General features: G+C 60.2%; 47 protein-coding genes, 1 tRNA gene and 3 pseudogenes (1 of these 51 only partly in view). 24 read left to right on the top strand and 27 right to left on the bottom strand.

Annotated elements, in window-relative coordinates; all coding sequences use genetic code 11:
• Window positions 1-48: 48 nt before the first annotated feature.
• A complete protein-coding gene (locus tag ACNYC6_RS28515; protein ID WP_419710226.1) occupies window positions 49-294 on the bottom strand; it encodes a hypothetical protein in 246 nt (81 codons plus the stop codon).
• Between ACNYC6_RS28515 and ACNYC6_RS28520 the strand changes: the two genes are divergently transcribed.
• Window positions 286-1,353, top strand: coding sequence for a GGDEF domain-containing protein (locus tag ACNYC6_RS28520; RefSeq protein WP_419710227.1), 1,068 nt, complete (start codon window positions 286-288; stop codon window positions 1,351-1,353). The genes ACNYC6_RS28515 and ACNYC6_RS28520 overlap by 9 nt on opposite strands.
• Window positions 1,354-1,428: 75 nt before the next feature.
• Here the strand turns inward: ACNYC6_RS28520 and ACNYC6_RS28525 are convergent.
• Window positions 1,429-1,671 (bottom strand): annotated as a pseudogene (locus ACNYC6_RS28525) (aldehyde dehydrogenase family protein); the annotation flags it as partial.
• Between the two features lie 251 nt (window positions 1,672-1,922).
• Between ACNYC6_RS28525 and ACNYC6_RS28530 the strand changes: the two are divergent.
• The 3 genes and pseudogenes from ACNYC6_RS28530 to ACNYC6_RS28540 form a co-directional block, all read left to right on the top strand.
• Window positions 1,923-2,249: a hypothetical protein gene (locus ACNYC6_RS28530; protein ID WP_419710228.1), complete on the top strand. Its 327-nt coding sequence runs from the start codon at window positions 1,923-1,925 to the stop codon at window positions 2,247-2,249.
• A gap of 480 nt (window positions 2,250-2,729) precedes the next feature.
• Window positions 2,730-3,575, top strand: a pseudogene (locus ACNYC6_RS28535) (cache domain-containing protein); the annotation flags it as partial.
• A gap of 372 nt (window positions 3,576-3,947) precedes the next feature.
• A pseudogene (locus tag ACNYC6_RS28540) lies at window positions 3,948-4,484 on the top strand (methyl-accepting chemotaxis protein); the annotation flags it as partial.
• Between the two features lie 42 nt (window positions 4,485-4,526).
• Here the strand turns inward: ACNYC6_RS28540 and ACNYC6_RS28545 are convergent.
• The gene (locus ACNYC6_RS28545) at window positions 4,527-5,525 is read right to left on the bottom strand and encodes a LacI family DNA-binding transcriptional regulator (protein ID WP_419710229.1); all 999 of its coding nucleotides are present in this window, start codon (window positions 5,523-5,525) and stop codon (window positions 4,527-4,529) included.
• Window positions 5,526-5,702: 177 nt separating this feature from the next.
• On the opposite strand from ACNYC6_RS28545, the gene ACNYC6_RS28550 reads away from it, so the two are divergent.
• The 7 genes from ACNYC6_RS28550 to ACNYC6_RS28580 all read left to right on the top strand — a co-directional run bounded on the left by ACNYC6_RS28550 (window position 5,703) and on the right by ACNYC6_RS28580 (window position 15,690).
• Window positions 5,703-6,869, top strand: coding sequence for a Gfo/Idh/MocA family protein (locus tag ACNYC6_RS28550; protein ID WP_419710230.1), 1,167 nt, complete (start codon window positions 5,703-5,705; stop codon window positions 6,867-6,869).
• Window positions 6,866-7,966 (top strand): sugar phosphate isomerase/epimerase family protein, encoded by a 1,101-nt coding sequence (locus ACNYC6_RS28555; RefSeq protein ID WP_419710231.1) that lies wholly within the window; start codon window positions 6,866-6,868, stop codon window positions 7,964-7,966. Before ACNYC6_RS28550 ends, ACNYC6_RS28555 begins: the two co-directional genes overlap by 4 nt.
• A gap of 46 nt (window positions 7,967-8,012) precedes the next feature.
• Window positions 8,013-9,248, top strand: coding sequence for a nucleoside permease (locus ACNYC6_RS28560; protein WP_419710232.1), 1,236 nt, complete (start codon window positions 8,013-8,015; stop codon window positions 9,246-9,248).
• Between the two features lie 143 nt (window positions 9,249-9,391).
• Window positions 9,392-9,670, top strand: coding sequence for a LysR family transcriptional regulator (locus ACNYC6_RS28565; RefSeq protein ID WP_419710233.1), 279 nt, complete (start codon window positions 9,392-9,394; stop codon window positions 9,668-9,670).
• Window positions 9,671-9,812: 142 nt separating this feature from the next.
• Window positions 9,813-11,057, top strand: coding sequence for a multidrug efflux RND transporter periplasmic adaptor subunit MexE (gene mexE, locus ACNYC6_RS28570; protein WP_419710234.1), 1,245 nt, complete (start codon window positions 9,813-9,815; stop codon window positions 11,055-11,057).
• A gap of 11 nt (window positions 11,058-11,068) precedes the next feature.
• Complete coding sequence (locus ACNYC6_RS28575; RefSeq protein WP_419710235.1) at window positions 11,069-14,248, top strand: efflux RND transporter permease subunit; 3,180 nt, start codon at window positions 11,069-11,071, stop codon at window positions 14,246-14,248.
• The gene (locus ACNYC6_RS28580) at window positions 14,245-15,690 is read left to right on the top strand and encodes an efflux transporter outer membrane subunit (RefSeq protein ID WP_419710236.1); all 1,446 of its coding nucleotides are present in this window, start codon (window positions 14,245-14,247) and stop codon (window positions 15,688-15,690) included. The genes ACNYC6_RS28575 and ACNYC6_RS28580 overlap by 4 nt, the downstream gene beginning before the upstream one ends.
• Here the strand turns inward: ACNYC6_RS28580 and ACNYC6_RS28585 are convergent.
• Entirely contained in the window at window positions 15,683-16,498 is an 816-nt protein-coding gene (locus tag ACNYC6_RS28585) for a helix-turn-helix transcriptional regulator (protein ID WP_419713031.1), read from the bottom strand. The two genes, ACNYC6_RS28580 and ACNYC6_RS28585, sit on opposite strands and share 8 nt — an antisense overlap.
• Window positions 16,499-16,594: 96 nt before the next feature.
• Here ACNYC6_RS28585 and ACNYC6_RS28590 point away from each other — a divergent pair, with 96 nt between their 5' ends.
• Window positions 16,595-17,551 (top strand): threonine dehydratase, encoded by a 957-nt coding sequence (locus tag ACNYC6_RS28590; RefSeq protein WP_419710237.1) that lies wholly within the window; start codon window positions 16,595-16,597, stop codon window positions 17,549-17,551.
• A gap of 30 nt (window positions 17,552-17,581) precedes the next feature.
• Here the strand turns inward: ACNYC6_RS28590 and ACNYC6_RS28595 are convergent, their stop codons facing one another.
• Entirely contained in the window at window positions 17,582-19,708 is a 2,127-nt protein-coding gene (locus ACNYC6_RS28595; RefSeq protein ID WP_419710238.1) for a TonB-dependent receptor family protein, read from the bottom strand.
• Window positions 19,709-19,849: 141 nt separating this feature from the next.
• Complete coding sequence (locus tag ACNYC6_RS28600) at window positions 19,850-20,776, bottom strand: LysR family transcriptional regulator (RefSeq protein WP_419710239.1); 927 nt, start codon at window positions 20,774-20,776, stop codon at window positions 19,850-19,852.
• A gap of 123 nt (window positions 20,777-20,899) precedes the next feature.
• Here ACNYC6_RS28600 and ACNYC6_RS28605 point away from each other — a divergent pair, with 123 nt between their 5' ends.
• Window positions 20,900-21,643, top strand: a complete 744-nt coding sequence (locus ACNYC6_RS28605; protein ID WP_419710240.1) for an SDR family oxidoreductase — start codon at window positions 20,900-20,902, stop codon at window positions 21,641-21,643.
• A 174-nt stretch (window positions 21,644-21,817) separates the two neighbouring features.
• On the opposite strand, the gene ACNYC6_RS28610 is transcribed toward ACNYC6_RS28605, so the two are convergent.
• Genes ACNYC6_RS28610 through ACNYC6_RS28620 form a run of 3 tightly spaced genes read right to left on the bottom strand, consistent with a single transcriptional unit; the run spans window position 21,818 to window position 25,793 of the window.
• On the bottom strand, window positions 21,818-23,854 hold the full coding sequence (locus tag ACNYC6_RS28610; RefSeq protein WP_419710241.1) for an LTA synthase family protein: 2,037 nt from the start codon (window positions 23,852-23,854) through the stop codon (window positions 21,818-21,820).
• A 32-nt stretch (window positions 23,855-23,886) separates the two neighbouring features.
• Window positions 23,887-24,498, bottom strand: a complete 612-nt coding sequence (locus ACNYC6_RS28615; RefSeq protein ID WP_419710242.1) for a hypothetical protein — start codon at window positions 24,496-24,498, stop codon at window positions 23,887-23,889.
• Window positions 24,495-25,793 carry a sialidase family protein gene (locus ACNYC6_RS28620; RefSeq protein WP_419713032.1) on the bottom strand — a complete coding sequence of 433 codons (1,299 nt, stop codon included), beginning with the start codon at window positions 25,791-25,793 and terminating at the stop codon, window positions 24,495-24,497. Before ACNYC6_RS28620 ends, ACNYC6_RS28615 begins: the two co-directional genes overlap by 4 nt.
• 218 nt (window positions 25,794-26,011) lie before the next feature.
• Between ACNYC6_RS28620 and ACNYC6_RS28625 the strand changes: the two genes are divergently transcribed.
• Entirely contained in the window at window positions 26,012-26,707 is a 696-nt protein-coding gene (locus ACNYC6_RS28625) for a tRNA (adenine(22)-N(1))-methyltransferase (RefSeq protein ID WP_419710243.1), read from the top strand.
• A 95-nt stretch (window positions 26,708-26,802) separates the two neighbouring features.
• On the opposite strand, the gene ACNYC6_RS28630 is transcribed toward ACNYC6_RS28625, so the two are convergent.
• The gene (locus tag ACNYC6_RS28630; protein WP_419710244.1) at window positions 26,803-27,303 is read right to left on the bottom strand and encodes a GNAT family N-acetyltransferase; all 501 of its coding nucleotides are present in this window, start codon (window positions 27,301-27,303) and stop codon (window positions 26,803-26,805) included.
• Between the two features lie 345 nt (window positions 27,304-27,648).
• Here ACNYC6_RS28630 and ACNYC6_RS28635 point away from each other — a divergent pair, with 345 nt between their 5' ends.
• Window positions 27,649-28,110 carry a hypothetical protein gene (locus tag ACNYC6_RS28635; protein WP_419710245.1) on the top strand — a complete coding sequence of 154 codons (462 nt, stop codon included), beginning with the start codon at window positions 27,649-27,651 and terminating at the stop codon, window positions 28,108-28,110.
• Between the two features lie 77 nt (window positions 28,111-28,187).
• Here the strand turns inward: ACNYC6_RS28635 and ACNYC6_RS28640 are convergent, their stop codons facing one another.
• A complete protein-coding gene (locus tag ACNYC6_RS28640) occupies window positions 28,188-29,216 on the bottom strand; it encodes a D-cysteine desulfhydrase family protein (RefSeq protein WP_419710246.1) in 1,029 nt (342 codons plus the stop codon).
• Between the two features lie 106 nt (window positions 29,217-29,322).
• Window positions 29,323-30,234, bottom strand: coding sequence for a LysR substrate-binding domain-containing protein (locus ACNYC6_RS28645; protein ID WP_419710247.1), 912 nt, complete (start codon window positions 30,232-30,234; stop codon window positions 29,323-29,325).
• A gap of 236 nt (window positions 30,235-30,470) precedes the next feature.
• Here ACNYC6_RS28645 and ACNYC6_RS28650 point away from each other — a divergent pair, with 236 nt between their 5' ends.
• From ACNYC6_RS28650 to ACNYC6_RS28660, 3 genes are all read left to right on the top strand, one after another.
• Window positions 30,471-31,010 carry a carbonic anhydrase gene (locus tag ACNYC6_RS28650; protein WP_419710248.1) on the top strand — a complete coding sequence of 180 codons (540 nt, stop codon included), beginning with the start codon at window positions 30,471-30,473 and terminating at the stop codon, window positions 31,008-31,010.
• Window positions 31,011-31,046: 36 nt separating this feature from the next.
• On the top strand, window positions 31,047-31,208 hold the full coding sequence (locus ACNYC6_RS28655) for an NmrA family NAD(P)-binding protein (RefSeq protein ID WP_419710249.1): 162 nt from the start codon (window positions 31,047-31,049) through the stop codon (window positions 31,206-31,208).
• Between the two features lie 168 nt (window positions 31,209-31,376).
• Window positions 31,377-31,451: transfer RNA gene (locus ACNYC6_RS28660), tRNA-Gln, on the top strand.
• Window positions 31,452-31,739: 288 nt separating this feature from the next.
• On the opposite strand, the gene ACNYC6_RS28665 is transcribed toward ACNYC6_RS28660, so the two are convergent.
• Entirely contained in the window at window positions 31,740-32,249 is a 510-nt protein-coding gene (locus tag ACNYC6_RS28665) for an Lrp/AsnC family transcriptional regulator (protein WP_338581207.1), read from the bottom strand.
• Between the two features lie 164 nt (window positions 32,250-32,413).
• On the opposite strand from ACNYC6_RS28665, the gene ACNYC6_RS28670 reads away from it, so the two are divergent.
• Window positions 32,414-33,430, top strand: a complete 1,017-nt coding sequence (locus ACNYC6_RS28670) for a 1-aminocyclopropane-1-carboxylate deaminase (protein WP_419710250.1) — start codon at window positions 32,414-32,416, stop codon at window positions 33,428-33,430.
• Window positions 33,431-33,477: 47 nt separating this feature from the next.
• Complete coding sequence (locus ACNYC6_RS28675; protein ID WP_419710251.1) at window positions 33,478-33,942, top strand: transketolase; 465 nt, start codon at window positions 33,478-33,480, stop codon at window positions 33,940-33,942.
• A 112-nt stretch (window positions 33,943-34,054) separates the two neighbouring features.
• On the opposite strand, the gene ACNYC6_RS28680 is transcribed toward ACNYC6_RS28675, so the two are convergent.
• Window positions 34,055-34,363 (bottom strand): hypothetical protein, encoded by a 309-nt coding sequence (locus ACNYC6_RS28680; RefSeq protein WP_419710252.1) that lies wholly within the window; start codon window positions 34,361-34,363, stop codon window positions 34,055-34,057.
• Window positions 34,364-34,407: 44 nt separating this feature from the next.
• Here ACNYC6_RS28680 and mdeB point away from each other — a divergent pair, with 44 nt between their 5' ends.
• Complete coding sequence (gene mdeB / locus ACNYC6_RS28685) at window positions 34,408-37,107, top strand: alpha-ketoglutarate dehydrogenase (protein WP_419710253.1); 2,700 nt, start codon at window positions 34,408-34,410, stop codon at window positions 37,105-37,107.
• Window positions 37,108-37,146: 39 nt separating this feature from the next.
• Window positions 37,147-38,394, top strand: coding sequence for a dihydrolipoyllysine-residue acetyltransferase (locus tag ACNYC6_RS28690; protein ID WP_419710254.1), 1,248 nt, complete (start codon window positions 37,147-37,149; stop codon window positions 38,392-38,394).
• A gap of 117 nt (window positions 38,395-38,511) precedes the next feature.
• On the opposite strand, the gene ACNYC6_RS28695 is transcribed toward ACNYC6_RS28690, so the two are convergent.
• The 13 genes from ACNYC6_RS28695 to ACNYC6_RS28755 form a co-directional block, all read right to left on the bottom strand.
• A complete protein-coding gene (locus ACNYC6_RS28695) occupies window positions 38,512-39,486 on the bottom strand; it encodes an aliphatic sulfonate ABC transporter substrate-binding protein (protein ID WP_419710255.1) in 975 nt (324 codons plus the stop codon).
• 113 nt (window positions 39,487-39,599) lie between these two features.
• Window positions 39,600-42,095 carry a TonB-dependent receptor plug domain-containing protein gene (locus ACNYC6_RS28700; protein WP_419710256.1) on the bottom strand — a complete coding sequence of 832 codons (2,496 nt, stop codon included), beginning with the start codon at window positions 42,093-42,095 and terminating at the stop codon, window positions 39,600-39,602.
• Window positions 42,096-42,131: 36 nt separating this feature from the next.
• Window positions 42,132-42,629 (bottom strand): RidA family protein, encoded by a 498-nt coding sequence (locus tag ACNYC6_RS28705; protein WP_419710257.1) that lies wholly within the window; start codon window positions 42,627-42,629, stop codon window positions 42,132-42,134.
• A gap of 24 nt (window positions 42,630-42,653) precedes the next feature.
• Window positions 42,654-44,228: a flavin monoamine oxidase family protein gene (locus tag ACNYC6_RS28710; RefSeq protein WP_419710258.1), complete on the bottom strand. Its 1,575-nt coding sequence runs from the start codon at window positions 44,226-44,228 to the stop codon at window positions 42,654-42,656.
• A 35-nt stretch (window positions 44,229-44,263) separates the two neighbouring features.
• Window positions 44,264-46,396: a TonB-dependent receptor gene (locus ACNYC6_RS28715; RefSeq protein ID WP_419710259.1), complete on the bottom strand. Its 2,133-nt coding sequence runs from the start codon at window positions 46,394-46,396 to the stop codon at window positions 44,264-44,266.
• A gap of 453 nt (window positions 46,397-46,849) precedes the next feature.
• Window positions 46,850-47,809 carry a D-isomer specific 2-hydroxyacid dehydrogenase family protein gene (locus ACNYC6_RS28720; protein WP_419710260.1) on the bottom strand — a complete coding sequence of 320 codons (960 nt, stop codon included), beginning with the start codon at window positions 47,807-47,809 and terminating at the stop codon, window positions 46,850-46,852.
• Window positions 47,806-48,993: an acyl-CoA dehydrogenase family protein gene (locus ACNYC6_RS28725; protein WP_419710261.1), complete on the bottom strand. Its 1,188-nt coding sequence runs from the start codon at window positions 48,991-48,993 to the stop codon at window positions 47,806-47,808. Before ACNYC6_RS28725 ends, ACNYC6_RS28720 begins: the two co-directional genes overlap by 4 nt.
• A 75-nt stretch (window positions 48,994-49,068) precedes the next feature.
• Complete coding sequence (locus tag ACNYC6_RS28730; protein WP_419710262.1) at window positions 49,069-50,079, bottom strand: ABC transporter substrate-binding protein; 1,011 nt, start codon at window positions 50,077-50,079, stop codon at window positions 49,069-49,071.
• A 13-nt stretch (window positions 50,080-50,092) separates the two neighbouring features.
• Window positions 50,093-50,776, bottom strand: a complete 684-nt coding sequence (locus ACNYC6_RS28735; protein ID WP_419710263.1) for a peroxiredoxin-like family protein — start codon at window positions 50,774-50,776, stop codon at window positions 50,093-50,095.
• On the bottom strand, window positions 50,773-52,125 hold the full coding sequence (locus ACNYC6_RS28740) for an LLM class flavin-dependent oxidoreductase (protein WP_419710264.1): 1,353 nt from the start codon (window positions 52,123-52,125) through the stop codon (window positions 50,773-50,775). The genes ACNYC6_RS28735 and ACNYC6_RS28740 overlap by 4 nt, the downstream gene beginning before the upstream one ends.
• Window positions 52,126-52,152: 27 nt before the next feature.
• Window positions 52,153-53,115 carry an ABC transporter substrate-binding protein gene (locus ACNYC6_RS28745; protein ID WP_419710265.1) on the bottom strand — a complete coding sequence of 321 codons (963 nt, stop codon included), beginning with the start codon at window positions 53,113-53,115 and terminating at the stop codon, window positions 52,153-52,155.
• A gap of 275 nt (window positions 53,116-53,390) precedes the next feature.
• On the bottom strand, window positions 53,391-54,974 hold the full coding sequence (locus ACNYC6_RS28750) for a rhodanese-related sulfurtransferase (protein ID WP_419710266.1): 1,584 nt from the start codon (window positions 54,972-54,974) through the stop codon (window positions 53,391-53,393).
• A complete protein-coding gene (locus tag ACNYC6_RS28755) occupies window positions 54,971-55,579 on the bottom strand; it encodes a cysteine dioxygenase (protein WP_419710267.1) in 609 nt (202 codons plus the stop codon). Before ACNYC6_RS28755 ends, ACNYC6_RS28750 begins: the two co-directional genes overlap by 4 nt.
• A 230-nt stretch (window positions 55,580-55,809) precedes the next feature.
• Here ACNYC6_RS28755 and ACNYC6_RS28760 point away from each other — a divergent pair, with 230 nt between their 5' ends.
• Both ACNYC6_RS28760 and ACNYC6_RS28765 read left to right on the top strand, forming a co-directional pair.
• Window positions 55,810-56,715 (top strand): LysR family transcriptional regulator, encoded by a 906-nt coding sequence (locus ACNYC6_RS28760; protein ID WP_419710268.1) that lies wholly within the window; start codon window positions 55,810-55,812, stop codon window positions 56,713-56,715.
• Window positions 56,716-56,837: 122 nt separating this feature from the next.
• Window positions 56,838-56,949, top strand: the start of a protein-coding gene (locus ACNYC6_RS28765; protein ID WP_419710269.1) for a class II aldolase/adducin family protein. The gene runs 683 nt beyond the window's last position; only the first 112 of its 795 coding nucleotides appear in the window; its start codon is at window positions 56,838-56,840; the stop codon falls past the right edge of the window.

Here is a 56,949-nt window from a genome sequence, read left to right on the forward strand (position 1 = left end):
CAGTTCATCGTAGCGCTTGTTCATGACAATGGTGTTGTCGGCCGTCAGTTACAGGCTGAACCGCTGCAAAATAACACGCTCGCAACCTGCGGCCATGCTGTCCTTGACCATGCCGTTCTGGATCGCGGCTACCAACGCCACTGTCTCGGGGTTGAGCCGCTTCCACAGGGGTTTCGGCGCGAAAAATTCCTCTTTGCAGCCCATCGCGGGATAGCCGTTTGTCAGGCGTAACGGTATGCTCTGCCGGCTGCCTGAATGCCAATGATTAACAACCACAGTGAAACCATGAGCCAATCAGAATCGCGTGCGAATGTTCTAGCGCTTTATCCGGAAGACTCCCGCGAGGCGGCGGCGCTGCTCAAGCAAGCCGTTCCACTGATGGTTCGCCACAACATTGCGCCCAATCCGGTGCATTACGCGCTGTGGTACACCTACAGCAAAGGTCAGGATCCGGAACTCAATCGTCATCTGGACCGGATTGTCCGGGATTTCGATGGTTGCCCGCCAGAGTCGGCGACGAGGCTTTTTCGCGAGTACATCATTCGTGACGAGTTGGAAGATGCTCGCGCCGAACAGCAGCAAGTCATCAGCCTGGTGGATGGTATGGAGCGTGACGTTTCGCGCAGCGTGAAGGGCAGCCAGAACTTCCAGAGCCGTCTCGGGCAGTGCCTGGAAATGCTCGACGAGCCGGTCAGCGATCGCCTGCCGGGCATTCTCAATGAGCTGCAACAGAGCACTCGGCTGATGCAGACTCAGCAGGAACATTTCCTCGGTCAGTTGCAGTCTGCGCAAAACGAAATCAAGTCCCTGCGCGACAAACTCGAGCGTGCCCAACTGGCCGCGACACTCGATGGCCTGACTGAGCTGCTCAACCGCACGGCATTGACGCGGTTGCTGGAGCAGGCACTGAGCAAAGGTTCCCGGCGTGTTGCGCTGGTGATGCTGGACATCGATCACTTCAAGCAATTCAACGATCAGTACGGCCACCCGTTGGGCGACCGGGTGTTGCAGCATGTCGGCCAGGTGTTGCGCGGCGCACTGGTGTCCAATGCTTTTGCCGGGCGCTACGGCGGTGAAGAGTTCTGCGTGGTGCTTGAAGACTGCGTTGATCTCGACAGTGCCTGCGCCTTCGCCGAGCAACTGCGGCAGAAGGTCCAGTCATTGCGAATCAAGGCGCGGGGAACCGACACCGTGCTGGATACGATCACCGCGTCTTTCGGCGTCGCCTTCGTTCAAGTCGGCGACAACCTGGAAAGCTTGTTGACCCGCGCCGATGACGGCCTGTATCAGGCCAAGCGCAACGGGCGTAATCAGGTGTTCGCCATGCACAAAGGCCCGGCGTCAGTGGCGTGAACCACGCCGGGCCTGCGTTGGCGCTTACTGACCGTCCACGCTGCGCGGCAGTCCGAGCGGATTGAGGTCACGCAGAGCCTCGGGCAGGCCTGTTTCCATCGCGGCCCGTGCAGCAAGCTCCGGGGTGACGGCCTCGAGATTGGCGGCGATGCGTTCAAGGAAGGCTGCACGTTCAGTCAGTAAGGTATGGCTGTAAGAGTCGAACGCTTCGTCGGCGAGGTTCGCCGCCATGTCCACTTGCGCGACGCCTCCGAAGGCGAAGTCGGGCTCGATGAGCTGATTGAACGCGGGATTGAGCGCTTGCATGGTCCCCTCGCTTACGGGACTTCGTTGGCGCCAGTGGGCGGCGTGCATCATTTCCGGTTTGAACGCGGCGGTGGCATCGCGCACCATGTTTGCGACTGCTGCGCAGCCGAACGCGGCCTGCGGCAGCAGCTACGGATCACGTTACGTCCTGACGTTTACTATTCGTTCGAGTAATAGTGACCATCACCGATCACAAGTTTTGTTGCTTGCCGGAAACAAGGAAAATCGCGCCCATCTGAAACGCTTCTAGTGGAACCGGCGCGATGAACATTTTTACCCGATCGGCTCTCTTGGCTTCTTTGCTGTTGGCAGGTTGTGCATCAACGCCAAACGACCCCACGCTGACTTTGCAGACGCAAAAAGCACCTGAGGATTACGCGCAGTGCGTTCTGCCGAAACTGCATGAAGGCGCGCTGCACACGACTGTGTCGGAAACCCAGCGCAGCTACCGTATCGTGGTGACGAGCAAGGTCGCTGCCAACGATGTTCTCGAGGCCTACAAGGGCAAGGTGTTCTTGTATGAACGCGCCTTATTGGCATCGACATTCGGACCTTCCAGGCTTGAGCGCGCCGCGCAGGAATGCCTTTGACGGGTGTCTAACCTGCACGTTTGCGCCGCATCGGTACACCTCAAACGCGTGTGCCGATGCCGACGGTCTTCCCGGTTTTCTTCCTTCCTTTTTCAAAACTGATCGTACGTTCAATGGTGTTGCATCGGGGGCGTTTGTCTCGATATAGTGGCCAAATAATATCAATTATAAATCACCTGCCAGCACGGCTGCGGCACTCTTGTTTTTGCGTGGTCTGTTGCTGATTGACGAATCGCACCTTCGAGAATGTTCATGCCTAGTCGCTCACTGCACTTCAAGCTGTTCTGGACCGCACTGATTGGCACAGTCGTCGTCATGGCGCTGCTGTTAGGGTCCATCGCCTACATCGCTTATGGCTCCTCGGTCAAAGAGACCTTTGCCCTGGTCGACACCATCGTCAAGGCCAATGCCAAGGAAGTCGAAGTCGAACTCAGCGTCGGTTTTACCGTGGCCGAATCCCTGGCTGGTGTCGCCACTGCGATGCAGCAACAACAGGTCGATCGCAAGACCGCTGATGCCCTGACACGCCAACTGTTCGAAGCCAACCCCAAGCTGTTGGGCCTTGGGCAGTATTGGGAACCGAATGCGTTCGATGGCAAGGACAGCGAGTTTGCCAATCAGCCGAATCATGACGCCTCGGGTCGTTACCTGACTTACTGGAACCGTGCCAGTGGCTCAGTGAAGTCCGAGGCGTTGAGCGGTTACGTGCCGGAGAGTGCCGACAACCAGTATTACTACCGACCGTTCCATACGCGTCAGCCGTGGGCTTCCGAACCCTACGCCTACAGCATCGGAAGTGGGCAGAAGGTGATGCTGGTATCGATCATGGTGCCGCTGTTGCAAGGGGGTAAAGCCCAGGGTGTGGCAGGGGTCGATATTCCGCTGGAAAGCATCAACCGCCAGCTCTCGACCATTGACGCATTCAAAGGCTACGGCGCGCTGATCTCCAGCGATGGCCTGTACGCCAGTCATCCCGATGCCAAGCGTTTAGCCCAGCCTGCCGACGAATTGCCAGGCGCTGCGAAGGACGCGATCAAGGCCGGCCAGCCCTACAGTTTTGAGCGCGATGGCTGGGGCTATGTGTTGCAACCGGTGCACATCGGCAAAGCCCCGAACACCTGGGCGTTGATGGTCGCTTATCCGCTGGCCGAAGCCATGGCCGGCATCAATCATTTCCTCTACACCGCCGTGATTATCGGACTGGTCGCGTTGTTGGTCCTGGCCATCGTGCTGTGGCATTTGCTGGCGTGGCAGATTCGTCCGTTGTCGGGCCTGACGGTCGGCATCCAGGCCTGGGGTGGCGAGTTGGGGTTGCGTTTCGAACAGCGCAGCGGCGATGAAACCGGCAAGTTGGCCGGGGCATTCAACCAGTTCATCCAACGCCTTGGCGATCTGGTGGGCTCGATTCGCCACAGCAGCACGTCGTTGATGCAGATTTCCAATCACCTGGGCGATACCACGCAAGCTGTCGCCGAACGCGCAACTTCGCAACACACCGCTACCGAAGAGATGGCCAGCGGCGTGACGGCACTGGCGCACTCGGTGACCGAGATGTCCCAGCAAGCCGAAGATGTGGAGCAACTGGCACGCAACACCGAAGTGTTGACCAAGAACATTTCCGGGGACATGAGCCAGACGCTCGCCGGTATCACCCACATCGACCAGACCATGGACGTGGTGGCCGGCGCGGTGGGCGATCTGGAAAAACGCTCACAGCAGATCGCCGGGATCATCGCGGTGATTCGCAGCATCGCCGATCAGACCAATCTGCTGGCCCTCAACGCGGCGATTGAAGCAGCGCGGGCGGGGGAGCAGGGGCGTGGTTTTGCCGTGGTGGCCGATGAGGTGCGGCAACTGGCGGAGCGTACCAGTCGCTCGACCGGGGAAATCGGCGAGATGATCGGCGCCATCGGTTCGGACGTGCGCAACACCGTGGCCAACGTTCAGCAGGTCGGTGAGGCGGTGCGTCAGGGCGTGGTGCAACTGACCACATCGGCCGAGGGTGTGGATCAGATCCGCCAGCATGCCCAGGATATTCTGACGCGCATCAGTGAGGTCGCCCGTCAGACGCAAAGCCAGGCAGCGACCGGTGAGCAACTGTCGGTGGCAATCCAGGGCGTCAGCCGCATCTCCGAGCAGAACGATCACGCGATCCGCAGCCTGCTCGAACAGTCGGTGCAATTGCGTGATCAGGCGGGGTCGCTGAGCCAGCAATTGACGCAATTCCGCGATTGACCTGAACCTGTGGGAGCGAGCGTGCACGCTCCCACAGGTGATTTATTTTCGCGCCGCGGTGCTGTTGCGCAACGTCAACTCGAACGGCAACACCACATGCCGCTGTGCCAGCGGCTTCTTCTCGATCAGCGCAATCAACATCTCGACGGCTTTCTGGCCGAAGACTTCGGCCGGTTGCGCGATGGTCGTCAGCGGCGGCTCGCAGTAGGCGGCGAAAGGGATGTCGTCGAACCCCACCAGCGAAATATCCTCCGGGACGCGCAATCCCGATTGCTTGATCTGCTTCAACGCACCGATGGCCATCTCATCGTTTTCGCAAAACAGTGCCGTAGGGCGTTCGGCCAGTTTCAGCATCGCCGCGGCACCGTCATAACCGGCGTTGAGGCTGAAGTCACCGTGACAGATCAGGACCGGGTCGCAGGCAATGCCGGCGTGCTGCAAGGCGTCCTGATAACCGGCCACGCGGTCGCGGGTCAGCGGGCTGCTTTTCGGGCCTTTGATCAGGCCGATGCGGCGGTGGCCGAGTTCGATCAGGTGTTCGGTCATGGCCTTGGCAGCGGCACGGTTGTCGAGGCTGATGGTCGGATGGCGACCGCCCTGAATCACCTCACAGGCGTTGACGATGGGCGGCAGTTCGGCACTGGGGAAGGGCGCTTCGAACGGATCGTAAGCGCGCAACTGGATCACGCCGTCGGCCTGATGGTTGTACACCAGCTCGGCGAATTCCCGTTCGATTTCCTCGCGACCCTGGGTGTCGCACAGCAGCAGGCGATAGTTGGCAGCCTGGGCCGCTTGTTGTGCGCCACTGATGACCCGGGCGAAAAAGGTGTTGGCGATGGCCGGCACCAGAATCACCAGGTTACCGGTCCTGCGCGAGCGAAACTGCACGGCCATCAGGTTCGGGCGATAGCCTGCCTGCTCCACGGCGGCGTTGACCTTGTCGCGGGTTTCGGGGAGTACGCGCTCGGGCGTCTTCAGTGTTCGGGACACGGTGGCCACCGAGACACCGGCGAGCCGGGCGACTTCACGGATATTGGACAAGACCACCTCGTTTTCGAACAGCGCGGCCGGCGAGCTTACCGCAGGTCGGCCATGGGCTGAAATGTTCGTGGAGGTTAAACCGGGGTTTGACACTTCAGGCAACTGAGCCTAAATTTCCGCCACGATGTAACCGGTTACATCATGACCGGATTCCAGTCCAAACAGAGAAAAAATGCAATGAACGCTGCCGTGCCAAAAATAAGAACGGGATTTGTCGGAGGTGGCGAAGGGGCCTTCATCGCCAAGGCCCATCGTCAAGCCGCAGGGCTCGATGGGCGCTTCGAACTGGTGTGCGGCGCATTCAGCCGTGATGCCCAAAACAACCAGAGCACCGGTGCGGCGCTGGGCTTGTCGGCGTCGCGTTGCTACAGCGATTGGCGGCAAATGATCGAAACCGAGCGCGCCTTGCCCGCCGAGCAGCGCATGGAGTTGGTGGTCATCGTTACCCCCAATCATTTGCACGCGCCGGTGGCCAGCGAGGCCCTGAGCGCCGGTTTTCATGTGTTCAGCGAAAAACCAGCGGCGCTGAATCTGGGCGAGTTGCTAGCCCTGAAAGCGGTGGTCGAGCGCAGCAATCGTCTCTACGGCCTGGCCCACACCTATCTGGGTTACCCAATGGTCTGGCAGGCACGGGAGATGGTGCGCAGCGGCGTGATCGGCGCTGTGCGCAAGGTGATCGTCGAGTACCCCCAGGGCTGGCTCAGTCAGGACGTGGCCGGGCAGGGCAACAAGCAGGCGGCGTGGCGTGATTTGCCCGAACAGTCCGGGTTGGGCGGTTGCATCGGTGACATCGGCACCCATGCCTTTTCCCTGGCCGAGTTTGTTGCCGATCAACCGATCAAGCAGTTGTGCGCCATGTTGGGTGTGCACATTGACGGTCGGCAGTTGGACGATGATGCCTCGATGCTGTTCAAGATGGCCGATGGCGCCAGTGGCGTGCTGATCGCCAGCCAGGTCTGCGCAGGTGAAGAGAACCCGCTGAAAATCCGCGTCTACGGCGACAAGGGCGGGCTGGAGTGGCGTCAGGAAGAGCCGGCCAGCCTGATTCATCGCGCCCTCGATCAACCCCTGCGCGTCTTGCGGTCCGGCGTCGGCCAGCCGTGGTTGTGCGAGGCCGCCAGCCAGCGCATGCGTCTGCCCGCCGGGCATCCTGAAGGCTATCTCGAAGCGATGGCCAATCTTTACGGCGAATTGGCCAATGCGATTCGCGCCGACGTTGCGGGCCCTGATGCTCCCGGCGTGCCGGGCATCGGCGTCGGTCTGCGTGGCATGGCATTCATCGAAACGGTCATCGCCAACCATTGCGGCGACGCCAAGTGGACCGAACTGGTCTGCGCCCCATGACTCTGGAGAATCCCGTGACCAATACCGCTCAATCCACTGCCGGCATGCGCGGCCCGGGGATTTTCCTCGCGCAGTTCATGTCCGCCGAAGCGCCGTTCGATACCTTGGCCAACATCGCCCGCTGGGCGGCCTCCCAGGGTTACAAGGCCATTCAATTGCCGACGCTGGGGACGCCATTCATCGACCTGGCCCGTGCTGCCGAAAGCCAGAGTTATTGCGACGAATTGAAAGCCGTCTGCGCCGAGGCCGGTGTCGAGATCAGCGAACTGTCGACCCATCTGCAAGGCCAATTGGTGGCGGTGCATCCGGCGTTCGACACACTGTTCGATGACTTCGCGCCGGAGCATTTGCGCGGCCAGCCGCAGGCGCGCACCGCATGGGCCATTGACCAGTTGAAACTCGCCGCGCGCGCCAGTCAACGCCTGGGCTTGAAGGCGCACGCGACATTTTCCGGTGCACTGCTCTGGCCCTTCATGTACCCATGGCCGCAGCGTCCGGCCGGTTTGGTCGAGCAGGGTTTTGCCGAACTGGCCAAGCGCTGGTTGCCGATTCTCGACTGCTTCGAAGCGGCCGGTGTCGACCTGTGCTACGAAATCCACCCCGGCGAAGACCTGCATGACGGCGCCTCGTTCGAGCGCTTTCTCGAGGCGGTCGATCACCATCCCCGCGCCGCCATCCTCTACGACCCGAGCCATCTGCTGCTGCAGCAAATGGACTACCTGGGCTTCATCGACCGCTATCACGACCGCATCCGCATGTTCCACGTCAAGGATGCCGAGTTCCGCCCGGATGCGCGTTCCGGGGTGTATGGCGGCTATCAAGGCTGGGTCGAGCGGCCGGGGCGTTTCCGTTCGTTGGGCGACGGTCAGATCGACTTCAAGTCGATCTTCAGCAAGCTGACCCAATACGACTTCACCGGTTGGGCCGTGCTGGAGTGGGAATGCTGCTTGAAGGACTCCGCGCAGGGCGCCGCCGAAGGTGCCGCGTTTATCGAGCGACACATGATCACCAAGACCCGCAAGGCCTTCGATGATTTTGCCAGCGTGTCGTCTGATGAAAAATTCAATCGACGATTGCTGGGCTTGCCCGACGCCTGATCGCTTCAAACGCTCGCAAAAAAACAACAATAAGACGGTGACAGTTATGAACACGATGACCGCGCGATTAAGCGCAATGATGTTCCTGCAGTTCTTTATCTGGGGTGGCTGGTTCGTCACCCTCGGTACGTTCCTTGCCAGCAACCTGGGCGCCAGTGGCGGGCAGATCGGCATGGCGTTTTCGACCCAGTCCTGGGGGGCGATCATTGCCCCTTTCGTGATTGGTTTGATCGCAGACCGTTTCTTCAATGCCGAGCGCATCCTTGCGGTGTTGCATCTGCTGGGCGCGGTGTTGCTGTATCAACTCTATCGCGCGCCGGACTTCAGCACGTTTTACCCGTTCGTGCTGGCGTACATGATGATTTACATGCCGACCCTGGCGCTGGTGAACTCGGTCGCGTTTCGTCAAATGAGCGATCCGGCACTGGAGTTCTCGCGCATTCGCGTGTGGGGCACCATTGGCTGGATCGTGGCCGGCGTGGTCATCAGTTTTGTGTTTGCCTGGGACTCTCAGGCGGCGATTTCCTCTGGCGGGTTGCGCAATACCTTCCTGATGTCGGCCATCGCTTCGCTGCTGCTGGGGTTCTACAGCTTCACGCTACCGCGCACCGCGCCACTGAAACCGGAAGCGGGACGTGTCGGCCTCAAGCAAATGTTGGGGCTGGATGCGCTGGGATTGCTCAAGGATCGCAGCTATCTGTTGTTCTTCATTGCCTCGATTCTGATCTGCATTCCACTGGCGTTTTATTACCAGAACGCCAACCCGTTCCTGGCGGAAATCGGCGTGACCAATCCCACGGCGAAGATGGCCATCGGGCAGGTTTCTGAAGTGCTGTTCATGCTGCTTTTGCCGCTGTTCATCCACCGTTTCGGCATCAAGCTTGCGCTCTTGGTGGGCATGCTCGCGTGGGCGTTGCGCTATCTGTTGTTCGCTTACGGCAACAACGGTGACCTGGCGTTCATGCTGTTCACCGGCATCGCCTTGCACGGCATCTGCTACGACTTTTTCTTCGTGTCCGGACAGATCTACACCGACGCCAAGGCTTCGGAGCGTTTCAGAAGTTCGGCCCAGGGTTTGATTACGTTGGCGACCTACGGCCTGGGAATGCTGATCGGATTCTGGGTGGCGGGGCAGGTGACCGATCATTACGCCGCGACAGCGGGCAGCCATGACTGGAAGCACATCTGGCTGTTCCCGGCAGGTTTTGCGCTGTTGATCTTTTTCTGTTTCTCCCTCGCGTTCAAGGGCCGGGAAGCGGCGGTGGTGCAAACGTCAGTGTAATGACCGGGCATTATCGGAGGTCTTGAACCACCTCCGGTGAGGCTGACTACAAGCAAGTCGTCGCCTGAAGGCTTGTAATGATTATGGTCGTAATATATTGTCTGCGCAAATGCCTCGTGGACCTTATCTGGCGGGCCTGAATCATGAAAAGAAACGAATTGCGCAACATCGACCTGAACCTGTTGGTGGTGTTCGAAGCGCTGTTCCAGGAGCGCAACGTCACCCGGGCGGCGCACAAGCTTGCGCTGAAACAACCGGCGGTCAGTAATGCCCTCAGCCGTTTGCGCGGGCTGTTCAATGATCCCTTGTTCACACGCACGGGCCGGGCGATGGAGCCGACACCGCGGGCGTTGTGGGTCGCGCAACTTCTGGGGCCGGCGCTGGATTCGGTATGCCATGCGATCGCTGATTCGCGGACGTGAAGGGACGAATTTCCTTTTTTTTGTCCTAATACATGACGCTCATCATTAATAGTAATACCCAAGTTCACTGCATTCGATTCGTCGCGGCTTCGCGCGAGGCCGAGACTCCGCAAACTTCTCAACCGTCTGGCGGACACCCCTTATGGAACAGTCACTCAAACCTTTTCGTTACCCGATGGCCGCACTGGCCCTCACGCTGCTCACCGCTTGTGATCGTGCACCGGAGGTGGCCAAGGGGCCGGGGGCGCCACCTGTCACCGTCGCCCAGGTGATCGAGCAACCCATCACCGAATGGGACGAAGTGACCGCACGGCTGGAGGCGCCGGAAACCGTTGAGATCCGTCCTCGTGTGTCGGGCCAGATTGAACGTGTCGCCTTCACCGACGGTGCGTTGGTGAAGAAAGGGGATTTGTTGTTCCAGATCGATCCGCGGCCGTTCGAACACGAAGTCGAACGGTTCCAGGCCCAGCTGCAACAAGCCCGGGCCACGCTGGTTCGCACCGCCAATGAAGCGCAGCGCGGGCAGCGTTTGCTCGGCAGCAACGCGATTTCCGCCGAGCTGGCCGACACCCGCACGACCACCGCGCAAGAGGCCAAGGCCGGAGTCGATGCCATTCAGGCGCAGCTCGATCTTGCACGCCTGAACCTCAGTTTTACCCGCGTCACCGCGCCGATCACCGGTCGCGTCAGCCGTGCGGAAATCACCGCCGGCAACATCGTCACTGCGGACACCACGCCGCTGACCAGCGTCGTCTCCACCGACAAGGTCTACGCCTACTTTGATGCTGACGAACGCCTGTTCCTCAAGTACAGCCAACTGTCGCGCAACGGCCAGCGCGGTCAGACCACCCCGGTATACATGGGCCTGTCGAACGAGGAGGGCAACAGCCATCTGGGGCAGATGAACTTTGTCGATAACCAGGTCAATCCCAAGACCGGCACCATCCGTGGACGCGCGGTGTTCGATAACACCGACGGCCAATACACCCCCGGCCTTTACGCCCGGCTGAAACTGGTGGGCAGCGCCGCTTATGCCGGGCTGCTGATCAAGGACGAGGCGGTGGGTACTGACCTTGGCAAGAAGTTCGTGCTGGTGATCGATCAGGACAACAAGGCGGTGTACCGCAACGTTGATCTCGGGCCGAAGCTCGAAGGCTTGCGCATCGTGCGCAGTGGTTTGCAGAAGGAGGACCGCATCGTCATCAACGGCCTGCAACGGGTACGCCCCGGCGCCGTAGTCGCACCTCAGGATGCCCCCATGGCCGACCCGGAAACCGTCGCGACATTGACCCGTCAACGTCAAGCGATCGAGGCCGGTAATCATCCTGCACCCGTGAAATCACCGGCTCTGGTGAAAGCGGATGCGGCTGTCTCTCCTCGCGGATAAGGGCCATCGACATGAAATTTTCCCAGTTCTTTATCACGCGACCGATCTTCGCAGCCGTGCTGTCGCTGCTGATCCTGATCGCCGGCGCCATCTCGCTGTTCCAGTTGCCGATCAGCGAATACCCCGAAGTGGTGCCGCCGACCGTGGTGGTGCACGCCAACTATCCGGGCGCCAACCCCAAGGTCATCGGTGAAACCGTGGCCGCGCCGCTGGAGCAGGCGATTACTGGCGTCGAGAACATGCTGTACATGTCCTCGCAGTCGACGGCGGATGGTCGCTTGACCCTCACCGTCACCTTCGCCCTGGGTACCGATCTGGATAACGCTCAGGTCCAGGTGCAAAACCGCGTGACCCGGACCGAGCCGAAGTTGCCGGAGGAGGTGACGCGCATCGGCATCACTGTCGATAAGGCCTCGCCGGAACTGACGTTGCTGGTGCACCTGATCTCGCCAGACAAGCGCTATGACATGCTCTACCTGTCCAACTACGCGATCCTCAACGTCAAGGATGAGCTGTCGCGTCTGGACGGTATCGGCGACGTGAAGATGTTCGGTATCGGTGACTACTCGCTGCGAATCTGGCTCGACCCGGACAAGACTGCCTCGCGTAACCTGACTGCCACCGACGTGGTCAATGCGGTGCGCGAGCAGAACCGCCAGGTCGCTGCGGGGCAACTGGGTTCGCCGCCCGCGCCGAATGCCACCAGCTTCCAGATGTCGATCAACTCTCAAGGGCGATTGGTCACCGAGGAAGAGTTCGAAAACGTGATCATCCGCAGTGGCCCGAACGGCGAGATTACCCGCCTCAAAGACATTGCCCGGGTCGAGTTGGGTTCCAACCAATATGCGCTGCGCGCCTTGCTCAACAACCAGGAAGCGGTGGCCATGCCGATCTTCCAGCGCCCCGGTTCGAATGCCATCGACATCTCCGACCAGGTGCGGGCGAAGATGGCCGAGCTGAAGAAAAACTTCCCGGAAGGCATGGACTACGAGATCGTCTACGACCCGACCATCTTCGTGCGCAGCTCGATTGAAGCGGTGGTTCACACCCTGTTCGAAGCGCTGATTCTGGTGGTGCTGGTGGTGATCCTGTTCCTGCAAACCTGGCGCGCCTCGATCATTCCATTGGTCGCGGTTCCGGTGTCGCTGATCGGCACTTTTGCGGTGATGCACCTGCTCGGGTTCTCACTCAACGCACTGTCGCTGTTCGGTCTGGTGCTGGCGATCGGCATCGTGGTCGACGATGCGATCGTGGTGGTGGAGAACGTCGAGCGCAATATCGAATCCGGCCTCGAACCGGCCGAGGCGACCAAGAAAGCCATGGGCGAAGTGACCGGGCCGATCATCGCCACGGCGCTGGTGCTGTGCGCGGTGTTCGTCCCTGCGGCGTTCATCTCCGGCCTCACCGGACAGTTCTATAAACAGTTCGCGCTGACCATTGCCATCTCGACAGTGATCTCGGCCTTCAACTCCCTGACCCTGTCGCCAGCGTTGGCGGCGGTATTGCTCAAAGCCCACGGCGCGCCGAAAGACCGTTTCTCCAAGGTGTTGGACAAGTTGTTCGGCGGCTGGCTGTTCAAGCCCTTCAACCGCTTCTTCGAAAAGGCCAGCCATGGCTATGTGGTTGCCGTGGCCAGGATCATTCGTGGCAGCAGCGTGGCCTTGCTGGTTTATGCCGGCCTGATCGCCATGACCTACATGGGCTTCAGCAACACGCCGACCGGTTTTGTGCCGACCCAGGACAAAAAGTATCTGGTGACCTTCGCGCAATTGCCGGATGCAGCGAGCCTTGATCGCACCGAGTCGGTGATCCGGCGCATGAGCACCATCGCCATGAACGAACCGGGTTTCGACAGCGCCGTGGCGTTCCCCGGCCTGTCGATCAATGGCTTCACCAACAGCCCGAACGCCGGTATCGCCTTCATCGGTTTGCGCCCATTCGATGAGCGCAAGGACCCAAGCCTGTCCGCCGGGGCGATTTCCGCTTCGCTGAACGCCAAGTTCGGCAGCATTCAGGACGCCTACATTGCGGTGTTCCCGCCACCGCCCGTGCAAGGCTTGGGCACCATCGGCGGTTTCCGTTTGCAGATCGAAGACCGGGGTAACCTCGGATACGACGAGCTGTACAAAGAAACCATGAACATCATTACCAAGAGTCGCAGCGTTCCGGAGCTGGCGAATCTGTTCACCAGCTACACCGTCAACGTGCCACAGGTGGAAGCGGCGATAGACCGCGAGAAAGCCAAGACTCACGGTGTGGCCATCAACGACATCTTCGACACTTTGCAGGTGTATCTGGGGTCGCTGTACGCCAACGACTTCAACCGTTTTGGCCGGACCTATCAGGTCAACGTGCAGGCCGAGCAACAGTTTCGCCAGGAGCCGGAGCAGATCGGTCAGTTGAAGGTGCGCAATGATCGCGGCGAGATGATCCCGCTGGCGACCTTCGTCAAGGTCAGCCCGACGTCGGGGCCGGACCGGGTTTCGCACTACAACGGTTTCGTCACCGCCGAAATCAACGGCAGTGCGGCGCCAGGCTATAGCTCCGGTCAAGCAGAGGCTGCGATTGAAAAGCTGCTCAAGGAAGAATTGCCCAACGGCATGACCTACGAATGGACCGACCTGACCTATCAACAGATCCTGTCCGGCAACACGGCGTTGCTGGTGTTCCCGCTCTGCGTGCTGTTGGCGTTCCTGGTGCTGGCGGCGTTGTACGAGAGCTGGAGCCTGCCGTTGGCGGTGATCCTGATCGTGCCGATGACCCTGCTTTCGGCGATTGCCGGGGTCATCCTTTCCAAGGGCGACAACAACATCTTCACCCAGATCGGCCTGATCGTACTGGTCGGTCTGGCGTGCAAGAACGCGATCCTGATCGTTGAGTTTGCCAAGGACAAACAGGAGCAAGGGCTGTCGCCGCTGGACGCCGTTCTCGATGCTTGCCGCATGCGTCTGCGGCCGATCCTGATGACTTCGTTCGCGTTCATCATGGGCGTGGTGCCGTTGGTGACGTCCACCGGTGCCGGTTCGGAAATGCGTCGTGCGATGGGTGTGGCGGTGTTCTCCGGGATGCTCGGCGTGACCTTCTTCGGCCTGCTGCTGACACCGGTGTTCTTCGTTCTGATCCGCCGCTACATCGAACGCAAGCAAGCGCGCAAGCAAGCCAACGCACTGAAACTGGAGGTGCAACCATGAATGCTCTGAAGTTCTTTCTACCCAGCCTCCTGGTGACGGCGCTGGCCGCGTGCACGGTCGGACCTGATTTCAAAACCCCCGATACTGCACCGGCAAACAGTGTTTACGCCAAGGCGTCCAACTATGACCAGTCGCATTTTGAACGGGTGTGGTGGCAGCAGTTCGACGATCCCACGCTCAATCAGTTGGTGAGTAAATCCCTTGAGGGTAACCGCGACCTGCGCGTGGCGTTTGCCCGCTGGAAAGCGGCCCGGGCGATACGCGATGACATCAGCAACGACAATCTGCCGGTGGTCACCAGTCGCGTCAGCAGCCAGCAAGGTCGTTCGCAGGTGCCCGGTCAAACCGAGAGCCGGGTGAATCTGGAACGCTATGACCTGGGGTTGGACATGGCCTGGGAAATCGACCTGTTCGGCCGCATCCAGCGTCAGCTCGAGTCGAGTGATGCGCTGGAAGACGCCGCGGCGGCGGATCTCTATCAGTTGCGAGTGACCATGATCGCTGAATTGGTGGATGCCTACGGGCAACTGCGCGGGGCGCAATTGCGGGAAAAAATTGCCCTGGCCAATCTGAAAAACCAAAGCGATTCACGCGCAGTCACCGTCAGCCTGCGTGATGCAGGCGTGGGTAACGAACTCGATGTGGTGCGTGCCGACGCGCGTCTGGCTGCGGTCGAGGCGAGCGTGCCGCAGCTGCAAGCGGAACAGGTTCGGCAGAAGAATCGCATCGCGACCTTGCTGGGAGAGCGTCCGGATCAATTGAGCGTGTCTTTGAGCCCGGCGGATTTACCGGCGATCGCCAAGGCGCTGCCGATCGGTGATCCGGGCGAGTTGTTGCACCGTCGGCCGGATGTACTGGCGGCGGAGCGCAGGCTGGCGTCCGCGACGGCGGATGTCGGCGTGGCCACAGCCGACCTGTTTCCTCGGGTCAGCTTGAGCGGCTTCCTTGGCTTCACCGCCGGGCGCGGTTCGCAAATCGGTTCCAGCGCCGCGCGCGCCTGGAGCCTGGGCCCGAGCATCACCTGGGCGGCCTTCGATCTGGGCAGCGTGCGCGCCCGCATCCGTGGCGCCAATGCTGACGCCGAAGGCGCTTTGGCCACCTACGAACAGCAAGTGCTGTTGGCACTGGAAGAGTCGGAGAATGCCTTCAGCGACTACGGCAAACGCCAACAACGCCTGCTGTCGCTGATCAAGCAAAGCGAATCGAGCCGCGCAGCGGCGGATCTGGCGGGTATCCAGTATCGGGAGGGATCGGTTGATTATCTGGTGTTGCTCGATGCCGAGCGTGAGCGCTTGAATGCCGAGGATGCCCAGGCCCAGGGTGAAATCGATCAGTACCGCGGGATTGTTGCGATCTATAAGGCGCTGGGAGGAGGGTGGGACAGTGGTGGCAATAAGGTCGTGGATGGGAAGCTGTCGACCCTTGCCCACGCTGCTAACTGAACCGCGAGCGTAACTGCGCAGGACTGACGCCAAGGCGTTGCTTAAAGACCGTCGCCATGTGCGCGTGGGAGTTAAAGCCGCAGGTGTGCGCGATCTCCGTCAGCGTGGCGGCCGAGTCGCGCATCAGTGCACGCGCCTTGGCGAGGCGCCGGTCGATCAGGTAACCGTGCGGGCTCATGCCTGTCGTGTTCTTAAATGCCCGCATGAAATATCCTTCGGACAAACCCAGCAACTGCGCCATCGCCGGAACACCCAGCGGGCCGTCGAGGCCCGCGTCGATGAACTCATCAAGCAGGCGCATCCGGCCGGCGGTTATCGAACCCTGGAACGGTGCCGGCAGCGCTTCGTTAAGCTGCGCCCGTTCAGCCAGTGCGAGCGCCCAGGCCTCCCAATCGTCGTCCACCGAACCCCGCAACAGCGCGCTGCGTATTCGCAGGGCGAGGGCGGTCGCCTGTTGATCGATTTGATTGTTGAAAGGGCGATTTCCCTCCAGCGCCATACCATCGGTACGGATCACCCGCAGGTATTCACCGCCCTTGGGCGACTCGGACAATACGTCACACCCGGTGGGGACGAATGCCAGGCTGTTGGGCACGGCATCGAAGGGTTGTATTCGGTCGCTGCCGATAGCATGCAGGCCGCGCTGCCTATCGAAAGCAAAGCCAATCGCCGACTGGGTCGCTACGTATCGGGTTTCGTACGCGGCGCCCGGCAACAATTCAATCGCCCATGGGCCGGCCTCGACCCGGCGGACCGGTTCGGATGGGGGCGGCAGAAGCAGGCGATTTCGATGGCTCATGAACCGCATCATAGTGAAGACGCGGCATAAAAGTCAGGTCAGTTTTCTGAAAGCCATGAGGCGCTGACCGTGCCTACACTGGGCAAAATCACAGGGAGACTCCTCATGCACCGTCTGAATCGCGACGATATCGAACAGGCTGCCCACCAGGTTTACCAGGTGATGCCTGCCACCGCCCAATACCGTTGGCCCTTGCTGGCTGAACGGTTGGGTTGCACGGTGTGGGTCAAGCATGAGAACCACACACCGACCGGCGCTTTCAAGGTACGCGGCGGTATTACCTTCATGCACTGGCTCAAACGCGAGCATCCAGAGGTGAAGGGCATTGTCACGGCCACACGTGGCAACCATGGGCAGAGTCTGGCGCTGGCGGCAAGCGCGCTTGGTTTGCAGGCGCTGATTGTCGTTCCGCAAGGAAATTCGCTGGAAAAGAACAACGCCATGCGCGGCTTCGGCGGCGAAGTGGTGGAGTACGGTCGTGATTTCGACGAGGCTCGCGAAGAGGCCGCACGCCTGGCGCAAGCGCATGGGCTCTATCTGGTTCCGCCGTTTCATACGGAACTGGTCAAAGGCGTGGCGACCTATGCGCTGGAACTGTTCAACGCGGCACCGGACCTGGACACCGTCTACGTGCCGATTGGCTGTGGATCGGGCATTTGCGCGGTGATCGCCGCCCGCGACGCGTTGGGCCTGAAAACCGAAGTGGTGGGTGTGGTTTCCACCGAGGCGGCGGCCGCGAAACTGTCGTTCGAGGCAGGCGCCATTTGTGAAACCCCCTCGGCGAATACCTTTGCTGACGGCCTTGCCGTACGCCGGCCGATTCCTGAAGCCTTTGCCGTCTATGCGGCCGGTGCGGCGCGGATCGTATCGGTCAATGAGGCGCAGATCGCCGAGGCTATGCGCGTGTATTACACCGATACCCACAACCTCGCTGAAGGGGCCGGTGCGGCGGCCCTGGCAGCGCTGATTCAAGAGCGTGAAGCGATGTCGGGAAGACAGGTGGCGGTGATTCTCTCCGGCGGGAACATCGACCGATCCGTGTATGCAAAAGTGATTGCGTGAACGACGGGAGCACCCGTCATCACCCACGCCTCAGAGCAGACTCCACGACACTCCGACATACATGGCCATTCCTTCACCCGGCGTAGACCGTGCCGCGTCCAGCCCTTTGTCGTCGTAACCCGGGGTGACGGTGGCGGCATAGTGCTTGTCGGTCAGGTTGCGCATGTCCAGCCACGTTTGCCAGTCACCCTTGGGCGCGTTGTAGCCCAGGGTGGCGCCGAATATTGCGTAGGGATCGGCGTAGTAGCTGTTGGCGTAATCCACCGCCACTTTGGACACCAGTTGCGTATTGAGCGCGACGAAGAAGCCTTGGGTCCAGTCGTAGCGCAACTCACCCTGGTAGTAGTGCATTGGCAGGCCCGGCAAGCGGTTGTCGCCGAAGTGGTCGTCGTCGCGGTAGTGGAAGTCACTGAAGGTATAGCTCTGGCGCAGGCTCAACTGGCCGCCATCGCCCGGCGACCACAGGTTGCTTTGCAGGCTGGCTTCCACGCCTTGGTGCACGGTGGGGCTGGCGTTGAGTTCGTAGGGGGTGACGGCGTTGGCATCGGGCAACACCGAGAGCAGTTCGTTGTGCACTTGGGCGTAATACCAGGCCAGGCTCCATTGTCCCAGTGCGCTGTCGCCACGGCCGCCGATTTCCAGCGTGGTCGCCGTCTGGTTTTTCAGCTCGATCGGATCACGCTGGGTGCCGGTGGCGGCGCCGCTGCCTGCCGGGAAGCGCTGGTTGGCGCTGTAAATCAGCGACCACGGGTGCGGCGCCTCGACCGAGCGACTGAGGTTACCGAAGAGTTGCAGGTCGGGTGTCACCTGGTAGCGCAGGCCCAGCCGCGGTGCGTAGTCCCAGTCGCCCAGGCTGGTCTTGCCGCCTCCGTCCGGATACGTCACCGCACTTTCGCGGCGGGTGTAGATGGCCGCAAGGCCGGTGGTCAGCCACAGGTCGTCGGCGATTTCCAGATCATTGCCCACGTGCAGAACGGAATCCGAGCCTTGATAGGTGAAGTTGCGCATGTGCGTGCCCGGCGCGTAGCCGGCGGTGTTGCCGGTGGAGATGCGCACCAGTTCACTGGCGCCGTCATTGGGCAGGTGCTTGGTCACCCGCAGGCCGACCGTGCTTTGGCTTTGCAGTCCCCACAGGGTGTCGCGACGCTTGTAGTCGAACGTGCCGCTGACATCCGTGTACGCCACTTTCAGGCGGTTGGGGCCTTCGCGCAAGTCCATCGGGTAGTCGTGGTAGACAAGGCCGGTCTGGATGCTCGAATCGTCATCGATGTACCAGGTGGTCTTGTTGCCGATGAAGGTACTGCCCGGCTGTTCACGGCTGTCGTCCCGCGTCACGTAGGCCGGGTTGGCCGCACGTGGGTCGTGCTCGATGGAGTGTTTGGTCACTCGACCGGCGAGGTCGTTGTCGGTCTGGCGGTAGCGCAGGTAGAAGCGTGTTTCCAGGTTCGGGTTGAAGCGATAACCGAAGTTGGCGATCACGCCCTGGCTGTCGCTGGCCGTGTGATCCTGATAGCCATCGGCATTTGAATCGGTCGTCGACACGTAGTAATCGAAATCGCCCAACACCTGCCCGGAGCTGACCTGGCGCTGCTGATAGCCGTGGCTGCCTGTCGCGTAGCGCACTTGCAATGTCGGTGCGTCGTAGCCGGTGTGGCTGATGTAATCGATGGCGCCGCCCAGGGCTAGTGCGCCGCGATCGAAACCGTTGGCGCCGCGCAGCACTTCCACATGGTCGAGCCACAGCGGCTCCAGCAATTCATAGGGCGTGCCGCCGGGGCCGGTCAGCGGCAGACCGTCGAGCATGGCGTACAGCCCCGAGGCATGGGCACCCGGTGCCCGGTTGATCCCCGATCCGCGGATCGAAATCTTCACCCCTTCATTGCCCGCCGACTGGGCATAGACCCCTGGTTGATAAGCCAATACGTCCTGATTGCTGGCCACGCGACCTTGCAGCGGGCGGCGCATGTCGACCACGTTGGTGCCACCGGGCACCTGGGCCAGTCGCGCCTTGGCGTCCTCGATCGTCCGGTCTTCGTCGCTCTGCTCCTCTGCGCCGATCAGCACTTGCCCCAGCTCCAGGCTCTGGGCTTCGGTCACGGCCGGACAGACAAGGGCCAGACCCAGCAGCGCGGCGGGCAGGGAGTTGGGCGAGGGCATTGAGAATTCTCCAGACGTATAGGAACGGGCAGTGAACACTGCGACGTATGGAAGAACGAAGTGAGCACATGGCAATTTTGTTTTTTTGCCGAACGCTGCAAGTAAACAGGCGAATAACCCAAATCATCGCCCTGCATGCGGTTAACGCGCAGTCCGCGCATGATCGGTCTCACCAAAAACATCCTTCAGGTATTGGGCCAGATAGTCATATACCAGACGTACCCGCGCAGGCACCGGGCCGCGTTGGGGGCGGTAGATGAACAACTCCAACGGAACAGGTGCGCAGTGCGGCAGCAGAGCGATCAGTCGTCCGCTGGCAAGGTGAGCGGTGATCAGATGGTCGGGAAGCTGGGAGATGCACAGGCCTGAGAGGACAGCGTCGCACTCGACTTCCTGATCGTCGCAGGTAAAGGCTGGTTGACTGGGTACGAACTGTTGCTCATCGGCAAAGTACCAGGGCCAGATGCGGCCGTTGTTACGGTCGACGAGCGCGGATAACGGCAGGCGTTGCAGATCGAGTGGGCTGGTGGGCATGCCACAGCGTTGCACCAGCTCCGGCGTCGCCACGACTTGCAAGCCGATGGGCGCGATCACGCGGGCAATGTAGCTGCGGTCGCGGACAAAACCGATGCGGATGCCTATGTCGATTTTCTCGTCGACGGCGTCCACCATTACATCGTTCAGACGCAGATCCAGTTCGATTTCAGGATGTTCGCGCAGCAGCGGAGCCAGCAACGGCACCAATAGGCGGTGGCCGATAGACTGCGTCACGGTGATTCGCACGCGACCTTTCAATTCCTGAGCGCGGGCGCGACTGTGTTGACTGAACAATTGCTCGATGCCGCTCAACGCCGGACGCGCCTGTTCCGCCAGGCGCTCACCGAACGCACTGATCTGCACCTGGCGGGTGTTGCGATGGAACAAGGGCTCGCCAAACATGCCTTCGAGCTCTTTGATCGCGCGGGTCACAGCCTGCGGTGAGATGCCCAGGGAATTGGCCGCTTCGCGAAAGCTGCCTGATTCAGCCGCGCAGCAGAATATGCGGAGCAGTTCGGTGCGATTGAGCATGGGATTGTTCCTTTTTATGGAATTCCGAAATCCTATCTATTCCATTCATTTCACTAAAGCTTTTTTCCATACTCCGGCCATGCAGAAATCGTTCTGCTCTTTTCCAGGTGTATGGAGATCAACATGAGCAACAACATCAGCGGCAAAGTTGTGGTTATCACTGGCGCCAGCAGCGGACTGGGCGAAAGCACCGCCCGTCACCTGGCCGCTCGCGGCGCCAAGGTCGTATTGGCAGCGCGGCGTGAAGAGCGGTTGCAAGCGATTGCCGAAGAAATTCGTGCCGCCGGTGGCGAGGCGCTGGCCGTCGCGACCGATGTCACGGTGCAGGCGCAAGTGCAAGCGCTCGTCGCGGCCACGGTCGAACAGTTCGGCCGCATCGACGTGATGGTCAACAACTCCGGCCTGATGGCGATTGCACCCATGGCTCAGGGGCGCACGGATGAGTGGGACCGGATGATCGACATCAACATCAAAGGTGTGCTCTATGGCATCGCCGCGGCGTTGCCTCACATGCAACAGCAAAACAGCGGGCACATCATCAACATCGCCTCGGTGGCCGGGATCAAGGTGTTCGCGCCGGGCGGCACGGTCTACAGCGGCACCAAGTACGCGGTACGGGCGATCACCGAAGGCCTGCGCATGGAAGTCGGCGGCAACATCCGCACGACCTTGATTTCCCCCGGCGCGGTGGACTCGGAGCTCAAGTACGGCAGCGCGGACGAAGCGTCGGCGAACAACGTGAAAGAGTTCTACAAGCAAGCTATCCCGGCGGACTCTGTTGCACGAGCAATTGCCTACGCAATCGAACAACCCGCGCAAGTGGATATCAGTGAAGTGGTGCTGCGTCCGACCGTTCAGGAATTCTGAAAAGCCTGACTGATTCAAAACAACGCCAAAGGCCCCGGACACTGCAAAGTGCCGGGGCCTTTCAGGTTCAAGAAATGCAGATGTTCGTAGCGCTGTCGGAATGTCCCGGCCAAGCGACCGGGCGGTCAGCAGATCTGGACGATCCTATCACCCCGGCCGCGTTGGTACTGGTCGTTACTCGCGCACGTTCTGATACAGCATCAACCTTGAGGTCTCATGCATGGCGCGGGTCAACTGCACCAGACGCTTGAACTCTTCAGGGTTTTGCTCAGCCACGTTGTCCAGCGGCGTCTTCGAGGCCAGGTCGTGGAGCGATGGCGAGCTGCCGTCGTGCTCCATTTGGACCATGTAATGCTGCGTCACGCCGGCAATCAACGGGAACGTTCCCTCACGCAATACCAGCGGTACCACACGCTCACCTTCGGGCGCAGGCTGCTGGATATCACGGCCCATGCCGCCGTTGCGGAACTCAAGACCGGCCATGCCCGCCACGGTTGGCAGCAAGTCCACCAGACCAACCGCTTCCTCGACCTTGCGCGTCCCGAGCAAGCCCGGGGCGTGGATGATCATCGGCACGGCATTGCTTTCCAGGCCCAGTTGCTCGTAGGCCGGGGCCAAGTAGGGGATCTGGGCGATACGAGTGTTGTGGTCGCCAAACAGCACGAAAATGGTGTTGTCGTAGTAGCCGCCAGCCTTGGCGATTTCCATCAAACGCCCGATGTTGAAATCCAGCAGGCGCACGGCATTGTATTGCTCGACACTGCGCGATCCTGCGGCCTGGACTTCCTCGAGGGTAGGGTGCTTGACCTCGAATCCGTCATTGGTCTTGGGAATGGTGAAGGGGCGATGGTTACCGGCCGTCTGCACATACGCAAAGAACGGTTTGTCCTTGGGCAGCGCTTGCAGGATGCGGTCGGTTTCCTTGAACAGGTCCAGGTCGGAAATCCCCCAGACATCCACCACCGGGGATTTCCAGTCGCGCTCTTCGAACAGGCGAACGCCGTCGATGCTTTGCCGAATCAGGGCATTCATGTTGGCCCAGCCGGAGTTGCCGCCGATGGTGTAAATCTTCTCGTAGCCGGTGAAGGCGTTGACCACGGAGTGTTGTTTGGTGATCAGCGGGTTGCGCGTTGCCGTTTCCTGGCGCGTGACATCCGGAACCCCGGTAATGCTGGCCCAGACGGTTTTAGCGGTCCCCGTCACCGGAACATAGAAGTGTTCGAAGAACCAGCTCTGCGTCGCCAGGCGATCGAGATTGGGTGTCGGATTGATCGGGTTGCCGTAGGCACCGACGGCGCTGGTGCCCAGCGATTCGAGCATGACGAACATCACGTTCGGCGGCCGGGAACCCGTTACTTTGTAGGGTTGTGGTGCCTGATGGCGAACGAAATTGAGGGTTTGCGCGTCGGGCTTGTCGACGCCCAGGTAGTTGGCCATGACCGGGTAGTGTTCGCGCACTTGCGCTTCGTCATAGCGCGACTGGCCGACCTTGACCGTGTCGTAGAGGAAAATCACCGGGTTCAGACCCAGCGCGGCAATGTGGTTATTGCCCGAGAAGAAGGCATCACTCCAGCGTAACGGCACAGGGTTTTCCAGGTTCATGTGTTCGACACGACCTAAAATGCCCAGCAACACCACCACGAGCATCACCGCACCACCCCAGGTAGCGGAGAGCGGGTGAATCGGCTTGTGGGGGCGGTCCAGCGTCACACGTTCCAGACGTACCAGCGCCAGTGTCACCAACGCGACCGTTGCCAGCCAACCCAGGGTAATCCAGACAACCGGGTAGGTTTGCCAGACCATGTCACGGGATATTTGTGCATCCTCGATGAAGCGCAGGACGGTGGCATTGATCCTCACGCCCAGGTACGCGTAATGCCCGAAATCGATGATATAGACCAGCAGCAGGGCACCCAGCGCCAGCACGATATACACGCGTGCGATCCGGCGAAGCAGGCGGTTGCCGACAAGGTTCCAGCGAGGAATCGAGGCCAGTAGAGCCAGCGGCAGCATCACCAGGATGGCCAGGCGCAGATCGAAACGAAAGCCGATGCCCAAGGTTTCCAGAACGGCATCTTGTTCAATCAGGGCTTTGGCGTCGAATCCGGAAAAGCCGAAAAAGAACACCACCCGTAGCAGCGCAAACAGCACAAACAGAATCGCAGTTGCGCCCAGCCAATAGTGCAAACGTCTCGAATGCAGCCAACCCATCCATGTTCCCCTGTTAAAAGTGTCTTTGAGTCTCAAGCAGTTCGGTTGCGCACAGAGCCGCGTCGCTTGTTCAGGCAGCCATACGTCCAGCGCGTGAAAAGCAGCACCAGTGCCGCGCAGCAATACAGGCCCAATAGCGGATCAACCAGGTAATCCCAATAGTTTTGCGAAGGTTTGATCCCGGCGATGAAGGTCAGGGTCGCGCCGGCCAGCATCACGACGGCCAGACCGTTGCGCAGGTAAAACAGACCCAATGTCAGCAGGGCGAAGACAATCAGCATCGGACGCGGGCTGTAGCCAAATCGATAAGGGTCCAGATCACTCAAACCCAGGGTTGCCGGGTAGAGCAGCAGGGCCAACGCGGCGAATATGATCAGTACGCAGGTTTTATCCTGCTGCGCCGGCGGCAAGAAGCCCAGCCGCCGCAGACAACCCCATGCCATGAATATCAGCGTTGTGATCGCCAGGTCGTCAATGTGGCTGCGCAAATACACGGCCAGCGACAACCCGTCCAACGGTATGAAACTGGCAGCCAGCAAGGCGACCAGCAGAGCGATTCGCCAGCCCCTGTTCAAACCGAAAGACGGCAGCAGCAGGAAGCTGATCATCGCGAAGCTGACATGGGATTGCCACAGGTTAATCATTTGAGACGCTCGGACAGCCACGCTTCGTTGAAGCTGACGTGCTTGATGAACGTGTTGTTCCAGGAATAAACCAAGTGATACATGCCGTCCGGACTACGGATGAAGTAGGGGTATTCATATTCAAACTCGCACCCTTTGCTTTTGCAGACGCGGTTATCGAGGTTGTCCAGAAATTGCGCCGCCAGCGGTTCGCGCAGCGCTCCACTGGAACCGCGGAACTCATTGCCGATGATTTCCTTATAGGCCTCGGGTGAGAACGGGTCCCCCTCCGGATCAGGTGATTTGTCCAACTCACTCAACGAGCGCCAATCGTCCATTTTTGCGTCGGTGCCATAAAGGCTAAGCTTGAAACGCCCCTCTTGCAGGTCGTTGAGGGCTACCAGCAAACCGTGCTCAGGAGTCGCGACGGCCGCCAGCGAGGAATTCGGATTCCAGGGCTCGAGCGGATACGGTTCACTCCACGTTTGCCCGGCATCTTCAGTGCGGGCCGCCAGAACACGGTGGTGGGTGTTGCCCGCATAACGCAACAAGGCGATGCCGCGCTGCCCGTCCAGCGGCACCACGGTAGGTTGCAATGAGTTCTTGCCGTGGCTGATGCGGTACTTGTCGATCACATTGCCGTCAGCGCTCAAGTACAGGTACTCGGCGAACTTGCCCAGGAATTCGTGGTAGACCGGTAGACCGATGGAACCGTCGGCATGAAACACCGGCGCCGAGCGGACCAGGGTGCTGATGTTCAGAAAGGGCGACGTGATCAGTTGGCGCGGTGCAGACCAATGTTCACCGAAGTCGTCGGAAACCATCACGTTGACCGCACTCCCGGCCCAGCCACCCATGGACACGGAGACGTAGAACAGCCACAGGCGATTGTCCGGCGCGAGTGCGATGACTGGATTACCCAGCTTGCGAATGTATTTTTGGGTGCCCTGTTGGGTCGAATCCCGAGTCGCCAATACCTGTTCGGCGCCCCATTCACCGGTTTTCGCGTCGAAGCGGGCGGCACGCACCTGCACATCGGCTGCGCCTTCACGGCTGCCGGCGAACCAGGCTGTCATCAGGCTACCGTCAGGCAAGGCTGTTACGGCGGAGGAATGCACGAAGTCGACGAGCCCGGAGGAGGCGAAGCGGCTGGTATAAATGGGCTTGGCGACTTGATCGGCCACGGCCAGCACGGGCTTCATCAAAGCAAAGGAGGAGTGCGTGTTGGCCGGGGAGGCGAACCATGCGGCAGCAAAGAGGCACGACAGTGCCAGATAAACACCGAGGGCAGGAACACCGGGTAGTTTGATGCGCATTTTGAGGCTAGGCATCTCATGGCCCGATCAGGAGGCGTAACCTATCATTTGTAGTCGCTAGCCTGATTTTTAGCGAGCGGTTTCTTTGTAAGTAAATGTTTGCCGATCTGCATCGCGACGACTGGTCGCATAAAGTTGAAATACGCGGCGTTGCTCGACAGAATCGCGCCCCGATCTGGCCAAAGGTGCCGGACGTTCGTGGTGAAAAGGGGCTGTAGTTGAACAAACAAACATTGTCCATGCGCCTGGAACGTGTGGCGGCGCATGTGCCGGCAGGTGCGCATTTGGCCGATATCGGCTCGGATCACGGCTATCTGCCAGTGGCGTTGATGCGCCGTGGCGCCATTGCGGCGGCGGTCGCGGGCGAGGTGGCATTGACGCCGTTTTGCGCGGCCGAACGCACCGTGCGTGAGAATGGCCTGGACCTGCAAATCACCGTGCGCCTGGCCAACGGCCTCGCCGCGATCGAACCGGCGGACGCAATCACCGCGATCAGCATCTGCGGGATGGGCGGCGAGACGATTCGCGACATCCTCGACAGCGGCAAGGCGCGCCTGAGCGGCAACGAGCGTCTGATTCTGCAACCCAACGGCGGCGAGCAGCCACTGCGCCAATGGCTGATGGACAATGGCTACAGCATCCTCTGCGAGGAACTGCTGCGGGAAAACCGCTTCGACTACGAAATCATCGTCGCCGAACGCGCCGGGCCAGTGAAGTACACCGACGAGGAACTTTACTTCGGCCCGCTACAGATGCAGGCCCGCAGTCCGGCGTTCCTGGACAAATGGCAGCGCATGCTGCGTCAGAAGCACAAGACGCTGGCCAGCTTCGCCCGTGCGCGGCAGGCCGTGCCGGAGGATAAGGTGCAAGACCTTGCCCGACAGGCCCGGTGGATCACCGAACTGCTGGCTTGAGCAACCTGAAGGCTCAGGTGCTTCAGGGGCTGCTGATGACGAATGGAGATCGGGGCAGCCGTACCCCGGACACAGGATCGTTGAAAACATTTTTTCTAGAACGCAAGGACGAATCGGCATTCGCCTGCTGTGTTGTCGTTCGCAGGAGGGCGTTCAAGCAGGAATCCGCACCGCTCCAGTACTTTTTTCGAGCCGATATTCGCGTCATAAACGTAAGCAACCAATTGCGCAAGCCCCCAACGCATCTGTGCCTCCTGGATCAAATGCTTTAGCGCCAGTGTCGCCAGACCCTGTCCGCAAAGGCGCTGATCGACCCGATAGCCTACTTCTGCAGTGCTGTTCGCTGAGTCAATGCATTTTAAATTCGCTCGACCCACGATTTCTCCGTTGTCGTCTTCGATGACAACCGGATGCCATACGCCGATGGCAAAGTCGGACAAGTAACATTCAATATGTTCGGCGACACCCTGCAGTGTGTAAAACGCAGGGGCGCGCGCATCGATATGAGATTCGAACCATTCACGGTTCTGAATTTCGAAGGCCAGCAACGCTTCGGTATCCGTACTGTTCAGCTCGCGCACTCTGAATGGCTTCATTGATCACACCTCCTGTGCTGTAGGCCGGACGCAGACGATCGCGACGTCACCTTAAAAAACGCCAGATGCCTCGTCAATTTTCCTGAGTTGTTATCTCGTGCAGGCAGCCCGAGCAGCCCGGTTGCGCAAACAAAGGTGAGGGCGTGTGTATCGCTGTGTATCCGGACCCGCCCTACGGAGACTGGCTTACAAATGCCCCTCGAACCGGATACATCCGGGATACACGGTTGCAGTCAAATAGCCCTGCCTTAGCGAGAAAGCAAACGCGCCTCGCACCACGGCTTATCGCCCTTAGTGGCAATGACCTTAGCGGCCTGGCCGCACACAGTAATCCGGAGAGTCACCATGTCCCGTATGTCGAACAAATCCCGTATTGGCCTGATCGCTGTTGCACTGGCCGGCAGCATGAACCTCGCTTCGACCGCTTTTGCCGCAGAAGCGCTGCCTCAGGGCTACCAACTGGCCGCCGCCGAAAAGACCGGTGAAGGCAAGTGTGGCGAAGGCAAGTGTGGTGCCGAAGAAGCTGGCGCCAAAGTGACCAAGGCTGGCGAAGGCAAGTGCGGTGAAGGCAAATGCGGCGATGCTTCGTTCGCCCGTACCGACACCGACCACGACGGCCGCGTTTCGCTGAAAGAACTGTTGACCGTGGCCCCGCAGGGCGGCGAAGAGTTCAAGGCGATGGACACCAACAACGACGGTTTCCTCTCCGAAGGCGAAGTCTACAAATTCCGCACCAACCAGTTCACCTCCAATGGCAAGAAAGTGCCGACCGAACTGTTCACCAAAATGAGCAAAGCCCAGGGCTGATCACTCGATACCGCTGTAAAAAAAAACCTCCCCGGGTTCGCGCCCGGGGAGGTTTTTTATGGCCGCTGAAATACCTGTCAGTCGAATGCGCTGCGATAGGCGAACAGGCCGGGCAAGCCACCGGTCATCACGAACAACAGATTGCTACCCGCCAGGTAATCGCCCCGGCGCACGGCGGCCAGCAGTCCGGCAAAGGCTTTGCCGCCGTAGACCGGATCAGTCAGCAAACCTTCCCGGGACGCGAGCAGGCGCACAGCTTCGAGCATTGTTTCGGTCGGCGCGCCATAGGCCTCGCCGCGCTGACTGCCATCGACGTTGATCGCGCTGTCGGCCAGCGTTGTGGACGGATCAAGCAGCTGCAAAACCTGTCGGGTTTTTTCCAGCGTCGTGGTCGTCGCCTGTTCCTCGGTTGCCAGTACCGAATACCCGAGGATCTGTGTCGTCGCCCCGGCCAGGGTGACACCCGCCAGCAGTCCCGAGTGCGTCCCGGCGCTGCCATTGGGCACGATGATTTGCTCGAATTGCACACCCAGCGCGTCAGCCTGATGCAGGACCTCGGCCGCGCACGCGGCATAACCCAGGCTGCCCCGGGGACTGGAACCGCCCAACGGCATGACAAAGGGTTTTTTACCCAGACTCTTGAGCTTCTCGACCAACTGCGCCGCATAGGTATCCGGCATCACCCCTCGGGGTAGCCGATGAACCTTCGCGCCGAACAGTCCGTCCAGCAGGACGTTGCCGTTGTGGCAAAAGTCGCCATCGGTGCGCACGGCGGACGGGGTCAGAATCAGTTCGCAGGCCAGGCCTTGGCGGGCTGCAACGGCGGCGGTCAGGCGCGCATGGTTGGACTGAAAACCGCCCCAGGTCACCAGAGTGTCGGCGCCTTCGGCCAGTGCTTCGCCGAGCAGGAATTCCAGTTTGCGCAGCTTGTTGCCGCCCCCGCCGAGACCGGTCAGGTCATCGCGTTTGACGTAGAGGTTGCAGCCATTGAGTTCGGGCAACCGGCTCAATCGGGACAGTTTCTGGATCGGTGTCGGGCCTTCGAGCAATGCCACCCGTGGGTAAGCGGCCAGCGCGGCATCAAGATGATTCAAGTTGTGGGGCATGAAGGTTCGCTCGTGAAGTGAAAGAACGCAGTGCGTCGGCCACTCTAGAAAGCCATGACTTGAAGATATATCGCTCGCCAGGAATTACTGTTGATACACCGTGTAATCAAACCCTTGTGAGATCGGGTTGATCGCTGGCCAGTTCGCTGGCCAGGAAATCGGCAAACGCGCGCGCCGCCAGGCGTGTGGTGCGACCCAAGGGAAAGTAGGCGTGTACCGGCAGCTCAGCCATTTGCCACTGCGGCAGAAGCTGTACCAATGACCCGTTCTCCAACTCCAGTCGGCAAGCCCAGGACGTCGTTGAGACGATGCCCAGACCGCCTGCGGCGGCTGCCAGCGCACCGGCGGTGTCGTTGGTGGAAAACTGTGGGCTGAGGTTGACCGACGCCGTTTGGCCGTCGCGCTCCAATTGCCAGGAAGAGACATGCGCACCGGCCGGGCCGCCGACGATGCGATGCCGTTCCAGTTCTTCGGGAGTGCTGGGCGTGCCGTAGCGCGTCAGGTAATCCGGCGATGCCACGATCACTCGACGCATTGTGCCGATCAGCCGGGCGGTCCCGGACAGGTCGGGCAGGTTGCCCACACGGATGCCGACATCGACGGCTTCCTTGACCATGTCCTGCCATTTGTCTTCGAGCATCAGTTCCAGGTGCAGCAAGGGGTGACGTTCGGTGAAGGCGGACAGCCTCGGAATCACCACGCGGATGCCCATGGTCGAAGGCATGCCGATGCGCAGCAAACCTCGTAACTCACCGGTTTCACGCACGCTGTTTTCGGCATCGTCGAGGGCGGCGAGGATCGGTTCCATGCGCGCCAGAAACTCCAGGCCGGCCTCGGTCGGGACTACCGCGCGGGTGGTGCGTGACAGCAGCCGCGCGCCGAGTCCCGCCTCCAGTTCGGCAATCATTCGCGACACCTGGGATTGTGTGAGTCCGCTCTCTCGTGCAGCCGCCGAGAAGCTGCCCAAGTGAGCCACGCGGGTGTACAACCGCAAGCTGAGGATGTCTTTCAAAGGCATGCCGTTTCCTGTGCGGGCGAGCCGTGGCGGCGCGTGCGCGTCAGCGTCGATTAATGCGGAATCAGGATAGATGTTAGCCGAAATCGACCGCTACCGGACGTTCCGGCGGGAAGGGATAGTGGGTCCATCGGCGACGAAGCAGCACGCTTCCCCGAGCGGTCCCAACCCTTTCCAACGGGAGCGCAAACTCCCGTCTGCCGCAGCGCCAAAACACTATCTGACCCTTGAGGTGATTCATGGACTTTCTACAGACCCTTGCCCAACGTAATGCGGCGTTCGCAGATTCGGATTTTTCTGCTGACCTGAAGATAATCCCGTCGCGCAAAACCATGATCATCGGCTGCGTCGACCCCCGCGTCGACCCGATGGATGTTCTTCAACTCCAGCCCGGTGAGGCCGCGGTGATCCGCAATGTCGGCGGTCGGGTCAACCCGGCACTGCTGGAAACCATGGCGATCCTGCGCACCGTTTCGCGGGTCGGTGGTTCGGAAGTCGGGGAGGGCTGGAACCTGATCCTCCTGCATCACACCGATTGTGGCATCACCGGTTGCCTGCACCACGCACCCGAACTGCTGGCGAAGCACATGGGCGTTACCCCACAGGAACTGGCGGCGCTGGAGATCGACGATCCCTACAAGGCAGTCGCGGTGGATGTGGCGGCGCTGAAGGCCAATCCGAATCTGCCCGGCGGCTTCACTGTCTCGGGTCTGGTCTACGACGTGGCCACCGGCCGAATCGACACGGTGGTGCCTGCCGGCCCGCTGAGATCCGAATAATCCAACACCAACATTTTTTTGTATTGGAGACAGACCATGAAAACGTTTTTGATTACCGGTTCTACCGGCGATACGGGCACCCCTACCGTCAAATACCTGCTCGAACAGGGCCATCGTGTAAAGGCTCTGGTTCGTCGTGAAGATGAGCGCTCACAGAAAATTTCTCACCGGAAAATCATGTGTGAAACACGCGAGTGATGAGGTCTTAAGCGGATTTGTAGTAAGTCGCTGTTTTTTCAATGAAATAATTTTTGCTCAGGGCTTCCCAGACGTCATAAAAATTGTTAAATTTCCGCCCACTTTCACACAGCGCCAACGGCGTATGCAGTGAAGGGAGCAAGCGTTCGCATTGCTCGTAACAGATACAGGGGCGTCGCCAAGCGGTAAGGCAGCAGGTTTTGATCCTGCCATGCGTTGGTTCGAATCCAGCCGCCCCTGCCATTTTTCAAAACTGACTGATGTTCATGCCCTAAGGCTGACGTCCGCCAGTTATTCCAGCAAATCTGCTGAAGGCACAAAAAACCAATCTCCGTTCACAGCCGTGCTGAAATCCAGCAAGCGGTCGCATCGCTGCGCTCCAACCGATCGTGGTGACCGGCACTCAGTGCGCAAGAGGCAGAACAACTGTTGCTCGACGAAGCGGCACAGGGGCGTTTCCATACGCGTGCCTGTCAGGACATCACGGCGGCGGCAGCGCTCAAGGCGCTGACGCTGGGGCTGATCTAAGTTTCACAGAGGAATTTGCGGCGTCGACAGCACTTGACGCAACCCCATGAACGAACGGATCTGCCGGACGCCCGGCAGGTACAGCAACTGTTCTGCATGCAGGCGGTTGAAACTCTGGCTGTCCTTGGTCCGCAGCAACATGAAGTAGTCGAATTCCCCCGTCACCACGTGGCACTCCATGCAGCCCGAGACCTTCTGCGCGGCGGCCTCGAAGGCGGCAAACGATTCCGGCGTGGAGCGGTCGAGCACCACGCCGATCAACACCACCATTCCCGCATCCAGCGCTTCAGGGTCGAGCAGGGCCACGATGCCCTTGATCAGGCCGGCCTGCTTGAGCCGGTCAACGCGCCGCAGGCAGGCCGGCGGACTCAGTTTCACCTTCTCCGCCAAGGCCACGTTGGATATCGAAGCATCTCGCTGCAGGGCCTTGAGGATGGCGCGGTCGGTGCGATCAAGCTGCATCGGCTCTGCGGCTTTCTCGCTGGCTTTCTTATGGTTGTTTGTTGCGTTCATGGTCATCTACGCGCAATTAAGTAAAGTTTCGGTCTAATTCGTAAAAATAATGCTTCATTTATTGATGGAAACTTGCAACACAAATTTTCAGGTTTTTTCTTAAGATTGATTCATCGAAGCCCGCTGAAAGAGCTTGGATATCTCAACTCATAAGGAACAACGCCATGAACCTGAATCGCTTCAAACGTTATCCGCTGACCTTCGGTCCATCTCCCATCACGCCCCTAAAACGTCTCAGCGAACACCTGGGCGGCAAGGTGGAGTTGTATGCCAAACGTGAAGATTGCAACAGTGGCCTGGCCTTCGGCGGGAACAAGACACGCAAGCTCGAATACCTGATTCCCGAAGCCATCGATCAAGGCTGTGACACTCTGGTGTCGATTGGCGGCATCCAGTCCAACCAGACCCGCCAGGTCGCTGCGGTCGCCGCTCACCTGGGCATGAAGTGTGTGCTGGTGCAGGAGAACTGGGTGAACTACTCCGACGCCGTATACGACCGCGTCGGCAACATCGAGATGTCGCGGATCATGGGCGCCGACGTGCGGCTTGATGCAGCGGGCTTCGACATCGGCATTCGACCGAGTTGGGAGAAGGCCATGAGCGATGTCGTCGAGGGCGGCGGCAAACCGTTCCCGATCCCCGCAGGCTGTTCCGAGCATCCTTACGGCGGCCTCGGGTTCGTCGGTTTCGCCGAAGAAGTGCGGCAGCAGGAAAAGGAACTGGGCTTCAAGTTTGACTACATCGTGGTCTGCTCCGTGACCGGCAGCACCCAGGCCGGCATGGTCGTGGGGTTTGCGGCGGACGGGCGTTCGAAGAACGTCATCGGTATCGATGCCTCGGCCAAACCGGAAAAAACCAAGGCGCAAATCCTGCGCATCGCCCGCCACACCGCCGAACTGGTGGATCTGGGCCGCGAAATCACCGAAGACGACGTGGTGCTCGATACGCGCTTCGCCTATCCCGAATATGGCCTGCCCAACGACGGGACTCTGGAAGCAATCCGCCTGTGCGGCAGCCTCGAAGGGGTGCTGACCGATCCGGTGTACGAGGGCAAGTCGATGCACGGCATGATCGAAATGGTCCGTCGAGGTGAGTTCCCCGAAGGGTCCAAAGTGCTTTACGCCCACCTCGGTGGCGCACCGGCGCTGAACGCCTACAGCTTCTTGTTTCGTAACGGCTAAGCGCAATAACTGTGGGAACGGGACATTAAACCGCCGGGAGTACCGCCATGCATGCGACACCGCAATCCGCAACCTGGATCAAAGAGCCTCTGGCGGATGTCGGGGTGGTCATCGTCACCAGCGCCGCGCTGCCCAAGTACATGATTGACCGGTTGCACGTGGCGATCGACGACTGGGATCAGGTCGCTTACCTGGTGGTCACGCAGCCCATGGTGTTGATGCACGACTGGTTGCAAGTCGGTTGCGAACCGGCGGAGCAGGTTCCGGCCTCCACCTGTCAGGCCACTCGATTGTTGAGTGGCGTATCCAAAGGCTGTTTTTTACTGGATGTCGAGATCACCCCGATACCCGGCCTGACCTGGCTGGGATCGGTGTGCGGCCACCCGCTGCGCGTGATCAATCCGGGAACGCCGGCGCTATCCGGCGCCGCGATGGATAAGCAGGTGGAGGTCATTTTATCCATGGCCCGGACGCTGGCCAAAAGCGTGTTGCAAGAGCGTTGCGTCCTTTAGAAGTCCCGCTGCCCATTCAACGGCTGAATCAACTATTCAAACAAGAAAGACAACGCCTATGAAGCGATCCGCCGACTACCGTCATCAAGCCATGAAATGGATGCGCGAGCCGTCAAGTTGCACGCGGATCGTGGTCATCGCGTCCGGACTGGATAGCGACCATATTGACTTGATGCATCATGGTTTCAGCTGTTTCGACAACATCGCCCTTATGCAGGTGGACAAGGCTGACGCTGGGTCCGACAGGCTCGTCGAGGTGCAAACCACCCGCAGTGACTACAGTTTTGTAGTGTTCGGTCAGCTTGATGATCGCTTGCTGCACGGCAAGCCGTGCGTCTACCACGTCACGCACGACACTTGGGCGGAGCGTTCCGTCATCGACGCGGTAGAACACGTCAAAAGACTCGCCCGAGTGAGCCATTCACGCCACCTTGAAGCGTTACCCTACAGTTGCCGGAGATGCTCATGAACCCGTCCGATCTTCACGCCCAATTGCCGGGCCAGGCTGCAGAAGACCGCGAGGAAATCGCCGAATGGCGTGACGCCTTGCTATCGGTCATTGCCCATGGCGGCACTGCCCAGGCCAGACAGATCCTCGACATGCTGGTGGCGGTGGCGAGTAGCTCGGACATCGGCTGGCGGCCCAGCCATGGCACGCCCTACATCAACACCATCAGCGTCGAACGCCAGCCGGTCTTTCCCGGGGACCTGGCCATCGAGGAGCGCCTGGCGTCAATCATGCGCTGGAATGCCTTGGCCATGGTCGCCCGTGCCAACCACGCGTATGGCGAATTGGGTGGCCACATCGCCAGTTATGCCAGCGCCGCCGATTTGTTCGAAGTGGGCTTCAACCATTTCTTCAACGCACGCACCGACAGCAGCGGCGGTGACCTGGTGTTCTATCAACCGCATTCGGCACCGGGCGTTTATGCCCGCGCCTTTCTCGAAGGGCGGCTCGACGAGCAGGACTTGCAGCACTATCGGCAGGAAATCGGCGCCCGCGCCAATGGTGCGCGGGGTTTATCGAGTTATCCGCACCCGTGGTTGATGCCGGACTTCTGGCAATTCCCGACCGGCTCCATGGGCATCGGCCCGATCAGCTCGATCTACCAGGCGCGATTCATGCGTTACCTGGACCACCGGGGCTTGCAGGACACCAAGGGTCGGACTGTATGGGGCGTGTTCGGCGACGGTGAAATGGATGAGCCGGAAAGCATGTCGGCGCTGACCCTGGCCGCGCGCGAAGGGCTGGATAATCTGGTGTGGGTGGTCAACTGTAACCTGCAACGACTGGACGGGCCGGTGCGGGGCAATGGCCGCATCATCGACGAGCTGGAAGCGTTGTTCGGCGGCGCCGGGTGGAACGTGATCAAACTGGTCTGGGGTTCCGATTGGGACGGCCTGTTTGCACGGGATGCCGATGGCGCGCTGGTCAAGGCGTTGTCCAGCACCGTCGACGGACAGTTCCAGACGTTCGCGGCAAAGGACGGGCGCTTCAACCGTGACCATTTCTTCGGCCAGAACGAGGCGTTGGCGCATCTGGCTCAAGGCCTGAGCGATGAGCAGATCGATCGCCTCAAGCGCGGCGGCCACGACATCGTGAAAATCTATGCGGCGTATCAAAGCGCGCTGCTCGAAGGCAAGAAACCCACGGTGATTCTGGCGCAGACCAAAAAGGGCTTCGGCATGGGCGACGCGGGGCAGGGCAAGATGACCGTGCATCAGCAGAAGAAACTCGACAGGGAAGCGTTGATCGCCTTCCGCAACCGCTTCAACTTGCCTCTGACCGACGAGCAGGCAGAGTCCCTCAGTTTCTTCAAACCCGAGCAGGACAGCGCCGAAATGCGCTACCTGCATGAGCGGCGCCAGGCCTTGGGCGGCTATATGCCCGCACGGCCCACCACCAGCGAGTCATTGACCGTCCCCGAGACCGACAGTTACGCCGGGTTCGCCATTGCCGCCGAAGGCAAGGAAATGTCCACCACCATGGCGTTCGTGCGCATGCTCAGCGGTTTGCTGCGAGACAAACAATTGGGGCCGCGCATCGTGCCAATCGTGGCGGATGAAGCGCGGACGTTCGGCATGGCCAGCCTGTTCAAGCAGATCGGGATTTATTCCAGCGTCGGCCAGCGCTATGAGCCGGAAGACATCGGTTCGATCCTCAGCTACCGGGAAGCCCTGGATGGCCAGATTCTGGAGGAGGGCATCAGCGAGGCCGGGGCGATCAGTTCCTGGGTGGCCGCGGCGACCAGTTACTCGGTGCATGGCCTGCCCATGTTGCCGTTCTACATCTACTACTCGATGTTCGGCTTCCAGCGCATCGGTGACCTGATCTGGGCGGCGGCGGATCAACGGGCCCGAGGCTTTCTGCTCGGGGCTACGGCAGGGCGCACGACATTGGGCGGGGAAGGATTGCAGCATCAGGACGGCAACAGCCACCTGATGGCGGCGATGGTTCCCAATTGCCGCGCCTACGACCCGGCGTTCGCCGGTGAATTCGCGGTGATTCTCGATCACGGCATGCGCCAGATGCTGGAACGTCAGGTGGACGAGTTCTACTACGTCACCCTGATGAACGAAAACTACCCGCAGCCCAACCTTCCTGACGGCGTCGAGCAGGCGATCATCAAGGGCATGTACCTGTTTGCCCGGCATGAATTCGAGGATGCCCGTGGCCGCGTGCAGTTGCTGGGTTCCGGCGCCATCCTGCGCGAAGTGATTGCCGCCGCCGAATTGCTGGCCAGCGACTGGAACATCGACAGCCAGGTGTGGAGCGTCACCAGCTTCACCGAGCTGGCCCGTGATGCCCGTGAGGTGGAGCGCTGGAATCGCCTGCATCCGCAGCAACCGGCACGGCAGAGCCATGTACAAGCGTCGCTCAACGACTCGGCACCGATCATCGCCTGCACCGATTACGTGCGCGCCTTGCCGCAGTTGATCGGCAGTTATCTGGATGCCCGCTATACCGTGCTCGGCACCGATGGCTTCGGCCGTAGCGACACTCGCCAGAGGCTGCGCGAGTTCTTCGAAGTGGATCGCCATCAGATCGTCTTGAGCGCCCTGACGGCACTGGTTAACGAGGGAACGCTGGACGCGAACGTGTGTGCCGAGGCTATCGCCAGGTACGCCATTGACGTTGATGGCGTGGCGCCCTGGGAAGCCTGAAGCCGGGCTTCGTCTGAGTCGATTTTTCGGGAAGTATTTATGAAGAATGTGCGTGAAATTCGTCTGCCCGATATCGGGGACGCCAAGGATGTGGGCGTTATAGAAATCCTCGCCAAGGCGGGCGACACCGTGGTCGAAGGACAGACACTGATTATTGTGGAGGCCGACAAGGCGTCGATGGAGATTCCATCGCCCCACGGGGGTGTGTTGCGGTCATTGGCGGTCAGGCTGGACGACAAGGTCAACGAAGGCTCGGCGATTGCCAGTATCGAGGTTGACCAGCCAGCGCCACAGCTCGCTGTACAGCCCATTGTCGAACCCGTTGCAGCTCATGAACCACTTGCGATTGCGGCGCCATTCGAGATTGTCGTTTCAACAACGGACCTTCCCCTCGCGTCGCCTTCGGTGCGCAAGTTCTCCCGGGAACTGGGTGTGTCGCTGCAAAGCTTCCAAGGGACCGGGCTGCGCAATCGCATCACCAAGGCTGACGTATTGGCCCATGTGAAAGCTGCGCTGAGTGCCTTGCCTCAAACCGCCGCGGCAACTCAACCCTTGAGTGATTTGCTGCCGTGGCCATTGGTGGATTTTTCCAGGTTCGGGCCGGTGGAAAGCAGGGCGTTGTCGCGAATCAGGAAAATCAGTGGCGCCAACCTGCATCGCAATTGGGTGATGATCCCTCACGTCACCAATCACGACGATGCCGATATCACCCGGCTCGAACAATTCCGCGTGCAGGTGAACAAGGAAAACACCTCGGCCGGGGTGAAGATCACGTTGCTGGCGTTGCTGATGAAAGCCTGTGCGGCGGCGCTGAAGCAATTCCCCGAGTTCAATGCCAGCCTCAACGGCGATGAACTGGTGCTCAAGGGTTACGTGCACATCGGTTTCGCCGCCGATACGCCGCAAGGATTGGTGGTGCCGGTGATCAGGGATGTCGATCAGAAAGGCATTCGGGCGATTGCAACGGAGATGTCGGAACTGGCGGCCAAGGCCCGGGAGGGCAAATTGAGCGCCGCCGACATGAGTGGTGGCTGCTTTTCCATTTCATCGTTGGGAGGCATCGGTGGAACCTACTTCACACCGATCATCAATGCACCGGAAGTGGCGATTCTGGGCGTGGGCAAGAGTGTCGAACGACTGGCTCTGGAACAGGGCGAAGTGGTTACGCGCAAGATGTTACCGTTGAGCTTGAGTTGGGATCATCGGGTCATCGATGGCGCGGCGGCGGGGCGTTTCAATGCTTATCTGACCGGGGTGTTGGCCGATTATCGTCGGCTGGTTTTGTAGCCGTCAGGTGCCACGCTGCAGTAGCAGCGGGCACCGTTCAGGCGCGGCGAATGTCGACCCACACCGGACCGTCGGGATACATGTCGCCGGGCTTTCTTTTGCGATATCACTCGCGCCTCACGGCCGCCAGATACCGACATCCTTCGCGTCCACAGCCTTGGGCAACAAACCGGCGGCAAAAAATGCATCGGCGATTTTCTGTTGCTCACCCAGCTCGTCGCTCTTCACCGGTTGTACCTGATAGCTGCGATGGCTGTTGGCGGTCTCGACCGTGTCCAGGCCAAGGTTGCCCCACAGCGGACTCAACACCTGGGCCGCGTCGCGCGGATTGGTTTTTACCCACTTGCCAGTTTTCTCCAGTTGGTCGTAGACCGTCTGGAGCACTTGCGGGTGCGCTTTTGCGTAGCTGGTGCTGGTCAGGTAGTAGCGTTTGTAACTGGCCAGGCCAGCGCCGTCCGCCAGGGTACGGGTCGGCAGTTGCTGTTGGGCGCTGGTGAGGAAGGGTTCCCAAGTGACCCAGGCATCGACCTTGTTGTTCTCGAAGGCGGCGCGGCCATCGGCGGGCGACAGGTAGGCAGGCTGGATATCCGAAAACGCCAGGCCGGCTTTGGTCAGGGCGGCGATCAGCAAATAGTGGCTGCCGGCGGCTTTGGTGACGGCCACTTTCTTGCCTTTCAGATCCGCCAATTGATGCAGGGACGAGTCCTTGTGCACGACGATGGCCTGGGCCAAAGGCGAGGGCGCTTCCTGGGCAAAGTAGGTCAGTTTGGCCTGCGCGGCCTGGGCGAAGATCGGCACGGTGTCGGCCACGTCGGCGCTGATATCGACATTGCCGACATTCAGCGCCTCCAACAGCGGCAGGCCGCTTGGAAACTCATGCCAGCTCACGTCGATGTTCTGTTGCGCGAGGGTTTTATCCAGGGTGCCTTGGGTCTTCAACAAGGTGATGAGGGTCGACGATTTCTGGTAGCCGATCCGCAGCGTTTCCCGGGCCTGGGACGGTAATGCGAAGGACAGGGCCAAGGCCACGACCAGGCCGGTCAGCAACGGACGACGGAATTTTGCTTGTGCATTATTGTGGGGGTTCGACATGGCACGCTCACTATTCGGCAAGAAAGAAGGGCTATCTGCGATCAAGCATATGGTTCTAAAAAACAATTTATAAATAATTTTTAAGCATTAGCTTAGTGGCTTCCGCAAGGGCATCAGAACGCGTACTGCAAACGGGTGTAGTAGTAACCCCCGGTGAAACCGAAGGGTGAGTAGCTGCCCCAGTTATCGCCGAACGAAGAGTTGGACACGCCGATGTGATCCGGGTATTTGTCGAACAGGTTCTGTGCGCCGACGGCGACGGTCAGTTGCTTGGTCAGTGCATAGGCGACGTCGAGGTCGGTGATCCATTTGGCGGAATACTCGCGGTCCAGGCTCGAATCGGCGGAGCTGTTGACCTCGGTGTAGGTGCCATAACGGGTCAGGCGCAGGTTGACGTCGAAGTCGTGGATCGCCCAGTCGGCGGAGAAGATCGCCTTGCTGCTGGGGGAGGTTTTGGTGATCAGCGCACGGGCCTGGCGACCGAGCAATTGATAGCTGCTGTTGAGGGCGGTGAGTTGCGACGGGGTATCGTTGACGCTGAGGATTTGTGTGTGGTTGTAGTTCAGCGCCGCAGTCCATCGCACCGAGCCGAAGCTGTTCAGGTTCTGTCGGTAGTTACCCACCACATCAACGCCCGAGGTACGCGTGCTGGCGCCATTGCTGAAGAACTGCGCCCCGGCGGTGGCCGGCACGCCGATGCTGTCGAGCAGGGCGGCGACGCCCGGGCCCTGGAAGCGCTCGCTCAGAACCAGGCGATCACGCAGGTTGATCACGTAGCCGTCGACGGTCAGGCTCAGGTCTTCACTCGGAGTCAGGGCGAAACCGAGGCTGAAGTTGGTCGAGCGCTCGGGTTTCAGCGCTTCGGCGCCCAACGCCTGGGCGCCGACTGAATCCACTGGCAGAATCACGTAGTTGTAGGACTGGTAGACGCCGTTGATGGTGTCGAAACCGGTCGAGCGTGCGGTGAAGACTTCGTTGGCCAGCGATGGCGCACGAAAACCATTGCTGATAGTGCCGCGTACCGAAAACACCGGGTTGAACTCGTAGCGGGTGCTGAGCTTTCCGCTGCGCGTGCTGCCCACGCCTTCGTTGTAATGCTCATAGCGCGCGGCGACACCCAGATACCACTGCTCGACGGGGTAGAAGCCCAGGTCGATGTAAGTGGCGACGTTGTTGCGGCTGACTTTTTGCTCGTCGTCAGGGGTGATGCCGTTGGTGACCTGCGCACCCGGATCGGGGCGTTGTCCGGCGCGTGGATGGCCGACGGGAAACACGTAGCCACCGTCAATGTAAGAGGCTTCGGAACCGGCGCGCGTCTCGTAGCCGTCACGTCGATGTTCGAAACCGAAGGCAACGTCCAGTGGCTTGGCCAGGCCGATGTCGTAGCTGTTTTTCAAGTCGAAGTTGCTGGTCCATTGATCGGCGATGTAGACGCCGGAGGTGAATTTGTTCGGCGTGTTTTCCCCCAGTGACGGGTTCTGGTTGTCGTAGGTGCGTTGCTTGGCGTAGTTGCGTCCGTAGGTGCTGCTCAGGTCCCAGGCCCAACCACCGATGCCGATATCGTCGCCCCTGGCGCCGAAGGCGGACTGGAAGTCGGCCTCGTTGATCAGCCAGTAAGGGCTGTAGCCTTCGGGAAAACCGTTGGGGCCAGTGGTGATGGTGTTGCGCCCGCTGGGCAGGCGGAAGTTCTGGCCGTCGTTGTTTTCACGGGTGGCCAGGGTCGAGAACGAGTAGAGCGTGACAGCATCGTTCAGCGGCAGGTCGAGGTTGTAGGCGACATCCGCCAGCTGGCTGCGGGGCAAGCCGTAGCCTTTGTAGGTGTGGTGACTGGCCGTGGCCTCGCGCGGATCGGGCGAGCCGTCCGCCAGTGGATAGTAATGCGAGCTGTAGCCGTTGCTGCCGGCCTTGTTGTCGCGTTCCTGATAACGGGTGTCGAGCGAGACGTTGAGTACGCCGGCCTCGCCGACTTCAAAACCGTAATTGAGCGCTTCGGTTCCGGTGCCGCGCTTGCCGTCGTAGTTCTGGCCCAGGGTAGTATCGGAACTGCCGCCAGTGGTCTGCTTGAGGATGATGTTGATCACCCCGGAAATCGCATCCGATCCGTATTGGGCCGCTGCGCCATCGCGCAGCACCTCGATATGATCGATGGACGCCACCGGAATCAGGTCGAGGTCGCTGGGCGCTGCGCCGCTGTTGATGCCGTTGATATTCAATGTCGCACTGGTATGCCGGCGCTTGCCGTTGACCAGCACCAGCACGTGGGAGGCGGTCAGGCCGCGCAGAGTCGCCGAACGCACCACGCCGCTGGCATCCCAACCTGCCCGGTCGGGCAGGTTGAACGACGGAATGAATTTACTCAGCGCCTCCAACAGGCTCGGTTTGCCGACCGCGCGCAGCTGGTCGCCGGTCACCACATCAATCGGTGTCGGGCTGGTGGTGACGGTGCGTTGTTCGGCGCCACGGTTACCGGTGACGACCACGGTATTGAGGGTCGGCGAAGTGGTTTCAGCGGCCTCCAGGCTGAACGAGGCGAGGCCGCAGGCAATGGACAACGGGACTAACAAGGGGCGATAGGGCGGCGCCGTTCGGCGCGCTGGGCAGTTGAGCATGAACGTGAAGCTCCTGAATGATGGGTGAATTCCGTGTCACTTCTTGCGAGCGGCGACGGCCTCGATTTCAACCAGGCCGCCAGGCAGTGGCAGGGCCACCACCTGAATGGCGGTGCGTGCCGGTTTGTTCGGCTGCGCGGCACTGCCGAAGAACGGCGTATAGCCTTCTTGCAGTCCGGCAAAGTCCAGCTTGCCGCCCTTGGCGGGGTCACCCACCAGGAACACTCGCAACTGAATCACATCGCCGAGCCCCAGACCCTGGCTCTCCAGGACGCCTTTGAGTTTGTTGATGATCGAGGTGGTCTGGGTCGCGGTATCGCCGTAGGCGGTAAAGGAATCCTTTGGCGCTTTCGAGTCGTGCAGGTCGGCCAAAAGGCCACTGACGAACAGCAGTTCGGTTTGTGCCGGCACCGACACCGCCAGCGAGATCGGGAAATTCGAGTTGGGCAGGGCGACGCGTTTGATCTCGTCGGCGTGGCTGGCGAGCGCGGTTGCGGTCATGAGCAGTCCTGTCAGCAAAGTGATGGTTTTCATCGTTCAGTCCTTTTATTGAATGAGTCAGGCGGCAACGCCCGGTTGGTTGCGTTCGGCGTGTCGGCCGATCAACGAAACGATGCGCCGGGCCGAGTCGGCGGCGCTGTTCTGCCAGATGCCGACGCCGCCATGGGCCAGGGCATCGCTGGCCAGATAGGTGCGGCCCTGGGGCTCATTGAGAATCTGGTAGGCGCTTTCGCCGACCTCGTCGTTGACGATCCACGGCCCCTTGCTGAACGGCACCTTGGCCCAGTTGATGGCCACCGGTTTTTGCAGCTTGTTGCTGTGTCCGGGGTGCAGCAGCTCCACGGCTTGGCGGGACGAGGCGAACTGTTCGGCGAGGGATTTCTTGCTGAAGGCCTGGGCCGATTCGCTGGTGTTGTAGGCGGCGACCAGAATGCCCTGGGCGCTGTTGAGGCGATCACTGGGATACCACAGACCTTTGACTTCATGATCGAGGTAAGACAAGCCGCCATAGATGTTGAAGTCGGTTTCCCAGAACCTTGGCGACTGCCAGGCCACCTTGTTCGCCTGATCGCTTTGCGCACTGAGGATCGCTTGCTTGAATGGCTGGCTGAAGTTGCTCGGCAGCTTGGCCAGCAATGGCAGCGGCACCGTGACGATGGCGTAATCGGCGTTCAGGGTTTGTGTGGCACCGGTCTTGCGATCGCGGTAGGTGATGCGGCTGCCAGACTCTGCGGTCTGGATGTCGCTGACCTCGGCATTGAAGCGCACCGCGTCCTTGACCTTGTCATAGAACGCGTAAGGGATTCGGTCCATGCCGCCGACCGGTTGGAACATGGTCGAGGAAAATTCCGGAATTTCATCGAACACCAGCGCGCCCCAGAGCTTGGGGTTGAGCAGGGTTTGCAGTTCCAGCGGCGCGCGAGTGATGCCGGTCTGATCACCGGCACCGGGCACCCGTGTGTAGCCCGAGCGCACCGAGCCCTTGTATTTGAAATCGGCGTTGAGATCGCCATAGACCTTGAGGAAATTCAACAGCGCCTGGCGATCGTCGGCGGTCAGATCCTGATCCAGGGCTTTGCGGCTGACGGTGCGTGCCAGCAGTTCAGACAGTTGCCCACGTGTATCGTTGACCGCCTGGCGCAACTGGAACGCCGGCTTTTTCGGGTCCGGCAAGGCCAGTGCGTTGCGGCTGCTGTTGACCAGCACTTGCAGCTCGACGCCCAGCTCGCGGCAGTAACCGAGGAGGGTCTGGTGGTGACTGGGAATGCGCGCGGGGCCGGCATTGAAAAACTGCCCGTCATCGAAATCGACGGTCTGGCTGACGCCATCGTCGAAATCGATTTTGCTGCCCCGACGCAATGTCCAGTTGCGCCCACCCACCCGTTCCCGTGCTTCAAGAATGGTCACGGTGAAACCCGCCTTGCGCAGTTCATAGGCGCTGACCAGTCCGGAAATGCCGGCACCGACGATCACCACCTGTTTGCCTTTGCCACTGCTGCCCAGTTGCAACGGATTGAACGTCGATGCCACGGCCTGAGGCGTCAGCCCCAGTGCACCGAGGGCGCTGACAGCGGCGGAATAGCCGCCGACGGCGGCGATGCGGGAAATCAGTTCTCTGCGAGTGAAAGCCATAAAAGTGCTCCTTGGCAAGATTGCCTGTATGGGAATCAGAGGTCGTAACGCACGGACAACAAGAGGGTTCGCGGGTCGTTGATCGAGTAGTAGCGGGCGCCGCTGGACGGCACGTAGCCGACTGATTGCGGGTACGCCCGATCGAGCAGGTTTTTCACCGCCAGCGTGGTGGTCCAGTGGCCGTCGCCGGAGATATAGCGGGTGTTGGCGTTCCAGAAGGTTTGCTTGGGGATTTCCTGGATGTCGTCGTTCAGCGCGTTGGCGTAGGACTTGGTCTGGAACTGCGCGTCCGTGCCGACCAACCAGTCGCCGGGTAAGCCGGCCGGGATCGTGTAGTTGAGGCCAACACTGGCGTTCCATTTCGGCGAGAACACCAACTGTTTACCGTTGGCATCGACGCCGGCGCCGCTGGCGTTTTCGAAGTCGTCGTACTGGCTTTGCAGGTAGCCGATGTTGGCGGTGAGTTGCAGGTCGCGGGTCAGCGCTGTCAGGGTTTCCAGCTCGACGCCGTAGGTGTGCGCCTGGCCGACGTTGGTCCGCAGGCTGACACCCAGCGCCGGGTCGTAAGCGTTGGTCTGCAGGTCGTCGTAGTCGTTGTAGAACACTGCCAGGTTGGCGCGCAGGCGACGGTCGAAGAAGTCACCCTTGAAGCCGGTTTCCCAAGTGGTCACGTCTTCCGGCGAGAAGGCCTGCTCGGCCGCCGCCTGGGTTGGCGCTCGGTTGTCGTAGCCACCGGCCTTGAAACCCTTGGCCACGTAGGCGTACTGATTCAGGTGCGGGGTCCAGGCGTATTCGAAGCCGATTTTCGGGCTGGTGGATTGCCAGGACTTGCTTGAGTCAGCGCTGAAGTTGGTGCCGGTGATTTGCCGCTCGGTGGTGATGGCGTAGTTGGTGTAGTCGAAGTTCTTGTGCTCGCGGGTAAAGCGCAGCCCGGCGATCAGCGAAAAATTTTGCGTGACCTTATAACTGCCCTGGCCATACAGCGCGTAGCTTTCGGTGTTGGTCGAGCTGTACTGGCCCTGACCGATCACCCGATTGCGTGCGATGGAGTAGGTGAGGTTGTCGCGGTCGGCGTCGAAGGTTTCGCGGTACAGGTACAGGCCGGTGCTGAAGCTGAAGTCGTCGTAGTCGCCGTTGAGCTGCAACTCCTGGGTGGCGTAGTCCTGCTTGTAGAGAATCAGGTTGTTCTGGATCAGTGCCGCCTGACCCGAGTTGTCGTAGTTCACGGGCTGATGGAACGCCGAATAGGCCGTCACTGACTTGATGTTCAGGTGATCGTCGATGGCATAGATGGCACGCAGTACCGAGCTGCCTTGATCGAGACGGTTTTTCGGATTGAGGCTGCTGTAGCTTTTGAATTTGTCGAAACGGCCGTTGGCGTCGAACGGTGTGTAGCTGGTGGTATCGCCACGGTCGAAGGTGCCGGCCAGAGTCAGTTGCACATCCCAGGGCGAATCATCCGGGTTGTAGCGCAGCTTGCCGCGATAGGATTGGATGTCGATGTTGTTCACGTCCGAGTGGCGGGTCGGGTCGGAGACGGTGCCGTCACGGGTCAGGCGAATCGCCGAGAAGCTGCCGAACAGCGCGTTGTCCACCAGCGGGCCGCTGATCAGCAAGCGGCCGTTCTGGGCGTTGTAGTCACCGGCACCGAGTTCGAAGAAACCACGGGTTTCCTGAGTCGGATCGCGGGTGATCACGCGGATTGCACCGGCGCTGCTGTTACGCCCATACAGCGTGCCTTGTGGGCCGCGCAGCACTTCGACGCGCTCGACGTCGTTGAAGTCGAGCATCGAGGAAATGGCCCGCGGGATGTACAGGTCATCGGCGTAGACCGCGACGGCCGACTCCTGGATCGGGTCGGTTTCGCCGATGCCACGAATCCCGTAGGTCTGCGCACTGTAGGAAATCGACTGGCGACTGAGGGTCAGGTTCGGCACCTGCCCGGAGAGGTCGCGGATGCTTTTGATCTGCTTGTCTTCAAGGGCCTTTTCGTCGAACGCGGAAATCGCCAGCGGGGTTTTTTGCAGGTCTTCGCTGTGGTGTTCGGCGGTGACGGTGACGACGGGGAGGGCACCATCCTTGGTGTTTTCGTCGGCGTGAGCCGACAAGCCGAATATTGCCAGCGACACGGCCAGCGTCAGACGGTTTGAACGGAAAGTGTTGTGCATGGTGAACCCCGGATGTGGCGTTGGCGTTGTTGGTTTTTTTTCGGCAAAGCGTTGCCGGGGCCAGGGTTTGAGGACCGTGGCGGCGGTGGCTTGGCCGGTTTCTGGTTTGGGTACAGCGGTTGACCGTGGAGTGGTGTCGGCCGGAAAAATCTGTCGTTCCGTGGGCCTCCACCTGGTCAGGGGTCGGTGATGGTTGTAACAATATTTATATAAGTAGCTGCTGTAAAAGTCCGATTAGTTATAAGTTAATTATAAAAACAAGGCATTAAGTTAATAATTTAAATGCGTAAAGCTGATGTTGCTTTTGGCGAGCACCCATAACCAATGTGGGAGCACAGCTAGCCTGCTAGCGATTGCGGTCTGTCAGCCAACATAAATGTTGAAACTGAAGACATCATCGCTAGCAGGTTAGCTGTCCCACATTGGGTTGTGCATGACTGAAGGGGGCGGGGATCAATACCCGCGCTGAACGTTCGCTTGATTCTCCAGCGCCAGGCCATTGAGGAAACGTTCGAGATTGGCCAGAAAGCTATCAGCGATCTCATGGCGGCTGTTGCTGGAGATCGCCGAGGTATGGGGTGACAGGCGTACCCTGGGATGGCTGTAGAGCGGATGACCGTCCGGCAAGGGTTCGGGTTCGGTGACGTCAAGCGATGCCAGGCCGATGCGTCCGCTGTACAGCGCCTCCAGCAATGCCCCATGGTCAAGCAGCCCGCCCCGGGCGATGTTGATCAGGTGCAGGCCCGGTTTGGCGCTGGCGAGTACGGGGCTGTTGACGATATGCCGGGTCGCATCGGTCAACGGCGCAGCCAGCACCAGATGATCGGAACGCGCAAACAGCTCATGGATGTCCCGCGCCGCTTCGACGCCTTCAACCTCGAACGGCGTCTGACTCTGACGCAGCGCCAGCACATTGATGCCGAGGGCGCGGGCCTTGGTGGCGAGACTGCGGCCAATGGCGCCAAAGCCGAGAATCCCCAGCGTGGTGCCCTTGAGCGGTGTCAGCGCGGTGAAATTCCATTGCGCGTCATGCACCCAAATGTCCGGCAGGTGCTTGGCTGCGGCGAAGATCGCGGCCAGGGCGAATTCGGCGATGTTTTCGGCGGCGCTACCCCGTGAGGTGCTCACTGGCGGGCCGTTGAACAGCCATTGCGGATAGAAGTCGATGCCCGAAGACACCACCTGAATCCATTGCAGCCCATAGGGCCAACCCGGTGGTGGTGTGTCCGGCGCCTGATAGCCACGCACGTTGATCGGCCGTGCCAGCAGGATGCGGACTTCCGTCGGCAGATCGCTGGGCACACCGGCCGGCACACCGATAACGCGGGCCTCAGGATGGGTTTGACCCAGACGCTGGCGGATCACTTCGTTGAAGTCTTCATTCAGTTGGCTGGCGATGACGAACTGGCTCATGGGCGCTCCTTAATCTGGCGTTGGGCGAATACGGCTTTGCCGACGCCTTGCAGGATGGCGTCGTTCTGCGGGGTGTGGACGCGGCTACACAGCACGTCACGGTAATGCCGTTGCAGCGGGTTGTTCCGTGACAGCCCCGGGTTGCCGGACGCCTCGATGGCCAGTTCGACGGCGCGAATCGCGTTGCCGGTGACCAGGTATTTCAGTTGCGCCGCGTTGCTGGCCGGGGTGTGACCCTCGGCGGCGGCGTCAAGCAGGCTACGGTTGGCGAACAGCAACGTGTCGATGTGGCCGACGGTTTCCTGAAAACGCGGCAGGGTCGACAACGCAGCGCCGAGGTTGGACGGTGCGCGGGTTTCCAGCCATTGCACCAACCAGTCGCGGGCGGCCTGAGCGACGCCGTCGTAGACCGATGACAGCAACACCGACATCCACAGAAACCCATCGCCATCGAGTTCTGCTTGCGGCGCGCTCCAGCGGCTGACACTGACGGCGTGATTCAGCGGCACCAGGACGTTGTCGAACACCACCTCATGGCTGCACGTGGCACGCATGCCCAGATGGTCCCAGTCTTCGATGATGCTGATGCCCGGCGTGTCCTTGTGCACCAGCCAGGCACCGACCAGCGGATCTTCATCGCTGCTGCGCGCCCAGACACTGAACCAGGTCAGGCCATGGCTGCCGGTGGAGTAGATTTTTCGGCCGCTGATTCGCCAGCCTGCGGAAGTGCGTCTTGCGACGGTTGCTGGCAGACCGCCGCGCGCGGGAGTGCCGAGATCGGGCTCGACTCGCAAGGCGTTGATCAGCGCGCCATGCTCGACGGCGTCCCGGGCCACTTGCAGGCGCAACGCTTCGGGCCAGTTTCGATTGTCTTGCAGGCGCGAGTGCTGCAGGTATTGCATCACCAGGATCAACGCCGTCGAAGGCTCGCCTTTGGCGATTGCACGGATGGCCTTGCGCGCCTGTGTCAGGTTTGCGCCGCCACCGCCCAGCGCTTTGGGCACGGTCAGCGCAACCAGATTGTGCTCATGCAATAGCTTGAAGTTGTCATGGGGAAAGGCGCCGCTTTCGTCAAAAACATGTGCGGTGGCGTCCAGTTGTTCGCTGATGCGTTCAAGCAACGCCTCGAAATTGGCCACTTCGACCGAGCGCAATATGGGTGGGTGTTGGGATGGAAGACTCATGGTGAATTCACTCGATCAATAAGGGTGCGAGCCGGTAGTGAGCACAGCTCCTACAGGGTCAGGGTTCGGCCTGACTCATAGCGCCAGCAACGGAAAGTTTTTATCCCAAAGCGGGCTGACATCGAGCCGTTCGCTCAATACCCCCGCGTCGAAAAACAGGTCTGCGACTTCTTGCTGCGAGGCGATGGCCTGATCGTTCACCTCAATGATTCGCGAGGCCTGGCTGCGGTTGTTGTACATGTCGAGGAACACGCTTTTGTCGACGCCCAACAACTGCGCCGATTTGGCGGCCCAGGGTTCGGGGTTGTTGTTGATCCATTCCAGCGTGCGCGCTTGTCGTTGCAGGTAGTCCTGAATGGCCTGCTTGCGCAGCGGGTCTTCCAGGGCGGCGGGGCGCGCGGCGATCAGGTAGTTGCCGGACAAATACCCCAGTGCAGTTTTCAGTACACGGGCGCCACTGCGGAACTTCGCCAACTGAATGAACACGCCGTAGATCACCCAGGCATCAAGTTGCCCACTCTGGAACGCGCTGAAACCGTCCTGAGGCGTGAGCGCCACCGCCGTGATGTCCTTCATGGTCAGGCCCTGTTCTTTCAGCGCCTTGATCAGGAAGTAGTGCGAGGTGGTGGAGCGCACGTAGCCGACCCGTTTGCCGCGCAACTGCCCGACCGATTCGATGGTCGAGTCCTTGGGAATCAGGAACACCTGGTTGTTGACGTCGCCTTGCAGCACCGCGACGAGTTTCGGTTGGCGGTGACTCTGGATCGAGAAGATCGGCGGGATCTCACTCATCCCGCCCACGTCCAGACTGCCCGAGGCCAGCGCTTCGACGATCAGGTTGCCGCCGGCGAATTCCGCGTATTCAACTTTGTAAGGGGTATTGGCAGTACCGGCGTCTTCGGTGAAGTACGAGTCCTGGCCGCGATAGGTGGCGACGCCCAGGGTCAGGTCCGAAAGATTGTTCGCTTTGGCGAATGCACGGGAAGGCAGTCCCAGTGAGGACAGCCCCAAGGCACCAACGGCGATTGAGCAGGCCGTGAGAAAGCCGCGACGACTGAACTGTCCCTGTGTGATCTTTTTCGTCATGGTTAGGCTCTTGTCAGATGGCGATTTGCACGGGTGTTTGTCCGAGCAGTTGTTCGACCGCGTGCAGTATCGGGGCGGCTTCGCTGCGCACCAGCCAGTCCGGGCTGACTTCGGCGAAGGCGACGGTACCGTCCCGGGCGATGACCACGACGGTCGGTTGCGGCAATTCCCAGGTGCCAGTGCCGGTGGTTTCACCGATGCTGTTGCCCTTGGCCAACGCGGCTTTGCGTGAGGCCTCGTCGAAGCTGTAGAGAATCCCCAGGCGGCCGCCCAGTTGATTGTCCGGATCGCTGGCCACTTGCAGCTCAAGGTTGTGGCGGGTCTTGATGTCTATCAGGCGTTCCGGCACTTGCGGGCTGACCGCCACCAGCGGCACGCCCAGTGCGTGCAGTTGCGCATACAGCTGGCGCTGGTAATAGGGCAGGGCGATATTGCAGGCTGGGCAGCCGGCGAAGCGGAAGAAAATCAGCACCGCCGGCCCTTTGACCAGCAGATCGTCACGGCTCAGGCTGCCGCCTTCGACGGGCAACAATGTGAAGGGATCAAGGGCATCGCCGACCTTGACGAAGTCTGCAGGCCTGGCTTCATCTACCAGGCGCTGGCGCTGATCAATGTTGATTTGCAAGGCCGCCGGATCCCAGGTCGCCAAGCGTTGTGCGTGCAAGTCCGCCAGCAGGTAATTGAGGGATTCGCTCATGCCAGTGCCTCGCTGTCTTCTCGAGACTTGAGGGTGATTTGCGCGTGACGATTGGCAGGCACTGGCAGGCCGAAATTGTCGCGCAAGGTGTTGCCGCTGTACTCGTCGCGGAACAGACCGCGTTGCTGCAGAACCGGCACCACCCGTTCAGTGAAAAATTGCAGACCATCAGGCAGCAGTGAGTTGATGATAAAACCGTCTGCCGCGCCTTCCTCGAACCATTTTTGAAGCGCGTCGGCGACTTGCTCGGGCGTGCCGACGAAGTCGCGACGCGGCCTTGAGAAGCGCAGGGCGACTTCACGCAAGGTCAGGCCCTCGTTCTTGGCCAGTTGCTTGATCCGGTCCGATCCGCCTTTCTGGCTGTTGGACCCCAGATCGCCCAGCTCGGGGAACGGCGCATCCAGTGGGTATTGGCTGAAATCGTGGTCATTGAACGGGCGGCCGAGGGCGATGATCGCGTCTTCTATCGTCACCAGATCCACGGCTTGCTGATAGCGACTTTCCACTTCGGCGGCATCGCGGCCAACGATCGGACGGATACCCGGCAGGATCGACAGGTTCTGCGGATCGCGTCCGAAACCGGCAGCGCGTTGTTTCAGGTCCTGATAGTAGGCGCGAGCATCGTCGAAACCTTCCGGGCTGACGAAAATCGCATCGGAGTTTTCCGCGGCAAAATTGCGTCCGGCCTCAGAAGTCCCGGCCTGAAAAATCACCGGTTGGCCTTGCTTCGAACGGGAAATGTTGAGCGGACCTTTCACCGAGAAAAACTCGCCCTTGTGTTCCAGCGCATGCAGTTTTCCGGGGATAAAGAACTCGCCGCTTTGCTTGTCATAGGCAAAGGCATCGTCTTCCCAGGAATCCCACAGGCCCTTGACCACATTCACATGCTCTTTGGCGATGCGGTAGCGAACAGCATGGGGCGGGTGTTCGGTCTTGCCGAAGTTATCGGCGGTGCCACTGAGCCAGGACGTCACCACGTTCCAGCCGGCGCGACCACCGCTGATGTGGTCCAGCGAAGCGAACTGGCGGGCGACCTGGAACGGCTCGGTGTAGCTGACCGTGACGGTCGCCACCAGACCGATGTTGTGGGTAGTGGCGGCCAATGCCGAAAGAATGGTCAACGGCTCGAAGCGGTTGAGGTAGTGCGGGCTGGATTTTTCATGAATGTGCAGGCTGTCGGCGATGAATACGAAATCGAACTTGGCCGCCTCGGCCAGATGCGCCTGCTGCTTGTAGAAACCAAAGTTCACGCTGGCGTTGGGCTGGGCCTGCGGGTGGCGCCATTCGCCCCATCCGTGACCGACGCCATGGACCATTGCACCGAGTTTCAGTTGGCGTTGTTTGCTCATGGTGTTACTCCTTTATCCGTCGCAGCGTTAGCGGGATGCCTGGTTGAGTGGGGCGCGCTTGGCGTTGAAGCTCTTGTCGAAGCCTTGGGAGACGTCGATGTGTTTGCCGAGAATTCCTTCTTGCTGGTAGATATCGGCGGTGGTTTGCAGGCCGCCGATGACCTGGTCGTCAATCTCCACCGGTTGCATGTGCGTGCCTTTGGCCACGGCAATGTGCACGTCCAGCGGCAAGCCAGTGACCCGTGCCTGGGCGGCGGCATATTCCTCGGGGTGGGCGTTCGTCCAACGGTAGGCGCGATCGACCCGGGCGATGAAATCGTCCAGTTGCTGGCGCTTGTTGGCGATGGCCTGGCTGGTAGCGGCGAAATACAAATGATTGGTCAGCAGCTTTTCGCCGCTGACCAGCACCTTGGCCTGGCTTTGTGTGGTGGAAATGGTGGTGTAGGGGTCCCAGGTCGACCAGGCGTCCGCGCTGCCGTTGTCCAGCAGGATTCGCGACTCGCTCGGCAGCAGGTAGATGAACTGCACGTCCTGGGTACTTAAGCCGGCACTGCGTAGGGCTTTGATCGCCAGGAAATGCCCGATGGAACCGCGGGTAGTGACGATCCGTTTGCCCTTCAGGTCGCTGGCATTGTTGAGCGGTGAATCCTTGGGCGCGAGAATGGCGGTGGTGTAGCGACCTTCGGCATGCACAATGCTGACGACCTTGATCGGCGCACCAGCGCCCAGGGCGAATACATAAGGCGCATCGCCCAGCGCGCCGATATCCACGGCGCCGGCATTCAGCGCTTCGCCGAGGGGAGCGGCAGCCGGAAACTCGGAGAACTGGATGTCGTAGGGCACGCTCTTCAGCTCGCCGGAGACTTCCAGCAGCACTTTGATCGTGGATTTCTGATTGGCGACCAGCAGCGGTTGCAGATCGGCGGAGTGGCCGGATGCAGCGAAGCCAAGGGTGCAAAAGAGGCTCAACAACAGCGATTTTGGTGACATAAGAACTCCGGGCGGGTTGTTGCGCTTCGTGTTGCCTCCGCCTGGAGAAGGGGTCGGTCTGTAACTGAAGTTATCTCTATAAGAATCGGCTGTGAAATTCTATTTGGTTATATGTTAATTATTAAAATAAGTGATTATGTTGATTATTAATATGCGGAAGGCGTATTTTGACAGCCACGATCATGCAGGCGAGCCTTGGGGGGAGAAAGCGGGTGGTGCGGAGTAGAAGGGCTTCCTGTGCCTTGAACAAAGCACAGGAAGCGAGGGGGGGCGCTTCAGATCACAAAAAAACCATGGGTGCCGTCGCGGGCCAGTTGGTCGACCAGTCCGAACTCCCAGTCCAGATAGGCTTGCATTGCTTCGCGCGGATTGTCGGTGCCTTCATAAGGTCGGCGATAGCGGTCGATGCGCGGTGAGGCCAGGCGTGTTTCGCCTGCCTCCAGAGGCAGTCGCGCGGCGATCCAGCTGGCCGTGCCGCCCTTGAGCAGGAACACCGTTTTGCCGGTCAACGCCTCGACCTCTGCTACCGCTAGCCGAGCCAACTGACTGCTGCCGCAGGTCAGTACATAGCGTTCTGCTGGCGGTACGTTGGCCAACACTTCGCGCAGTTGCCCGCGCAATGCCCACCACGCACCGGGGATATGGCGTTTGACGTAGTTGGCGCTGCTGGTGAAATCCAGCACGGCGATGTCGTCATGGATCAACCACTGTGCCAACGTCTCGGGGCTGATTTCCTCGGCCTGGCGTGGCGCAGGGACGAGCGCCTGCCATGCACCTTTTTCGCTGAAGTGTGTTGGCTGCACGTCATCGAGCACATGCACTTCCCAGGCAAGTTGCGCGAGCCAGGACGCCGACATATTGGCCCGCACGCCATCGTCGTCAACCAGCACCAGGCGTGCGCCGCGCACACTGGCGAAGTGGTCGGTTTCCTGCACCAGTTGCCCGCCGGGCGTGGAGCGGGCAACTGGCAGGTGACCGGCTTCGAATTCTTCCGGGGTACGTACGTCGAACAGGTAAGTGCTGCGCGTTGGTTCCTGCTGCCAGCGTTGCAAATCCGCAAGCGTAGCGCGGCCCACCGACGCTTTGTCGGCGACGCGACGGGCTTCGCGGGCGGCGATTTGCCGATGCGCTTCACTGGTTGGCGCGAATTGGCGCGACTGACCGTGTTGCAGTTTCTGGCCGGCCAGGGTCCAGCCGATGGTGCCGTTACGCAAGGCCGAAACCGGGTTGGTGATGCCGGAGTTGATCAATGACTGAGTGCCGATAATGCTGCGGGTGCGACCCGCGCAATTGACGATGATGCGCGTGGCCGGGTCCGGTGCCAGCTCCCGGGCGCGCAACACCAGTTCGCCCCCCGGTACGCTGATGCCGGAGGGAATGCTCATGGTCTGATATTCATCGAAACGCCGGGCATCGAGCACCACCACGTCGGCCTCGCTGTCGAGCAGTGCCTGGACTTCCTCCGCCGCAAGTGACGGCGTGTGTCGCTGGCTTTCCACCAGTTCGCCGAAGGCTTTGCTCGGCACGTTGACGTCGATGAACAACTCGCCACCGGCGCTTCGCCAACCGTCCAGTCCGCCTTCGAGCAGGCTGACATTGAGGTAGCCCAACTCTTGCAGACGCTGAGCGGCGATGCTCGCCAGGCCTTCGCCATTGTCGTAGACGGTCACCTGGGTATCGCGCCTTGGAATCCGCGAATACACCTCAAGCTCAAGTTTCGACAATGGAATATTGGCCGCGAAAAGCGGGTGCGATTCGGCGAAGGGCGCTTCTTCGCGCACATCCACCAGCGCCAGTTCTTCACGGTTCAATAAGGCTTGGCGTATTTCGGCGTAAGTGCGGGTGAGTGCAGTGCTCATAGGGCTTGGCTCTCTTTGGACAAATCCCAGATGTTGGGGAGGAAGGCGTTGGAATAGCCGGAGATGAACAGCTTTTCGCTGCCGTCGGCCTGATACACCGCGCGGCGCACGGCCCCGATGTTGGCACCGTAGACATGGATGCTGATCGAGACTTGATCGTCAAAGGCGTTGCTGACCTGGTGGATATCACCGATTTTGGGCGACACCGCTTCAACCTGACCTGGCCGCAGCTGTACCCGGCCACCGTCGGCGATCAGGCTCCCGTCGTTGCCGCGCTGGAAACCTTGCGAGTACTCCGCGCCGCGCAACATGCCGATCAACCCCCAGACCCGATGGTCATGGATCGGCGTGCTTTGTCCCGGTCCCCAGACAAAACTGACGATACTGAACCGTTGCCGTGAATCGGCATGCAGCAGGTATTGCTGATAGCGCTCCGGATCTGGTCGGGCAAAGTCTTCGGGCAGCCAGTCGTCATGGCTGACCAATTGGCTGAGTAGCTTGCCGCCACGATGCAACAGATCGCCCTCGCGAGGGTTACTGTCGATCAATTCCGCCAAGGCGCCTATGAATGCTCTGAGTCTCTCCGGGTGTCGGGCCTGGGTCATGGCGATTCCATCGTTCGTTGTGAAAGTTGATCCTTTGATTTAAGCATAATGTTTTATATCAATATGCGATTGTTTAATGATTAGGTTATAGCTGAAAGGAATTTATAACCCTATGGCATAGCGCCAGAAGCTATTGATCGATCAGCCGGCGTGGGGCGGGCTATTCTTCTCTTGCCAATGGAACTATGCTTTTCAGACATTTTAATGACTGTTCTCTATGTGCGGGCCAAATGAAAATTGATGATATCGACGCCTTTGTCGAAGTGATTCGTTGCCAGTCCATCAGCCATGCCGCCGAGTCGCTGCAACTGACTCAGCCGGCCATCACGCGGCGCGTGCAGAACTTTGAGCAGGCGTTGGGGGTGGAGTTGTTCGATCGCAACACCAAACCGCTCAAGCCCACGTTGATCGGGACGCGAGTGTATGAACAGTGCCGGGTGATCCTGCGGGAAATGGATGCGCTGCGCGAACTGGTGGCCACTGACGCACCGCCCACCGGGTTGCTGCGCCTGGGTGTTCCGCAAACCATTGGCGATGTCGTCCTGCTCGATGCGCTCAAGCATTTGCGCATCGAGTACCCCGACCTGCGCGCTCAGGTGGCCACGGGCTGGGGCAGTCAATTGGTCGGCAAGATCGAGCGCGGTGAGTTGGACGCGGCGGCAGCGTTGTTCCCGGCCGGCAAGATTTTCCCCGACAACATTGTCGGCGAGTCGATCGGCAAGATGGAGTTGGTGGTGGTGTGTTCCAAGACCCAATTGCCCAAGCGTCCGTGCAAGCTCGTTGACATTTATCAGCATGGCTGGATTCTCAACCCTGATGGCTGCGGCTTTCGCGCGGGACTGCAACGAACCCTGTCGGACCAGGGCCTGGCGCTGAGAGTCAACTTGGAAACGTTTGGCACCGAACTGCAACTGGGCCTGGTCGCCGACGGTCTGGGACTGGGATTGGTGCCGCGTCCGTTGCTGGAGCGCAGTGCCCATTTCGATCAGTTGGCGGTGATGCCGCTCAAGGACTTCAAACCGGTGATGGACCTGTGGCTGATCTATCCGCACTTCCTTGGCAATCTGCAAGGTCCGGTCGATGCCTTTGGTAAGCTGGTCGCTGGATCGCTACAGAAGATCAAGAGTGCAGCGTGATGACGGATTGGAAATATCATGAAAAAAAATAATAATTAGCTTAGATTAAAATGTGCTTTTTATTATTTTTTGCCTTCCCATAGGCTTGCTGGAGTCCTTAAGGCCATCCAGGAAGTTTTGCCATGAGTAGCGTCAGTCCGTTGTCCAGCGTCTCGAAAAATGTTCGTCAACGCGTCACTCCCGAAGAATGGGAAGTGCGTGTAAAACTGGCCGCGGCCTATCGGTTGGCGGCCC

The organism is Pseudomonas sp. NFX224, from assembly GCF_048565165.1.
GTDB lineage: Bacteria > Pseudomonadota > Gammaproteobacteria > Pseudomonadales > Pseudomonadaceae > Aquipseudomonas.

Coding starts and splice junctions, on each gene's coding strand:
- ACNYC6_RS28690 (WP_419710254.1), top strand. CDS start 37,147: ATGAAGAATGTGCGTGAAATTCGTCTGCCCGATATCGGGGACGCCAAG.
- ACNYC6_RS28555 (WP_419710231.1), top strand. CDS start 6,866: ATGACTCTGGAGAATCCCGTGACCAATACCGCTCAATCCACTGCCGGC.
- ACNYC6_RS28620 (WP_419713032.1), bottom strand. CDS start 25,793: ATGCGCATCAAACTACCCGGTGTTCCTGCCCTCGGTGTTTATCTGGCA.
- ACNYC6_RS28530 (WP_419710228.1), top strand. CDS start 1,923: ATGAACATTTTTACCCGATCGGCTCTCTTGGCTTCTTTGCTGTTGGCA.
- ACNYC6_RS28560 (WP_419710232.1), top strand. CDS start 8,013: ATGAACACGATGACCGCGCGATTAAGCGCAATGATGTTCCTGCAGTTC.
- ACNYC6_RS28655 (WP_419710249.1), top strand. CDS start 31,047: ATGAAAACGTTTTTGATTACCGGTTCTACCGGCGATACGGGCACCCCT.
- ACNYC6_RS28640 (WP_419710246.1), bottom strand. CDS start 29,216: ATGCCCCACAACTTGAATCATCTTGATGCCGCGCTGGCCGCTTACCCA.
- mexE (WP_419710234.1), top strand. CDS start 9,813: ATGGAACAGTCACTCAAACCTTTTCGTTACCCGATGGCCGCACTGGCC.
- ACNYC6_RS28720 (WP_419710260.1), bottom strand. CDS start 47,809: ATGAGCCAGTTCGTCATCGCCAGCCAACTGAATGAAGACTTCAACGAA.
- ACNYC6_RS28585 (WP_419713031.1), bottom strand. CDS start 16,498: ATGCGGTTCATGAGCCATCGAAATCGCCTGCTTCTGCCGCCCCCATCC.
- ACNYC6_RS28725 (WP_419710261.1), bottom strand. CDS start 48,993: ATGAGTCTTCCATCCCAACACCCACCCATATTGCGCTCGGTCGAAGTG.
- ACNYC6_RS28565 (WP_419710233.1), top strand. CDS start 9,392: ATGAAAAGAAACGAATTGCGCAACATCGACCTGAACCTGTTGGTGGTG.
- ACNYC6_RS28665 (WP_338581207.1), bottom strand. CDS start 32,249: ATGAACGCAACAAACAACCATAAGAAAGCCAGCGAGAAAGCCGCAGAG.
- ACNYC6_RS28635 (WP_419710245.1), top strand. CDS start 27,649: ATGTCCCGTATGTCGAACAAATCCCGTATTGGCCTGATCGCTGTTGCA.
- ACNYC6_RS28710 (WP_419710258.1), bottom strand. CDS start 44,228: ATGGCTTTCACTCGCAGAGAACTGATTTCCCGCATCGCCGCCGTCGGC.
- ACNYC6_RS28600 (WP_419710239.1), bottom strand. CDS start 20,776: ATGCTCAATCGCACCGAACTGCTCCGCATATTCTGCTGCGCGGCTGAA.
- ACNYC6_RS28735 (WP_419710263.1), bottom strand. CDS start 50,776: ATGAGCGAATCCCTCAATTACCTGCTGGCGGACTTGCACGCACAACGC.
- ACNYC6_RS28520 (WP_419710227.1), top strand. CDS start 286: ATGAGCCAATCAGAATCGCGTGCGAATGTTCTAGCGCTTTATCCGGAA.
- ACNYC6_RS28670 (WP_419710250.1), top strand. CDS start 32,414: ATGAACCTGAATCGCTTCAAACGTTATCCGCTGACCTTCGGTCCATCT.
- ACNYC6_RS28610 (WP_419710241.1), bottom strand. CDS start 23,854: ATGGGTTGGCTGCATTCGAGACGTTTGCACTATTGGCTGGGCGCAACT.
- ACNYC6_RS28630 (WP_419710244.1), bottom strand. CDS start 27,303: ATGAAGCCATTCAGAGTGCGCGAGCTGAACAGTACGGATACCGAAGCG.
- ACNYC6_RS28680 (WP_419710252.1), bottom strand. CDS start 34,363: ATGGCTCACTCGGGCGAGTCTTTTGACGTGTTCTACCGCGTCGATGAC.
- ACNYC6_RS28715 (WP_419710259.1), bottom strand. CDS start 46,396: ATGCACAACACTTTCCGTTCAAACCGTCTGACGCTGGCCGTGTCGCTG.
- ACNYC6_RS28740 (WP_419710264.1), bottom strand. CDS start 52,125: ATGAGCAAACAACGCCAACTGAAACTCGGTGCAATGGTCCATGGCGTC.
- ACNYC6_RS28700 (WP_419710256.1), bottom strand. CDS start 42,095: ATGCTCAACTGCCCAGCGCGCCGAACGGCGCCGCCCTATCGCCCCTTG.
- ACNYC6_RS28580 (WP_419710236.1), top strand. CDS start 14,245: ATGAATGCTCTGAAGTTCTTTCTACCCAGCCTCCTGGTGACGGCGCTG.
- mdeB (WP_419710253.1), top strand. CDS start 34,408: ATGAACCCGTCCGATCTTCACGCCCAATTGCCGGGCCAGGCTGCAGAA.
- ACNYC6_RS28750 (WP_419710266.1), bottom strand. CDS start 54,974: ATGAGCACTGCACTCACCCGCACTTACGCCGAAATACGCCAAGCCTTA.
- ACNYC6_RS28590 (WP_419710237.1), top strand. CDS start 16,595: ATGCACCGTCTGAATCGCGACGATATCGAACAGGCTGCCCACCAGGTT.
- ACNYC6_RS28745 (WP_419710265.1), bottom strand. CDS start 53,115: ATGTCACCAAAATCGCTGTTGTTGAGCCTCTTTTGCACCCTTGGCTTC.
- ACNYC6_RS28695 (WP_419710255.1), bottom strand. CDS start 39,486: ATGTCGAACCCCCACAATAATGCACAAGCAAAATTCCGTCGTCCGTTG.
- ACNYC6_RS28760 (WP_419710268.1), top strand. CDS start 55,810: ATGAAAATTGATGATATCGACGCCTTTGTCGAAGTGATTCGTTGCCAG.
- ACNYC6_RS28650 (WP_419710248.1), top strand. CDS start 30,471: ATGGACTTTCTACAGACCCTTGCCCAACGTAATGCGGCGTTCGCAGAT.
- ACNYC6_RS28550 (WP_419710230.1), top strand. CDS start 5,703: ATGAACGCTGCCGTGCCAAAAATAAGAACGGGATTTGTCGGAGGTGGC.
- ACNYC6_RS28705 (WP_419710257.1), bottom strand. CDS start 42,629: ATGAAAACCATCACTTTGCTGACAGGACTGCTCATGACCGCAACCGCG.
- ACNYC6_RS28755 (WP_419710267.1), bottom strand. CDS start 55,579: ATGACCCAGGCCCGACACCCGGAGAGACTCAGAGCATTCATAGGCGCC.
- ACNYC6_RS28615 (WP_419710242.1), bottom strand. CDS start 24,498: ATGATTAACCTGTGGCAATCCCATGTCAGCTTCGCGATGATCAGCTTC.
- ACNYC6_RS28675 (WP_419710251.1), top strand. CDS start 33,478: ATGCATGCGACACCGCAATCCGCAACCTGGATCAAAGAGCCTCTGGCG.
- ACNYC6_RS28575 (WP_419710235.1), top strand. CDS start 11,069: ATGAAATTTTCCCAGTTCTTTATCACGCGACCGATCTTCGCAGCCGTG.
- ACNYC6_RS28605 (WP_419710240.1), top strand. CDS start 20,900: ATGAGCAACAACATCAGCGGCAAAGTTGTGGTTATCACTGGCGCCAGC.
- ACNYC6_RS28595 (WP_419710238.1), bottom strand. CDS start 19,708: ATGCCCTCGCCCAACTCCCTGCCCGCCGCGCTGCTGGGTCTGGCCCTT.
- ACNYC6_RS28730 (WP_419710262.1), bottom strand. CDS start 50,079: ATGACGAAAAAGATCACACAGGGACAGTTCAGTCGTCGCGGCTTTCTC.
- ACNYC6_RS28645 (WP_419710247.1), bottom strand. CDS start 30,234: ATGCCTTTGAAAGACATCCTCAGCTTGCGGTTGTACACCCGCGTGGCT.